This window comes from Acidimicrobiales bacterium (assembly GCA_036378675.1).
In the GTDB taxonomy this organism is placed as follows: Bacteria; Actinomycetota; Acidimicrobiia; order Acidimicrobiales; family Palsa-688; genus DASUWA01.
Genome location: DASUWA010000007.1, coordinates 57,672 through 114,489, shown reverse-complemented (window position 1 = coordinate 114,489; position 56,818 = coordinate 57,672). Strand labels below are relative to the sequence as shown.

General features: G+C 66.6%; 52 protein-coding genes (2 of these 52 only partly in view). 25 read left to right on the top strand and 27 right to left on the bottom strand.

Features of this window, described 5'->3' with window-relative positions:
- Positions 1–1,631: the 5' portion of a DAK2 domain-containing protein gene (locus VFZ97_02705; protein ID HEX6392323.1), read on the bottom strand. The gene continues 34 nt to the left of window position 1, outside the view; 1,631 of the gene's 1,665 nt are visible here — the first part of the coding sequence; the start codon lies at positions 1,629–1,631; its stop codon lies off the left edge, out of view.
- A gap of 106 nt (positions 1,632–1,737) precedes the next feature.
- Here VFZ97_02705 and rpmB point away from each other — a divergent pair, with 106 nt between their 5' ends.
- Positions 1,738–1,932: a 50S ribosomal protein L28 gene (gene rpmB / locus VFZ97_02700; protein ID HEX6392322.1), complete on the top strand. Its 195-nt coding sequence runs from the start codon at positions 1,738–1,740 to the stop codon at positions 1,930–1,932.
- Between the two features lie 25 nt (positions 1,933–1,957).
- On the opposite strand, the gene VFZ97_02695 is transcribed toward rpmB, so the two are convergent.
- The 3 genes from VFZ97_02695 to thiL all read right to left on the bottom strand — a co-directional run bounded on the left by VFZ97_02695 (position 1,958) and on the right by thiL (position 4,611).
- The gene (locus tag VFZ97_02695; GenBank protein HEX6392321.1) at positions 1,958–2,803 is read right to left on the bottom strand and encodes a helix-turn-helix domain-containing protein; all 846 of its coding nucleotides are present in this window, start codon (positions 2,801–2,803) and stop codon (positions 1,958–1,960) included.
- A gap of 87 nt (positions 2,804–2,890) precedes the next feature.
- Positions 2,891–3,712 carry a bifunctional hydroxymethylpyrimidine kinase/phosphomethylpyrimidine kinase gene (gene thiD, locus VFZ97_02690; protein HEX6392320.1) on the bottom strand — a complete coding sequence of 274 codons (822 nt, stop codon included), beginning with the start codon at positions 3,710–3,712 and terminating at the stop codon, positions 2,891–2,893.
- Positions 3,709–4,611: a thiamine-phosphate kinase gene (gene thiL / locus VFZ97_02685; GenBank protein ID HEX6392319.1), complete on the bottom strand. Its 903-nt coding sequence runs from the start codon at positions 4,609–4,611 to the stop codon at positions 3,709–3,711. The genes thiD and thiL overlap by 4 nt, the downstream gene beginning before the upstream one ends.
- A gap of 81 nt (positions 4,612–4,692) precedes the next feature.
- Here thiL and VFZ97_02680 point away from each other — a divergent pair, with 81 nt between their 5' ends.
- Entirely contained in the window at positions 4,693–6,495 is a 1,803-nt protein-coding gene (locus VFZ97_02680) for a phosphoenolpyruvate carboxykinase (GTP) (GenBank protein ID HEX6392318.1), read from the top strand.
- Between the two features lie 59 nt (positions 6,496–6,554).
- Positions 6,555–6,797 carry an Lrp/AsnC ligand binding domain-containing protein gene (locus tag VFZ97_02675; GenBank protein ID HEX6392317.1) on the top strand — a complete coding sequence of 81 codons (243 nt, stop codon included), beginning with the start codon at positions 6,555–6,557 and terminating at the stop codon, positions 6,795–6,797.
- Between the two features lie 4 nt (positions 6,798–6,801).
- Here the strand turns inward: VFZ97_02675 and VFZ97_02670 are convergent, their stop codons facing one another.
- From VFZ97_02670 to VFZ97_02660, 3 genes are read right to left on the bottom strand one after another with little or no spacing between them, the layout of a single operon-like run.
- Positions 6,802–7,959 (bottom strand): CaiB/BaiF CoA-transferase family protein, encoded by a 1,158-nt coding sequence (locus VFZ97_02670; protein ID HEX6392316.1) that lies wholly within the window; start codon positions 7,957–7,959, stop codon positions 6,802–6,804.
- 50 nt (positions 7,960–8,009) lie between these two features.
- On the bottom strand, positions 8,010–8,750 hold the full coding sequence (locus VFZ97_02665) for a helical backbone metal receptor (protein HEX6392315.1): 741 nt from the start codon (positions 8,748–8,750) through the stop codon (positions 8,010–8,012).
- Between the two features lie 51 nt (positions 8,751–8,801).
- Complete coding sequence (locus VFZ97_02660) at positions 8,802–9,407, bottom strand: PH domain-containing protein (protein ID HEX6392314.1); 606 nt, start codon at positions 9,405–9,407, stop codon at positions 8,802–8,804.
- Between the two features lie 200 nt (positions 9,408–9,607).
- Between VFZ97_02660 and VFZ97_02655 the strand changes: the two genes are divergently transcribed.
- Positions 9,608–11,497 carry an ATP-dependent DNA helicase UvrD2 gene (locus VFZ97_02655; protein ID HEX6392313.1) on the top strand — a complete coding sequence of 630 codons (1,890 nt, stop codon included), beginning with the start codon at positions 9,608–9,610 and terminating at the stop codon, positions 11,495–11,497.
- Between the two features lie 53 nt (positions 11,498–11,550).
- Positions 11,551–11,991 carry a hypothetical protein gene (locus VFZ97_02650; protein ID HEX6392312.1) on the top strand — a complete coding sequence of 147 codons (441 nt, stop codon included), beginning with the start codon at positions 11,551–11,553 and terminating at the stop codon, positions 11,989–11,991.
- Positions 11,992–12,069: 78 nt separating this feature from the next.
- On the opposite strand, the gene VFZ97_02645 is transcribed toward VFZ97_02650, so the two are convergent.
- The 3 genes from VFZ97_02645 to VFZ97_02635 form a co-directional block, all read right to left on the bottom strand.
- Positions 12,070–12,786: a PaaI family thioesterase gene (locus VFZ97_02645; GenBank protein ID HEX6392311.1), complete on the bottom strand. Its 717-nt coding sequence runs from the start codon at positions 12,784–12,786 to the stop codon at positions 12,070–12,072.
- Entirely contained in the window at positions 12,783–13,565 is a 783-nt protein-coding gene (locus VFZ97_02640) for an exodeoxyribonuclease III (GenBank protein HEX6392310.1), read from the bottom strand. Before VFZ97_02640 ends, VFZ97_02645 begins: the two co-directional genes overlap by 4 nt.
- A gap of 249 nt (positions 13,566–13,814) precedes the next feature.
- Positions 13,815–15,362, bottom strand: coding sequence for a S1 RNA-binding domain-containing protein (locus VFZ97_02635; protein ID HEX6392309.1), 1,548 nt, complete (start codon positions 15,360–15,362; stop codon positions 13,815–13,817).
- A gap of 95 nt (positions 15,363–15,457) precedes the next feature.
- Here VFZ97_02635 and VFZ97_02630 point away from each other — a divergent pair, with 95 nt between their 5' ends.
- On the top strand, positions 15,458–16,114 hold the full coding sequence (locus VFZ97_02630; GenBank protein ID HEX6392308.1) for an HAD-IA family hydrolase: 657 nt from the start codon (positions 15,458–15,460) through the stop codon (positions 16,112–16,114).
- Here the strand turns inward: VFZ97_02630 and VFZ97_02625 are convergent.
- Positions 16,111–19,926: a multifunctional oxoglutarate decarboxylase/oxoglutarate dehydrogenase thiamine pyrophosphate-binding subunit/dihydrolipoyllysine-residue succinyltransferase subunit gene (locus tag VFZ97_02625; GenBank protein HEX6392307.1), complete on the bottom strand. Its 3,816-nt coding sequence runs from the start codon at positions 19,924–19,926 to the stop codon at positions 16,111–16,113. The genes VFZ97_02630 and VFZ97_02625 overlap by 4 nt on opposite strands.
- An 83-nt stretch (positions 19,927–20,009) precedes the next feature.
- Here VFZ97_02625 and ettA point away from each other — a divergent pair, with 83 nt between their 5' ends.
- The 3 genes from ettA (at position 20,010) to VFZ97_02610 (ending at position 24,175) form a co-directional block, all read left to right on the top strand.
- Positions 20,010–21,689 carry an energy-dependent translational throttle protein EttA gene (ettA, locus tag VFZ97_02620; GenBank protein HEX6392306.1) on the top strand — a complete coding sequence of 560 codons (1,680 nt, stop codon included), beginning with the start codon at positions 20,010–20,012 and terminating at the stop codon, positions 21,687–21,689.
- A gap of 114 nt (positions 21,690–21,803) precedes the next feature.
- Positions 21,804–22,598, top strand: coding sequence for an alpha/beta hydrolase (locus tag VFZ97_02615; GenBank protein ID HEX6392305.1), 795 nt, complete (start codon positions 21,804–21,806; stop codon positions 22,596–22,598).
- Positions 22,599–22,858: 260 nt separating this feature from the next.
- Complete coding sequence (locus tag VFZ97_02610; protein ID HEX6392304.1) at positions 22,859–24,175, top strand: geranylgeranyl reductase family protein; 1,317 nt, start codon at positions 22,859–22,861, stop codon at positions 24,173–24,175.
- Between the two features lie 52 nt (positions 24,176–24,227).
- On the opposite strand, the gene VFZ97_02605 is transcribed toward VFZ97_02610, so the two are convergent.
- Entirely contained in the window at positions 24,228–25,670 is a 1,443-nt protein-coding gene (locus VFZ97_02605; protein HEX6392303.1) for a S8 family serine peptidase, read from the bottom strand.
- A 156-nt stretch (positions 25,671–25,826) separates the two neighbouring features.
- Between VFZ97_02605 and VFZ97_02600 the strand changes: the two genes are divergently transcribed.
- Positions 25,827–26,726 (top strand): SDR family oxidoreductase, encoded by a 900-nt coding sequence (locus VFZ97_02600; GenBank protein HEX6392302.1) that lies wholly within the window; start codon positions 25,827–25,829, stop codon positions 26,724–26,726.
- On the opposite strand, the gene VFZ97_02595 is transcribed toward VFZ97_02600, so the two are convergent.
- Genes VFZ97_02595 through malQ form a run of 3 tightly spaced genes read right to left on the bottom strand, consistent with a single transcriptional unit; the run spans position 26,723 to position 30,251 of the window.
- Complete coding sequence (locus VFZ97_02595) at positions 26,723–27,256, bottom strand: 2'-5' RNA ligase family protein (protein ID HEX6392301.1); 534 nt, start codon at positions 27,254–27,256, stop codon at positions 26,723–26,725. The two genes, VFZ97_02600 and VFZ97_02595, sit on opposite strands and share 4 nt — an antisense overlap.
- A 29-nt stretch (positions 27,257–27,285) precedes the next feature.
- Complete coding sequence (locus VFZ97_02590; GenBank protein HEX6392300.1) at positions 27,286–28,368, bottom strand: ATP-dependent DNA ligase; 1,083 nt, start codon at positions 28,366–28,368, stop codon at positions 27,286–27,288.
- Positions 28,369–28,379: 11 nt separating this feature from the next.
- Entirely contained in the window at positions 28,380–30,251 is a 1,872-nt protein-coding gene (gene malQ / locus VFZ97_02585) for a 4-alpha-glucanotransferase (protein ID HEX6392299.1), read from the bottom strand.
- 31 nt (positions 30,252–30,282) lie between these two features.
- Between malQ and VFZ97_02580 the strand changes: the two genes are divergently transcribed.
- Positions 30,283–31,248, top strand: coding sequence for a DUF72 domain-containing protein (locus VFZ97_02580; protein ID HEX6392298.1), 966 nt, complete (start codon positions 30,283–30,285; stop codon positions 31,246–31,248).
- Between the two features lie 57 nt (positions 31,249–31,305).
- Here VFZ97_02580 and VFZ97_02575 read toward each other — a convergent pair whose 3' ends face one another.
- Positions 31,306–31,695: a nuclear transport factor 2 family protein gene (locus tag VFZ97_02575; GenBank protein ID HEX6392297.1), complete on the bottom strand. Its 390-nt coding sequence runs from the start codon at positions 31,693–31,695 to the stop codon at positions 31,306–31,308.
- A gap of 23 nt (positions 31,696–31,718) precedes the next feature.
- On the opposite strand from VFZ97_02575, the gene VFZ97_02570 reads away from it, so the two are divergent.
- The 5 genes from VFZ97_02570 to VFZ97_02550 are packed head-to-tail and all read left to right on the top strand — an operon-like array spanning position 31,719 to position 35,029.
- The gene (locus VFZ97_02570; GenBank protein ID HEX6392296.1) at positions 31,719–32,642 is read left to right on the top strand and encodes an alpha/beta hydrolase; all 924 of its coding nucleotides are present in this window, start codon (positions 31,719–31,721) and stop codon (positions 32,640–32,642) included.
- Positions 32,643–32,652: 10 nt separating this feature from the next.
- Positions 32,653–33,522: a PD-(D/E)XK nuclease family protein gene (locus VFZ97_02565; GenBank protein HEX6392295.1), complete on the top strand. Its 870-nt coding sequence runs from the start codon at positions 32,653–32,655 to the stop codon at positions 33,520–33,522.
- Positions 33,523–33,541: 19 nt separating this feature from the next.
- Positions 33,542–34,117 (top strand): phosphatase PAP2 family protein, encoded by a 576-nt coding sequence (locus tag VFZ97_02560; protein HEX6392294.1) that lies wholly within the window; start codon positions 33,542–33,544, stop codon positions 34,115–34,117.
- 8 nt (positions 34,118–34,125) lie between these two features.
- A complete protein-coding gene (locus VFZ97_02555; protein ID HEX6392293.1) occupies positions 34,126–34,728 on the top strand; it encodes a DsbA family protein in 603 nt (200 codons plus the stop codon).
- Positions 34,729–34,759: 31 nt separating this feature from the next.
- On the top strand, positions 34,760–35,029 hold the full coding sequence (locus VFZ97_02550) for a hypothetical protein (protein ID HEX6392292.1): 270 nt from the start codon (positions 34,760–34,762) through the stop codon (positions 35,027–35,029).
- A 19-nt stretch (positions 35,030–35,048) separates the two neighbouring features.
- Here the strand turns inward: VFZ97_02550 and VFZ97_02545 are convergent, their stop codons facing one another.
- Entirely contained in the window at positions 35,049–35,999 is a 951-nt protein-coding gene (locus VFZ97_02545) for an LLM class F420-dependent oxidoreductase (GenBank protein HEX6392291.1), read from the bottom strand.
- A gap of 45 nt (positions 36,000–36,044) precedes the next feature.
- A complete protein-coding gene (locus tag VFZ97_02540) occupies positions 36,045–36,236 on the bottom strand; it encodes a hypothetical protein (protein ID HEX6392290.1) in 192 nt (63 codons plus the stop codon).
- Positions 36,237–36,302: 66 nt separating this feature from the next.
- Here VFZ97_02540 and VFZ97_02535 point away from each other — a divergent pair, with 66 nt between their 5' ends.
- Complete coding sequence (locus tag VFZ97_02535) at positions 36,303–37,478, top strand: steroid 3-ketoacyl-CoA thiolase (protein ID HEX6392289.1); 1,176 nt, start codon at positions 36,303–36,305, stop codon at positions 37,476–37,478.
- A complete protein-coding gene (locus tag VFZ97_02530; GenBank protein HEX6392288.1) occupies positions 37,479–38,312 on the top strand; it encodes a polysaccharide deacetylase family protein in 834 nt (277 codons plus the stop codon).
- Positions 38,313–38,329: 17 nt separating this feature from the next.
- Here VFZ97_02530 and murF read toward each other — a convergent pair whose 3' ends face one another.
- On the bottom strand, positions 38,330–39,706 hold the full coding sequence (murF, locus tag VFZ97_02525) for a UDP-N-acetylmuramoyl-tripeptide--D-alanyl-D-alanine ligase (protein ID HEX6392287.1): 1,377 nt from the start codon (positions 39,704–39,706) through the stop codon (positions 38,330–38,332).
- An 82-nt stretch (positions 39,707–39,788) separates the two neighbouring features.
- Between murF and VFZ97_02520 the strand changes: the two genes are divergently transcribed.
- The 3 genes from VFZ97_02520 (at position 39,789) to VFZ97_02510 (ending at position 43,039) form a co-directional block, all read left to right on the top strand.
- Entirely contained in the window at positions 39,789–40,892 is a 1,104-nt protein-coding gene (locus VFZ97_02520; GenBank protein HEX6392286.1) for a D-alanine--D-alanine ligase family protein, read from the top strand.
- A gap of 96 nt (positions 40,893–40,988) precedes the next feature.
- Positions 40,989–42,497 carry an AlkA N-terminal domain-containing protein gene (locus VFZ97_02515; protein HEX6392285.1) on the top strand — a complete coding sequence of 503 codons (1,509 nt, stop codon included), beginning with the start codon at positions 40,989–40,991 and terminating at the stop codon, positions 42,495–42,497.
- A complete protein-coding gene (locus VFZ97_02510; protein HEX6392284.1) occupies positions 42,494–43,039 on the top strand; it encodes a methylated-DNA--[protein]-cysteine S-methyltransferase in 546 nt (181 codons plus the stop codon). The genes VFZ97_02515 and VFZ97_02510 overlap by 4 nt, the downstream gene beginning before the upstream one ends.
- Before the next feature lie 13 nt (positions 43,040–43,052).
- On the opposite strand, the gene VFZ97_02505 is transcribed toward VFZ97_02510, so the two are convergent.
- From VFZ97_02505 to VFZ97_02495, 3 genes are all read right to left on the bottom strand, one after another.
- Positions 43,053–43,454 carry an SCP2 sterol-binding domain-containing protein gene (locus tag VFZ97_02505; GenBank protein HEX6392283.1) on the bottom strand — a complete coding sequence of 134 codons (402 nt, stop codon included), beginning with the start codon at positions 43,452–43,454 and terminating at the stop codon, positions 43,053–43,055.
- Between the two features lie 10 nt (positions 43,455–43,464).
- The gene (gene mca, locus VFZ97_02500) at positions 43,465–44,367 is read right to left on the bottom strand and encodes a mycothiol conjugate amidase Mca (GenBank protein ID HEX6392282.1); all 903 of its coding nucleotides are present in this window, start codon (positions 44,365–44,367) and stop codon (positions 43,465–43,467) included.
- Between the two features lie 74 nt (positions 44,368–44,441).
- The gene (locus VFZ97_02495; protein ID HEX6392281.1) at positions 44,442–44,720 is read right to left on the bottom strand and encodes a 4a-hydroxytetrahydrobiopterin dehydratase; all 279 of its coding nucleotides are present in this window, start codon (positions 44,718–44,720) and stop codon (positions 44,442–44,444) included.
- A gap of 115 nt (positions 44,721–44,835) precedes the next feature.
- On the opposite strand from VFZ97_02495, the gene VFZ97_02490 reads away from it, so the two are divergent.
- Together VFZ97_02490 and VFZ97_02485 are read left to right on the top strand one after the other, a co-directional pair.
- Entirely contained in the window at positions 44,836–46,230 is a 1,395-nt protein-coding gene (locus VFZ97_02490; protein HEX6392280.1) for a type IV secretory system conjugative DNA transfer family protein, read from the top strand.
- 237 nt (positions 46,231–46,467) lie between these two features.
- Complete coding sequence (locus VFZ97_02485) at positions 46,468–47,091, top strand: EamA family transporter (GenBank protein HEX6392279.1); 624 nt, start codon at positions 46,468–46,470, stop codon at positions 47,089–47,091.
- 2 nt (positions 47,092–47,093) lie between these two features.
- On the opposite strand, the gene VFZ97_02480 is transcribed toward VFZ97_02485, so the two are convergent.
- The 3 genes from VFZ97_02480 to VFZ97_02470 all read right to left on the bottom strand — a co-directional run bounded on the left by VFZ97_02480 (position 47,094) and on the right by VFZ97_02470 (position 53,622).
- Positions 47,094–47,930 (bottom strand): energy-coupling factor transporter transmembrane protein EcfT, encoded by an 837-nt coding sequence (locus VFZ97_02480; protein ID HEX6392278.1) that lies wholly within the window; start codon positions 47,928–47,930, stop codon positions 47,094–47,096.
- Positions 47,924–50,020 carry a DUF2232 domain-containing protein gene (locus VFZ97_02475; protein HEX6392277.1) on the bottom strand — a complete coding sequence of 699 codons (2,097 nt, stop codon included), beginning with the start codon at positions 50,018–50,020 and terminating at the stop codon, positions 47,924–47,926. The genes VFZ97_02480 and VFZ97_02475 overlap by 7 nt, the downstream gene beginning before the upstream one ends.
- A 179-nt stretch (positions 50,021–50,199) precedes the next feature.
- Positions 50,200–53,622, bottom strand: coding sequence for an error-prone DNA polymerase (locus tag VFZ97_02470; protein ID HEX6392276.1), 3,423 nt, complete (start codon positions 53,620–53,622; stop codon positions 50,200–50,202).
- 56 nt (positions 53,623–53,678) lie between these two features.
- Here VFZ97_02470 and VFZ97_02465 point away from each other — a divergent pair, with 56 nt between their 5' ends.
- A complete protein-coding gene (locus VFZ97_02465; protein ID HEX6392275.1) occupies positions 53,679–54,821 on the top strand; it encodes an amidase in 1,143 nt (380 codons plus the stop codon).
- Here VFZ97_02465 and VFZ97_02460 read toward each other — a convergent pair.
- Positions 54,811–55,668: a TauD/TfdA family dioxygenase gene (locus tag VFZ97_02460; protein HEX6392274.1), complete on the bottom strand. Its 858-nt coding sequence runs from the start codon at positions 55,666–55,668 to the stop codon at positions 54,811–54,813. The two genes, VFZ97_02465 and VFZ97_02460, sit on opposite strands and share 11 nt — an antisense overlap.
- A 49-nt stretch (positions 55,669–55,717) precedes the next feature.
- Between VFZ97_02460 and VFZ97_02455 the strand changes: the two genes are divergently transcribed.
- Complete coding sequence (locus VFZ97_02455) at positions 55,718–56,224, top strand: DUF664 domain-containing protein (GenBank protein ID HEX6392273.1); 507 nt, start codon at positions 55,718–55,720, stop codon at positions 56,222–56,224.
- Between the two features lie 39 nt (positions 56,225–56,263).
- On the opposite strand, the gene VFZ97_02450 is transcribed toward VFZ97_02455, so the two are convergent.
- Positions 56,264–56,818: the 3' end of a DNA polymerase Y family protein gene (locus VFZ97_02450; GenBank protein HEX6392272.1), read on the bottom strand. Its footprint extends 1,221 nt past the window's final position; only the last 555 of its 1,776 coding nucleotides appear in the window; the start codon falls outside the window, past its right edge; it ends in the stop codon at positions 56,264–56,266.

The window sequence follows — 56,818 nt, the reverse complement described above, 5'->3', positions numbered from 1 at the left end:
TGACCGCCCTGATGCACTTCGGCATTCATTTCAGGGTGGTGCTCATCGAGCCACTCGGTGATTCGCCGGGTTGCGCCCACCGAGGATCCATCGCCGGCGATGATCGTGACGATCTCGTGGTGCTGCGGGTCGATCAGCTTGCTCAACAGCCCGGTTGTCGCATCGCCGAGGTCTGGCGCGACAACCTCGATTCCTGTTCGGGACAGGCCTAGGTAGTCGCCCTCCGATATTGGACCTGCCTCGCAGACACTGTCGCGCACCGCGCGTGTGACCTCTCCGGCGACCACGTGTGCGGCGCTTCCGGACATGAGCGCCGCGTTCGAGTCGGCATCGCCTTCGGGGTCGTACTCGAGCAACGCCGCGAAACCTTCCTGGATCCCTCGGGTCGGTACAACCCGAACCAGCTTCGAGGCTTCAGTTGCAGCCTGCTCGGCGACCGGGACGATGTTCTTGTTGTTCGGCAGGATCACGACCTGCTCGCCCGGGGCAGCGTCAACGGCTGCAAGCAACTCGGCCGTCGATGGGTTCATCGACTGGCCGCCGCTGACGAAGTGATGGACGCCGAGCGACCGGAAGATCCGACGGATGCCGTCGCCGGTGCAGACCGCCACGACCGCGCACGCGACCGACTCTTCCTGCGGTTCTTCGTCCAGGCCCGCCTGGGAGGCGTCGCGCACCCAGCGTTCCTCCTCGACCTCCTCCCAAAGGTCCGAGACCCTTATCTTCCTCGGCCTTCCGGCATCGAGGGCCGCTTCGACCGCCGAGCCGATGTCGTCGGTGTGGATGTGGCAGTTCCAGAGCCCGTCGCCTCCAACCACCACGATCGAGTCGCCGATGCCCGCCCATACCTCCCGGAAGGCCGGGACCAGCTCGTCCGGGGCCTCGAGGAAGAACATCACCTCGTAGCGCAGGCCGCTTTCGTTGTCCTCCCCGTACCCGGACGTATCGGCTTCGCCGGCGACAGACACGTCAGACCCGGCGGATTCCCCGGTGGCCGGGGCATCCGGGAGAGGCCTCCCGTCGGCGACGTGCAGCAGCGCATCCAGCATGAGCACAAGGCCCGACCCCCCGGAGTCGACCACACCCGCCGACTTGAGGACGGGAAGCATCTCGGGTGTCCGCCTGAGTGCCTCGTCGGCCGCGGACTTTGCGGCCACAAGAACAGGCAAGAGCCCCTGCGAAGCCCCTGCAGCTGCCGCCGCTTCGGAGGCAGCCCTGGCGACCGTGAGGATGGTGCCCTCGACAGGATGCTGGACGGCTCGGTAGGCGCCCTCCGCGGCTCGCCCGAGGCCGTCGATCAGGACAGCCGCGTCGACTCCGTCACAGTCGCGAGCTGCTTCGGCGAGACCTCTCAAGATCTGGGACAGGATCACCCCGGAGTTGCCTCGGGCCCCCATGAGGGAGCCATAGCTGATCGCCTGGGCGACGGCTGCCATGTCGGTGGCGTCTCGGTCAGCGATCTCCTTGACCACCGATTCGAGGGTGAGCGCCATGTTGGTCCCGGTGTCGCCGTCTGGGACCGGGTAGACGTTGAGCCGGTTGATCCGCTCCTGATGGGCGCGCAGCGCGTCGCGGTACGCGGCGATGGCCGTGACCAGGTCACCGGCGGTCAGCCGCTCCAGCGTCTGCATTAAATGGATGCTAACCTGGCCGGCCGGCCCGGTCGGGCCTGTGGAGTGCCGGCCAGTCGAGTCCGACAGGTTCTGCCGGCTCTAGTCAGCGAGGTGTGCGTTCCCGATGGCAGCGGTTTGTGAGGTGTGCGGCAAGCGGCCGTCCTTCGGTATGAGCATCAGCCACTCGCACCGCCGGACAAAGCGTCGTTGGAACCCCAACATCCAGCGGATCCGGGCGATCGTCGACGGGACACCGCGACGGGTGCACGTCTGCACCTCGTGCATACGCGCCGGCAAGATCACCAAAGCGGTTCGCTAACCCCGTTCGGGGCCGCGAAGAATCTTTAGACCGCGGGCGGTTCCAGGGGCTGCCCGGGGTCCGACGCCCCTGCCAGCAGGCGCATCACGTCCTCACGCCGGAAGCGGAGATGTCCGCCCATGGTGCGGAGGCTCGGAAGCTTCCCTGCCGCAGCCCAGTTGATCACCGTGCGCTCGGTGACGTCGAACATCACGGCGACCTCGTGGCTGCGGAGAAGGTGATGCTGATCGGTTCCGCGCTTGTCCGACCCGTTACGGGCGGGGACGGCCGGGGTGATCCTCGCCGCCGCCGGCCGGAGGTCGGCTCGTGCGAAGGGCGCGGGCCGCCGGATGCTCACAAGGTGCCCGGCGATCTGGCGGGCCATCGAGGTCAACGCGCGGTGCTCCCGCTTGGTGAGCTGCCGGACCCAGCGGTCCAGGACTGCAACAACCCCGAGGAGAGCTCCAGAGTCGCTGCGGAGCGCGATCCCGTAGGCCCACCGCATCGAGTGAGGCGGGTGGACCAGGGGGCTCGAGGGGAGCGAAGTGACCATGTCGACGATTTCGAAAGGCTCGGTTCGGCCGGAGAGCATGACGAAGAGCTGCCCGTCGTTGAGTCCCTCCTTCGAGTCCAGACCGTACGAAAGGGTGCTCCATGTCCCGTCCGGTTGGGGAACCGAGAGAACCGCGGCAGGCGTCTGGCAAGCGAGAGCCCCGAGCATCAGCAGGTCCAGGAAAGCCTGGCCAGGAGCGGCCGGCGCGGCAGTCATGACTCGGTGGGCGACTTCGGCGTCGGCGAGCAGTGCTCTAGGAGCGTCGAGGCCCGGCCCGACCGGAACAGCCAGGCTCGGGCTCGGGCTCGAAGCGCCTGCACGGGGGAGGGAATCCGGCATGCATAGGATCTCGGCGCGCACGCCGCGTCACTTGAGCGCTAGTGCCCCTCGATCGATGTGATGTCATCCAGGCCTTGGTCCGCCGCTCTACTCCATTGGCTTGCGGGACCAACCCGGGTTGACCGGTCCTACGCCGGAGCCGACGTCCGGCCCGCCGACGATCGCTGCCGTGACGAAGTCCTTCGCGGACTTACACGCGGCGAGGATGTCCTTGCCGCGCGCTAGCTCGGCGCAGATCGCAGCCGACAGGGTGCAGCCTGTGCCGTGGGTGTTCCGGCCCGGGATCCTGGGACCCTCGAGAAAATGGACCTCCCCCTCCCACCACAGCACGTCCGTCGAATCGGGGCCTTCCATGTGGCCTCCTTTGACGAAGACGGCCCGCGCCCCGCGCTCCGCGATCTGACCGGCCGCGGCGACCATTCCTTCGAGACCGTCGACCGGGCGTCCGAGGATCGCTTCCGCCTCGGGAAGGTTGGGGGTCGCCACCGCGCAGATCGGAAGAAGCAGGTCGCACAGGACGCCGATCGCTGTCTTCTCGAGAAGCATCTCGCCGTGGCTGGTAACGAGTACCGGGTCGATCACCAGCGGCGAGATCTCGCACCTCGACACGGCCGACGCGACCGCCTGGATGACCCCGCTGTTGCCGAGCATCCCGGTCTTGGCGGCGCAGACACCTAGGTCCATCGCCACGGACTCGATCTGAGCCTGGACGAGCTGCGGCGGAAGCACCATCGCGTCCTGAACGCCGAGAGTGTTCTGCGCGGTCACGCCCGTGATCGCGGACGTGCCCCACACCCCGAAAGCCTCGAAAGTCTTCAAGTCGGCCTGTATGCCGGCACCGCCCCCCGAGTCCGAGCCGGCGATCGTCAGCGCCACCGGGATGGTCGACAAGCGGCCGCCGGGCGTCACCAACGGTGCTCCCAACCGGCGGGCGACAGCTCCGCTCCGTTCATCCGCAGAACCCCGGCCCCTTGAACGCACACGCCGATGCGGATCGGCTGCCGCAAACCCCCGAAGGCGGGAAGGACCTCGGCCTCCGGAGGAGCACAGAACACAAGCTCGAAGTCTTCCCCGCCGTGAAGCCCTTCGTCTAGAGATGCCCCAACCGCGACGGGGACCTCGGCGAGGTCGACGTCGACTCCTGATGATCCCGCGAGGTGACCGAGGTCGGCGGCCAGCCCGTCGGACACATCGATCATGGCGGTCGCGCCGGCGAGCCGGGCCGCGCTCCCTTCGGCCAAGCGAGGCACCGGGCGGGCGTGCGCGGCCACGAGTGGATCGCGGTCTCGGATCCCGTCACGGAGGAGCCGGAGGCCGGCGGCCGAGGAGCCCACCGGTCCGGTGACCCAGACCAGATGTCCGGGACGCGCACCACTGCGCAGCACCGGCCGGCCAGGGCAAGTGCCTGACACGGTCACGCTCACTACCAGCTCGCGCGCGTTGGTCAGGTCGCCCCCGACCACAGGGCAGCCGAACGTCTCCGACGCATCTCGTATCCCCCGGTAGAGCTCGTCGAGGTCGGTCCCAGTTGGGCCGGAAACGCTGACAAGGACATAGCCGGGGTCACCCCCCATCGCCGCGATGTCGCTGACCGACGCCGCGACTGCCTTCCACCCGAAATCGGCCAGGCTGGTCAAGGCCAGGTCGGCGTGGACAGCGGCGACCACGGTGTCGACTGCCAGCAACAGGACGCCGTCTCCCGTGGCGGGGAGGACGGCGGCGTCATCGCCGATCCACACCTCGTCGTCGGTCGGCGGGTGGCGCAGGCGGCCGCGAATCGACTCGATCGCGGCAAACTCGCCCGTCACGGCGCTGATCCGTTACCCTCATCCACAAGGGGGAAGCGTAGGCAGTGAAGTAGTCGGATGCTGTAAGGAGAAATTCAAGCCGTGACCTCCACTGAGCCCCTGACGGACCACCCACGCCTCCTCGCGTGGGTCCAGGAGTGGGCAGCCCTCACCGAGCCCGACCAGGTGATTTGGTGTGACGGGTCGGCGGAGGAGTACGACGAGCTGTGCGCTGAGCTCGTAGAAGCGGGGACCTTCACACGGTTGTCCGAAGCTAAGCGGCCGAACAGCTACTGGGCGACATCGGATCCGGGGGACGTTGCCCGCGTCGAGGACCGCACCTTCATCTGCTCAGAGCACGAGGAGGATGCGGGCGCCACCAACAACTGGCGGGATCCGAAGGAGATGAAGAAGGTCCTCCGCGATCTGTACCGGGGGTGCATGCGGGGTCGCACCATGTATGTGGTGCCCTTCTCGATGGGTCCCCTCGGTTCGCCGATAGCCCACATCGGCGTGGAGTTGACCGACTCGGCCTACGTAGCTGCGAGCATGCGAATCATGACCCGTATGGGCCGCGGGGCCCTCGAAGTCCTCGGTAGGGACGGCGAGTTCGTGCCTTGCGTCCACTCGGTCGGCGCGCCTCTCGAAGCAGGCCAGCAGGATGTTCCCTGGCCCTGCAACAGCGAAAACAAATACATAGTCCACTTCCCCGAAACCCGCGAGATCTGGTCGTTCGGCTCCGGGTACGGCGGGAACGCCCTGCTCGGCAAGAAGTGCTTCGCGCTGCGGATCGCTTCTGTCATGGCGCGCGACGACGGTTGGCTCGCCGAGCACATGCTGATCCTCAAGCTGACGTCACCCAAGGGAGAGGTCCGCTACGTAACCGGGGCGTTCCCCTCGGCGTGCGGCAAGACCAACCTGGCGATGCTCATCCCCACCCTCCCCGGCTGGAAGGTCGAGACCATCGGGGACGACATCTGCTGGATGAAGTTCGGCGAGGACGGGCGCCTGTGGGCGATCAACCCCGAGTACGGGTTCTTCGGCGTGGCGCCGGGTACGAACAACAAGACCAACCTCAACGCGATGCTCACTCTCTCCCAGAACTGCATCTTCACCAACACCGCGTTCACCGACGACGGTGACGTTTGGTGGGAGGGAATGACCCAGGACAAGCCGGCGCATCTGACCGACTGGAAACGCCACGACTGGACGCCCGAGTCGGAGACGCCCGCAGCGCACCCCAACGCGAGGTTCACCGCCCCGGCCTCGCAGGATCCGGCGATCGCGCCCGAATGGGAATCACCTCAGGGCGTTCCCATCTCGGCCATTCTCTTCGGCGGGCGACGCTCCAGCGTCATCCCGCTCGTGACCGAAGCGTTCGACTGGCAGCACGGCGTCTTCCTCGGTTCGATCATGGCGTCCGAGACGACGGCAGCAGCCGCGGGAGCGGTGGGCAAGCTCCGCCGCGACCCGTTCGCCATGCTTCCGTTCTGTGGCTACAACATGGCCGACTACTTCAGCCACTGGCTCGACATCGGTGAGAAGAGCGATAGCGACAGGCTGCCCCGTCTTTTTTACGTGAACTGGTTTCGAAAAGGACCGGACGGGAAGTTCCTGTGGCCCGGTTATGGCGAGAACAGCCGGGTCCTCGAATGGGTCTTCGAGCGCTGCGCCGGGCGGGGCGACGCCGTCGAAACACCAATCGGCCTGCTCCCGACCTCCGACGCGATCCCAACCGACGGCGTGGACGTGACACCTACCGACATGGACGAGCTGCTGCGAGTCGACGTCGACGGCTGGAGGCAGGAGGTACCTCTTATCTCCGAGCACTACGAGAAGCTCGGTGACCGGGTCCCCGATGCTCTCTACGACGAGCTGGCCAAGCTCGAAAAACGCCTGGGCTGAAGTCCGGCCGCGCTGGGCACCTAGGATCGGGAAACGGTCCCGGCACAAGGAGTTGATCGATGGGCGTCAGCGCATATGTCCTCATCCAGACCGAGGTCGGGAAGGCCGCTTCGGTCGCCGATCACGTCAGGGACATCTCCGGTGTGATCGCAGCCGACGATGTGACCGGACCGTATGACGTGATCGTGAAGGCCGAAGCCGAGTCGGTAGACGAGCTCGGTCGGATGATCGTCAGCAGGCTGCAGATGATCGAGGGAATCACTCGCACTCTCACCTGCCCCGTCGTTCACCTCGACGGTTGACGAGCTAGTGGATCGCGCCGACCTCGCGGAGCTTCGAGATCTCGTCGCCCGCGAAGCCCCAAGCCGCGAGCGCCTCGTCGGTGTGCATGCCGGCGGCCGGGGGCGGTCCCGAGATCTCCGGCACGGTACGGCTGAACCGGGGCGCCGGCGCCGGTTGGACGACACCGTCGCGCACGACGAACGTCCCTCTGGCCTGATTGTGCGGATGGTCCGGCGCTTCGCCCGGTTCCAGGACCGGGGCGAAGCAAGCGTCGGTCCCCTCGAGGATGGCGCACCATTCGTCGCGCGTCCTGGTCTTGATCAAGGCTGCGAGGCGCTCTTTCATTCGTGGCCATGAGGCGCGGTCCTGCTGGCCCGGCAACGGCCCCAACCCGTCAGCGTCCTCCGCGAGGCCGGTCAAGCGGGTCATGACGTCGTAGAACTGCGGCTCGATCGATCCGAGTGAGATGTACCGGCCGTCGGCGGTCTCGTATACCTCGTAATAGAAGGCTCCTGTGTCGAGCATGTTGGTGCCCCGTCCGTCGCCCCACAGACCCGATGCACGCATGCCGTGGATCATTGCGGCGAGCAGCGCTGCGCCGTCGACCATCGCGGCGTCGATCAACTGACCCTCACCGGAGCGCGACGTTTCGAGCAGCGCGCACACGATGCCGTAGGCGAGCAGCATCCCCCCGCCGCCGAAGTCTCCGATCAGGTTCAGCGGCGGGACCGGCGGTTCACCGGATCTGCCGATCATTCCGAGCGTTCCGCTGAGCGCGATGTAGTTGATGTCGTGGCCGGCCGTCGGCGCGTACGGGCCGTCCTGCCCCCATCCGGTCATCCGGCCGTACACGAGGCGCGGGTTCCGGGCGAGGCAGTCTTCGGGTCCGAGCCCGAGCCGTTCGGTCACGCCGGGACGGAAACCCTCGATCAGAGCGTCCGCGTGTTCAACGAGGCGCAGAACCGCCTCCCTGCCGTCGGGGTGCTTCAGATCGACGCCGACCGATCGCCGGCCACGACCGAGCACGTCGAAGTGGATCGGCCCGGCTCCCTCGCGAACCGATTGCGAACGGTCCACCCGGAGAACTTCGGCACCCATGTCGGCCAGCATCATCCCGGCGAAGGGCCCGGGGCCGATCCCGGCCAGCTCGACGATCCTGAATCCCTTCAGCGGACCGGTCACTCTCCCACTCCCTTCACTCCGCGCTTACTCGCGGTGTCGCGCGCCGATACTTACCGCTTCGCCAGGCCAGCCGCCAACGCACGCAGGCGAACCGCCGCTTCGGGTGTCCTGCTTCCCCACCAGAACAGATCCCGGCCATCGACGAACACGACTGGCGCGACGAGCTCGAGCTCTGCGCGGTGACGCTCCGAGAAGGGGTACGGCTCCGAAGGGGCGAGGACCACGTCGGCTTGGAGGGCCTTCGCCTGGTCGGGCCCGGCTTGCGGGTAGGTGTCCGGTTGGGGGGCGAAGATGTTGTCGATGCCGGCGAGGGCCAGCAACGACGAACCGTACGTCGACCCGTTCAGGGTCATCCAGGGCCGCCGCCATATCGGTATCCAGGCTCGGAAAAAATGCTCCGCGGGCGGTGCGTCGACCTCGGCTTCGGGGCTCTCCGTTTCCGCGCCGAGCACGTGCGAGATCTCTTGAAGCGCCGGGCCGACATCGCCGACCGACAGGACGTGGGTGGCGTGAACTCTGAGTCCTGCCGCGGCGAGGGCGTCGGCGTCCTCCGAGCGGTTCTCCTCCCGGTCCATGAGCACCACATCGGGGTGAAGGGCGATGATCGCTTCGACGTCGGGATTCTTTGTCCCGCCCACCTTCGGGAGGTCGGGCGCCTCGCAGAACCGGGTGACGGCGACGGGGGGCACGCCCCATGCGAGAAGCGTCTCAGTGATCGACGGGACCAGGCTGACGACCCGCGGTCTCGTGTCGGCCGGCGTCACGGCCGGGCGTGGGGCTGGGGCCCCCACGCATCCGGAGGAGGATGGGGTTGGGGCCCCATCCGGGCCGATGTCACGGAGTCACAACTTGTCGAGCAGGCGGGACTTCTTCTCCTCGAACTCGGCGTCCGAGATCACGCCTCGCCGGCGGAGCTGGTCGAGCTGGTCGATCTGCTCGGGTATCGAGGCGGGAGCCGATCCCGACGTCTGGTAAGCGCGACGAGCGGCGTCGAGCTGGGTGTAGATCTCGTCGTGGATGTGGGCGGGATGCGGAAGATCCGGAAAGCTCTCCCGAGAATCCCTACCCGCCGATTCGATCACCACGGTGCCGGCCCCGATGAGCCGTTCGAAGAAAGTCTGATGGAAGCTGACGTCGCTCAGCGCCATCAACGGGATCTCCCGGCCTCGTCTCGAAAACAACCCGCGCCTCTCGATCAGCCGGCGGTTGGTCACCACCAGCCGGGTGGTCCGCCAGCGTGAGTAGCGAGCGAGCAGCCAGCCCACGCTCAGCGCTAACGCAGCAAGCGACAGCCATCCAGCCCACGAGGGAGCGTGCTCGATCGCGCCCGTCGCTGCTCCGGCGATGACGACGACCACGACGACGACCGGCCCCGCCAGGTACCACCAGTGCGGGTGGGTGTCGAGAACTACCTCCTCCCCCGGGCTCAATCGCCTTCGGAAACGCACGCGCACAAGCTAATCCCGGCGGGCTTTTCAGGGCAGTGCTTGACGAAACGCCTGGGGGCAAGGCATGCTTCGGGCCTCGACAGGTGCCCGGTTGCAGCGCCGGCTCGATGATTCGGGGGGATCATCGCCAGGCGCGCAACCGGCGCCGTCATTTTTGAGGGTCCACCAAATCGTCACACCCCCTCCGTATCTTCGGCCGGGTGCACGACCGGGCCGCGTCAGCGATAACCAGGGGATTCGACCCTGAACAGCTGCTGCTCGATCTGACCCCGGCCCAACGGACCGCGGTCACGACAGACGCAGCCCCGCTGATCGTCGTCGCATCCGCCGGCGCCGGTAAGACCCGGGTACTGACCCGGCGGATCGCGTACCGGGTGGCCAGCGGCAGCGGCGAGGCGAGCCATGTTCTGGCTCTGACGTTCACCCGCAAGGCTGCCGGCGAACTGCAGGAACGCCTTCACGCTCTCGGCATGCGGGGCCAGATCTGCGCGGGCACATTTCACGCGATCGCCTCCAGCCAGCTTCGCCGGTGGTGGGCCGACCGCCGGCGCACTCCTCCGGTGCTCCTCGATCGTAAGAGCCGCCTTCTCGGGCCGCTCGCTGCCGCCCGGCCTGGGCTCTCGTCTGTGCCGGTCTCTGAACTCGCGTCGCTGATCGAATGGGCCAAAGCGCGGATGATCCCACCGGACCACCTGGTCGAGTCGCTCAAGCTGCATGGAAGGGCGGTGCCTTCCGGGTCGCGGGCGGACGAGGTCTCCGCCCTCTACGCCCGCTACGAGCACGAGAAGACCCGGCGCGGGCTGATCGATTTCGACGACCTGCTCGCCGGGTGCGCCGATGCGATGGAGCGCGACCCCGACTTCGCCGCTGCCCAGCGCTGGCGGTGGCGGCACGTCTTCGTCGACGAGTTCCAGGACTTGAACCCTGTCCAGTTCAGACTGCTCCTCGCCTGGCTGGGACCCAGACCGGACCTGTGTGCCGTCGGCGATCCCAACCAGGCCATCTACGGCTGGAACGGCGCCGAGGTCGGGCTGCTTTCGCTCGTCGGCGAACGCTGGCCAACCACCGAAGTGGTCAGCCTCGACCACAACCACCGTTGCACTCCTCAGATCGTCCGGGCTGCGGCTGCCGTCCTCGGGGAGTCCGGCTCGCGGCTGGCTTCGTCGACGGAGAGCGGGCCGGAGCCGACCATCCGCTGTTATGGGTCGGACACAGCCGAAGCGCAGGGCACCGCCCTATCGATCAGGCGAGCGCACCTCGACGGCCGGAGTTGGTCGGACATGGCCGTGCTGGCGCGCACGAATGCCCAGTTGTCGGCCTTCAAGGATGCTCTCGATGGTGCCGGCGTTCCGTACTGGGCGCCGTCGCCTGAACCGGAAGGCCCAGAAGACGAGACGGCGTCGACGAAGCCGACCGGTCCGGTTGAAAAGAGCGATTCCGTCACGTTGTGCAGCTTCCACCGGGCGAAGGGACTCGAGTGGGATGCAGTGTGGGTGGTGGGTCTCGAGACCGGGCTGGTTCCGATAGCCCGGGCCGGAGGACGCAAAGCCCTGGACGAGGAACGCCGCTTGCTGTACGTGGCGCTCACCCGCGCGAGCCGTGAGCTCCACTGCTCTTGGGCCCGAATGCGAAGCTTCGGGGGACGCCCCGTCCCCCGCGAGTGCTCCCCCTGGTTGGAGCTCATCTGGCCATCGGGCCGCGAGAATGGCGAGAATTCCGACGGCGAGTCCCGCGATCCCGAGGCGGACGTCGACTTTTGGCGGGACCGCCTTCGCGCCCAGCGGCAAGCCCTCGCCGCCAATCGCCAGCGAGGCGGGCAGCGGAAACGCGCCCAGCGCAACGAGTCGAGATGGCCGGATCCGGATCCGGAGATCGTCTCCGCTCTCCGCTCGTGGCGCTCGCAGGCCGCCCGTGCCAGCGGGGTTCCGCCGTACGTGATCCTCCACGACGCCACCCTCTCGGCGGTAGCCAGCCTCCGCCCGAGAGACGACGACGAGCTGGTAGCGGTGCCCGGCCTGGGCCCGGTCAAGGCCGCTCGATACGGGCCCACCCTGCTCGCGATCGTTGCCAGGAGGCGTGAGTCGGCGTAGAGTGGGGGTGCGGAGGGTGCTGCGCGTCCGTGGCAGAGAGGTAGCCTGTTGGTATGAGCGCTTGGTACTCGATCGAGGTCTTCGATGGGGCCACGCCTGCGTCGATTTGGGCGGAGGCATACCAAGACGCGCTGATCGAGTCCGCGCTGGCGCACGGCGCCAAGGACTGGTCCTGGCACCGGCACACGTGGGGTGTCGTTTTCGAGCTTTGCTTCGAGGACGAGGACGCCTGGGAGTCCTACATGACCCTCGCCAACGTCACGGCGGCGTTGGATGCGGTGCCCGACCCGGTCACCGGCATAATCGTCTACAAGGGTAGGGGCGGAAGCTCAGGGTCACCGTTCCCGAGGAAGCCGAAGCCTCTCGCCGGGTCCGGCTCTGCTGCGCTGCCCATCCCGTGGGAGTTCAGCTTCGAAGATTCCTTCTCGGCGCCCCCGATCTCGCTCACCCGGCCGGTCATGGCCGGGGCGGGCGCCACCTCCTTCTTCGGCTGATCCGCCCCAAGGCTGCCGGCGACGTCGCTTGCGGGCGCGCGTAGCGCCAGGCGCCTCGGTTTCCCGTTGGCGCCGGCGTCAGTCGCGCCGTTGGCGTTGTGCAGCGAGGGCCGCGAAACGTTCGGGGGTCACGGTGATGAACAGGCCGTTTGCCTCGGCGGTGACCTCCTCGCCGGCGAACAGCATCCCCGAAGCCGTCACCTTGCGGCCGTTAACGCCTTCGAGACGGCCCTCGAACCGAAGGTCCTTGTGCAGCGGGGTTGGGCGGCGGTAGCGGACGCTCAGGTTCGCGGTCATGCCCACCTGTCCGGAGAGCGACTGGGCGAGCCCGAGGATCTCGTCGAAGGCCGCCGCCACGTAGCCGCCGTGGACACACCCGGGCGGACCCTCGTAGGCCGCACCGAATTCGGCGTGTCCGACGACCATTCCCTCTTCGAAGGCGATCCGAAGCGGGGGCGCGAGCGGGTTCGCGGTCCCGAGGAGGGGCGACCAGTCGAAGTGGGCCCGATCGTGACCGAGCCCTGAAGCCTCGGCGGTCCCCTCGTAGCGGCGGGTGCCTCCGAACGCCTCCAACCGGTCTGCAACGTCGAGCACCAGCGACTCGATTTCAGCCAGCTGTTCGACCGGAGCCGACGTTGCCGTGAAATGGTCGATCGCTCTTCGGAAAGCCTCGCCGACGCGGCGTGCCGCAGCTATGCGGTCCTCGGCGGGAGCGGACAACACGTTCTCCAGATGCTCGGCGAGCTGCTCCCCCATATCGACCCGCGCACGTTCCAAACGTTCCGATTCGCTCACGCCGCCTCCAGGTCCACGTCGACGAACACCGGAGCGTGATCCGAGGGCAGCTTCCCTTTCCTGGCGTTCCTGTCGACGAGGGCCCAACTGATCTTGCCGGCCAAAGGCTTCGAAAGGAGCAGCAGATCTATCCGCATACCGCGGTGCTCGTGGAAGTCTCCCGCCCGGTAGTCCCAGTAGCTGTACAAACGATCTTCCGGGTAACGGTGCCGGAACGCGTCGACGAGTCCCCACCCCTCGAGGTCACGAAGCGCTTCGCGTTCCGCCGGGGTTACGTGCGTCGAGCCGACGAACGCCTCCGGACTCCAGACGTCAGAATCGTCAGGTGCGATGTTGAAGTCTCCGCAGACCGCCACCGGCTCGTCGGGGTTGGCGACCAGGTCCAGATGATGGCGGAGCTTTTCGAGCCATGCGAGCTTGTACTTGTAGTGCTCCGAGTCGACGCTGCGGCCGTTCGGTACGTAGACGCTGCACACGATTACTCCTCCGCACGAGGCGGTGACCAGCCTGGTCTCGGAGTCGGCCTCGACCGGGTCGGTGAACCCGAATGACCCCCGTTCGATCCCGACCTTCGAAAGGATGGCGACCCCGTTCCACTGCCCGTCACCATGATGCACGCTCTCGTATCCGAGGGCGCTGAACGCCATGTGGGGAAAGGTCGCCTCGGCCAACTTGGTCTCCTGAAGGCACAAGACGTCCGGCCCGGCGTACGAGAGCCACTCCTCCACCCTCGGCATCCGGGCCTTCAGCGAGTTCACATTCCAGGTTGCTATCCGCATGACGACCTCATCGTAAGGGGGCGTACCCCACCTGGCCACATCGCCGGCGCCCGAGGTGTCGCACTGCCAACGCTGCTGGACGGCGGTGGTCGGCGCCCGGATTCCGGGCCCCTTTTCTGGGAGTGACTTCTGCGGTTCGGGCGTGGATTTCGACCTCGGGCGGTCTGTTTTCACACCCGAACGCGAAAGTTACGCCCAGAAAGGAGAAAGGCTGTTAGGCGGCGGCCGCCTGCGAGGGCTACGGGGTGGCTAGTCGCCTTCTACAGCCGCATCAGCTCTAAGCGCCGGCGATACGACATCGGCTGGGACGCCAGCTGCTGAGGCGGTAGCGCCGCCGGTTCGCTTGACGGCCGACTTCCTCGGGGCGCCGGCGGCGTTCCCGGTGGCCGCACCGGCCTTTTTGGCTCCCCCCTTTTTCGCCGGCTGAGCCTTCTTTGCCGGCGGACCCGCCTTCGAGGGTGCTGCCCTCTTCGACACAGCCGCCTCCTTCGCCGGTGTTGCCTTCTTCGCCGGCTGAGCCTTCTTCCCCGGTGCCGCCTCCTTCGCCGGCGCTGCGTCCTTCGCCGGCGCTGCCTTCTTCGAAGCTGCCGCCTTCTTGGCCGGCGCTGCCTTCTTCACCGGCACCTCCTTGGACGGAGCCTTCTTGGCAGCCGCCCTACTGGCAGCCGCTTTACTGGCAGCGGCCTTCTTGGCCGCCTTCTTGGCGGCCGCCTTCTTGGGAGAAGTCGATTTCGAAGCAGCGGGCGCAACCGAAACGGACCCGGCAGCAGCCGCAACGAGGTCGGAATCGGTCGCAGCGGGGGCCAGCACAGGCGCCGCTTTCTTTCGGGCCGGTTTCGCCGCCGGCACAGGATGGATCTCCGCCTCGACCGTTTCTGGTGTCGGGGAGCCGGCGATCTTCGCGAAGCCCGGCAAGGCGAGCTCGATGCCCCGCCGCTGAGGGTCGAGCGCCTGCACCACGAAGGTGCGCTCGTCTCCCTTGCCGAGCACCTCTCTCGCCCTCCGGGGCGGCGGGTCCCCCATCGCGCTGAGCGGGATGTAGCACCTGGCGCCGAACGACTCGACGAACGCGCCGTGGGACGAGAACTCCGTGACGACACCAACGACCTCGCTGCCCAAAGGATGGGCGGCGATGAAGGTGATGAAAGGCAGGGGCTCGTTGACCGGTTCGGCCGGAGGCGTGCCCGCTCGCCGGCGCTTTGAACGCTTGCCGTCGTTCGGCTGGATCACCTCTTGAGTCGCGCGGGCGATCGCCCGGTCCAGCTTCTTGTCGCGGCCTTTCGTTCGGGTGACCGCCAGGTCCAAGCCGCTTGGTTCTTCGACGGCTTCCGCCTTCTTCTTCCGCTTGGCCTCCTTCACCACCTCACGGCTCTTCTGGCCCCGAACCGGGCTCCGCTCCATGAAGATCCAGCCGACGCTAGGAACCGGTTTCCCACCAATGAGCCGGCCCTTGTCGAATAACCACGGATGCTCGCCGTGAAACTCTTGGAACGAGTCGTTGGAAAGCACCGTCGCGCCGATCTTCTCCGCGATCCGAAGAAGGAACGCGTCGCCACGTCCGATGGCGCCTGCCGGCGGCGACACGATTTCGCCCGCGGTTTCGGCCTCCTCGAAGACCGGCAACTCCGACGGATCGACCCGGTGCCCGAAGGAAGCGTCGACGACGACAGTGACGATGTCGTCGGGATTCTCCGCCATGAACTCTCGGACCGCCTCATCCAGCTGAGCCAGGCTCGGCAGCGACCGACCTTCTGTCGCAATATTCGATCCGTCGACGACCACGTGGCGAGCGCTCATGCCAGCCCTAGAGTCAAGCAGCCCGCGCCGCCGATCCGAGGGAACCCGCTCGCCGAAGGGGCCGGGTGGGTTCCGAGCCCCTAGATTCGTCGCTCGTGGCCAACCCGGACATAAAGGCGGTCCTGTGGGACTTCGGAGGGGTGCTGACGACAAGTCCCTTCGATTCGTTCCGCGCTTATGAAGCCGAGAACGGCCTACCTGAAGGCGCTATCCGTCAGCTCAACGCCACCAACCCCGATCACAACGCGTGGGCACGTTTCGAGCGCGGCGAGGTCACCGTCGAGGAGTTCGCAAAACTGTTCGAGCGCGAAGCCAGCGACGCGGGTCACACACTCGACGCCACGGCGCTGCTGTCCACCCTGTCGGGCGAGCTTCGGCCCGGAATGGTCGAAGCCCTCCGCCGGTGCCACGCACGGCTGAAGACCGGCCTGCTTACCAATAACTTCAGCGCGGGAGAGGACAACTTAAGTGTCCAAGAGGCTGGTCGAGTCACCGCCGGTTACGCACCGGTCATGGACCTGTTCGACGCTGTGGTCCAGTCCTCGATCGCCGGGTGCCGCAAACCGGATCCGCGTTTTTACCGAATTGCCCTCGACCTGCTGGGGATCGAACCCGAACACGCGGTGTTCCTCGACGACCTCGGCGTGAACCTCAAGCCCGCTCGCCAGATGGGGATGATCACCATCAAGGTTGTCGACCCCGACCTGGCGATCCAAGAACTGGAAGAAGTCGTCGGGTTCCCGTTGAGTTAGCCGAGCGCGCGGGCGACGATGTCGGCCTGTTCCAGCTCGTGCATCGCGTGGCTGCCGGTCGCGGGCGATCCCGACGCCACCCGGCTCACCTTGCTGAAGTTGAAATCACCGCCGAGCATCGACTCCAGCCGATCCCGGACAAAGGTCCACGGCCCCATGTTCTCGGGCTCCTCTTGCAGCCAGACCACTTCCTCGGCTCGCTCGTACTCCGCGATCGCCGAGGCGATCTGATCCGCCGGCCACGGGTGCAGCTGCTCGATCCGCACGACGGCGACATCCGACCTTCCGCTCTTGTCGCGCGCGACGAGTGCGTCCAGCGCGACCTTGCCGGAAGCGAGGACGATCCGGCGAACGGCTTCAGGGTCGTTTACACCCGGATCCGGGAGCACTTCCCGAAAATGACCGGACTCCAACTCCGCTACCGGGCTGTAGGCCTCACGCGCCCGCAGGTATCGCTTCGGGGTGAAGAGGATCAGAGGCTTCCGGCCGGCGCGAAGGACCTGGCGTCGAAGGAGGTGGAACAGTTGGGACGCGGTCGTGACGTTGGCGACCTGCATGTTGTCCTCGGCGCAAAGGTCTAGAAAACGTTCGATCCGCGCCGACGAGTGCTCCGCGCCCTGCCCTTCGTAGCCGTGTGGCAGGAGAAGAATCAGGCCCGAGGTCTGCCCCCATTTGATCTCGGCGGCGGCGAGGAACTGGTCGATGATGATCTGCCCACCGTTGACGAAGTCTCCGAACTGCGCCTCCCACGCGACCAGGCCGTCGCGCGCGATCAACGAGTAGCCGTACTCGAAACCGAGACCTGCGTACTCGGAAAGCAGAGAGTCGTATATCGAGAAACGCCCCGGGCCCAGCGCCCCGAGCGGCTCGTATTCCGCACCTGTCCGGTAATCGACCACCGCGGCGTTGCGATGCCCGAAGGTTCCTCTCCTCGTGTCCTGCCCTGCCAGGCGCACGTCGTGGCCCTCGAGAAGCAACGTTCCGTAGGCAAGGGCTTCGCCGAGGGCCCAGTCGACTTCCCCTCCCTCCCACAGCTTGGCTCGATTCTCGAACACGCGCACCAGCTTCGGATGGACGGTGAAGCCTTCGGGGAACGATCCGAGTGCGTCGACGACCTTCTGCAGGCCACCCATGTCGACACCCGTCTCGATCGGGGGGAGTACCGGCGCCGCTGCGGGAGGCGGAGGAACTTCAGTGGGGCGCGGCGGTGCCGAAGCGCGGGTCTCGTCGAGAGCCGACTGAAGCCGCTTGGAGAAATCGTCCAAGGCTTGTTCGGCCTCCGATAGGTCGATGTCGCCGCGGCGGACCAGTGACTCGGTGTAGAGCTTGCGGACGCTGCGGTGTTCCTTGATCAGCTGGTAGAGGAGCGGCTGGGTGAGACTCGGGTCGTCCTGCTCGTTGTGGCCGAACCTGCGGTAGCAGACCAAGTCGATCACGACGTCCTTGTTGAACCGCTGCCTGAACTCGAACGCGAGGCGGCCGACTCTGACGCATGCTTCGGGGTCATCGCCGTTGACGTGGAAGATCGGCGCCTGCACCATCTTCGCGACATCGGTGGCATACACCGACGAGCGCGCCGACTCGGGGTTGGTGGTGAAGCCGAGCTGGTTGTTGATCACCAAGTGGACGGTGCCCCCGGTCTCGTATCCCGGAAGTGCCGACATGTTCAGCGTTTCGGCAACAACACCCTGGCCGGCGAACGCGGCGTCGCCGTGGATGAGCAGAGGGAGCACCGGGTGCGGGTTGCCCGGGTCGTCGGCTATTACCTGGTCCTGGAGAGCTCGCGCCATGCCTTCGACGACGGGATCGACCGCTTCGAGGTGCGACGGGTTGGATGCCAACAGAACGTCGAGCGGCTTGCCCGACCTTCCGGTGAACTTGCCCTTGAAACCCTTGTGGTACTTGACGTCGCCAGATCCCTGCACGGTCCCGGGGTCGATGTTGCCCTCGAACTCTTCGAACAAGTCCCCGTAGCTTTTTCCGACAATGTTGATCAGCACGTTCAGCCGTCCGCGGTGCGCCATCCCGATTACCGCCTCTGACTGACCCTCGACCGCCGCCTCGTCGAGGATCGCATCGATGAGCGGTATCGCCGACTCTCCCCCTTCGAGCCCGAAACGCTTTTGCCCGATGTACTTGGTGTTCAGGAACTGCTCGAGCGCCTCGGCGGCGTTGAGCCGCTCGAGAATCCAGCGCTGCTCCTCCTGCGGAAGCTGAGTGGAGACTCCTTCGACATGTTCCTGAATCCAGCGTTTCTGTTCGGGCTCCTGGATGTGCATGTACTCGACGCCGACGGTGCGGCAGTACGCGTCGCGCAACACACCGAGAATGTCGCCGAGACGCATCTTCTCGGATCCGGCCAGGCCGTTGGTCAGAAACTCCCTGTCGAGGTCCCAGACACTCAACCCGTGGGTGGCCGGGTCGAGCTCGGGATGCATGTGCGGGTCTTTCCAGTCGAGCGGATCGAGATGGGCGATCAGGTGACCGCGGACCCGGTAGAGGTTGACGAGGCTGTCGACCTCCATCTGCTTCTCGGTATGGACTGCGGTCGAGTCGACCAGGTCGTTGCGGTCCCGGTGGTGGCGCACCGGTTCGTAAGGAACGCCCATCGCCTTGAAGACCCGCTCGTAGAAGGAGTCCTCCCCGGTGAGCAACCGGTGGACCTTCTGGAGAAACAGTCCAGACTCGGCCCCTTGGATGATCCTGTGGTCGTACGTAGAGGTGATGGTGACGACCTTCGAGACGCCGAGCTCGGCGAGGATGCGCGGGTCCGCGGACTGCCACTCGGCCGGATAGTCGATGCTTCCCACACCGACGATCACGCCTTGTCCCGGCATGAGCCTGGGAACCGACTGGAAGGTCCCGATCGTCCCCGGGTTGGTGAGACTCACCGTTGCCCCGGCGAGGTCGTCGGCGCCGACCTTCCCACCTCGGACCTTGCGAACGAGGTCCTCGTAGGCCGACCAGAAACCTCTGAAGTCGAGCGTGTCGGCGTCCTTGATGACCGGCACCATCAACGTGCGCGTACCGTCGGCCTTCTCCAGATCGACGGCGATCCCCATGCCGATGTGCGGGTGGTGGATCACCGATGCAATCGCCTTCGGGTCACCTGAAGCGGGCGCCTCGAAGGTGGAGTTCATCACCGGCACGCTCCGGAGGGCTTCCACAACCGCGTACCCGATGATGTGCGTGAAGCTCACCTTGCCGGCGCTGCCGATCCGGCTCAGTTGGTTGTTGAGGATCTTGCGGTTGACCTCGAGCATGCGCGCTGGAACGACCCGAAAACTCGTCGCAGTCGGAACGTCGAGACTCGCGGTCATGTTCGCCGCTATTCGCGCCGCAGCACCTCTGAGAGGCGTCGCTTCCTCGGCTTCGGTGGCCTTCGGCTCGGACGGTATCCGGATCTCGCGCACCCCCGATTGAGGCTCGGCCTCGCCGGCGCTGACGCTTGCGAGCGACGAGCCGCCCGACCCACTCTGCGCAGCTGCCGAGGGTGTCGCAGCAGGGGCCGCCGCCGTTTCCTTGGACGGGGCGGCGCCGGGTGGGACCGGCGCTTGCTTGACCGCAGCAGCGGGATGAGCTGCTGCGGGGGCGGCGATGTCCGGGACAGGACCCTCTCCGTCCCGGTCGGTCACGTCAGGTGTCGCCGGGCGGGCGAGGTTGGCGCCGCCGGGTCTATAGCCCTCGAAGAACTCCCTCCAGCTCTCGCTCACCGAATTGGGGTCCGCCCTGTACTGCTCGTACATGTCGTCCACCAGCCATGCGTTTGCCCCGAAAGTGGACGACGAGGTGCCCTCCGATTGATTACTCATAACACTCGCCAGGGTACGTCCACGAGGCATGGCAGCGGTGCCTGCTCGGCGGCGTGCCCCGCAGGGTCGGGCACACTGTAGGGATGCCCGCACAGTTCATATTCACCATGCGCGACTTGAGGCGCTTCTACCCACCCGACCGCGAGGTCCTGCGCGGCATCAATCTGTCTTTCTACCCCGGAGCGAAGATCGGAGTGATCGGCGGGAACGGGTCCGGGAAATCGTCGCTCCTGAAGATCATGGCCGGCGAGGACGACGGGTTCACCGGGGAAGCTCGACTGACTCCTGGATTCACCGTCGGCTATCTGCCCCAGGAGCCGCGCCTCGATCCCGCCAAGGACGTGGCCGGAAACGTCACCGACGGGGTCGCTGAAACGAAGCAACTGCTGGTTCGGTTCGATGAGGTCTGCGCCGCGATGGCCGATCCCGAAGCCGACTTCGACAAGTTGCTCGCTGAACAGGCGCAGCTTCAGGATCGGATCGACGCCGTCGGCGCATGGGAGCTCGACAGGAAAATCGAGATAGCCATGGATGCGCTTCGACTGCCACCGGCAGACGCGGACGTATCGACGCTGTCCGGAGGAGAGACGCGCCGGGTCGCGCTTTGTCGCTTGCTGTTGTCGAGTCCTGACCTGTTGCTGCTCGACGAACCGACCAACCATCTCGATGCCGAATCGGTCGCGTGGTTGGAGAGAACTTTGCAGGAATACCCGGGGACTGTTGTCGCGGTGACCCATGACCGTTACTTCCTAGACAACGTCGCAGGCTGGATCCTCGAATTGGACCGCGGTTTCGGGATCCCATGGGAGGGCAACTACTCGTCCTGGCTCGAACAGAAGCAGGCGCGCCTCGCCGGCGAGGAGAAAGCCGACCGCGCCCGTCAGCGGACACTCGAGCGCGAGCTCGAGTGGATCCATATGTCGCCGCGGGCCCGGCAGAGCAAGGGGAAGGCCCGCATAACCGCTTACAACCAGTTGGTTGCCGAGGCCGAGGCGGCTGAAAAGAGCCCCGAGAAGCTCGAAATCACCATCCCGCCGGGCCCGCGGCTCGGGGACATGGTGATCGACGCGGACGGCGTGTCGAAGGGATACGGCGACCGTCTGTTGTTCGAGAACCTTTCGTTTCTCCTGCCTCCCGGCGGCATCGTCGGGGTGATCGGCCCTAACGGCGCCGGCAAGACGACGCTGTTCCGGATGATCGTCGGATCCGAGAAGCCCGACGCCGGGGAGGTACACGTCGGGCCGAGCGTGACGCTCGCCTACGTCGACCAGTCGCGAGAGACCCTCGATCCTGCCAACACTGTGTTCGAGGAGGTGACCGGGGCTCAGGACCGGCTAGTCGTCGGCGGCAGGGAAATCCACGGGCGGGCGTACCTGTCCAGCTTCGGGTTCAAGGGCAGCGATCAACAGAAGAATGTCGGCGACCTGTCGGGCGGAGAACGGAACCGGGTGCATCTCGCGAAGGTCCTCAAGTCGGGCGGGAACGTCCTCCTTCTCGACGAGCCCACCAACGATCTCGACGTCGACACCCTCCGAGCGCTCGAAGAAGGTTTGCTCGAGTTCCCTGGATGCGCCGTCGTCATCAGCCACGACCGATGGTTCCTCGACCGGGTGGCCACGCACGTGCTGGCGTTCGAGGGAGATTCTCAGGTGACCTGGTGGGAAGGGAACTTCTCCGACTACGAGGCCGACCGGCGAAAGAGGCTCGGCATCGAGGCTGACCAGCCGCACCGCATCCGTTACAAGCCGCTCGTCCGGGACTGAGCCGCGTTGCCCGATCCAGCATCGGATTGTCCTGGCTCGGACGGTGTCGACGTATTGCGGTTGCTCGTTCGCGAACCGTCCGAGGCGCCGGACCGGAAAATCGTAGGTCCAACTGTGGCCGGTCCAACCGGCGCGGGTCCGACCGGCGCGGGTCCGACCGGCGCAGGTCCAACCGGCGTAGGTCCGACGGGCGCCGGCCGGGCCGAGGGCAGTCGTGTGATCCTCGTACACGGGTCGATGGACCGGGCGACAAGCTTCCGCCGGCTGATGTCCCGGCTCCCGGAATGGCACTGCGTCGCTTACGACCGCCGCGGTTACGCGGGCTCCTCCCACATGGGGCCGCCCGAAAGCTTCGAGGACCAGGTCGACGACCTGCTGTCGGTCCTGGACAGCCGGCAGTCGGTCGTCTTCGGGCACAGCTACGGCGGCAACGTGGTCCTCGCAGCGGCGTCACGCCACCCGGACCTGATCACCGCGGCAGTGGTGTGGGAACCACCCCGGCCGTGGCTGCCGTGGTGGCCGGGGATGACCGCCGCCGGCGGCGGCGCTGATCATCTCGACGCGGAGGACCGCGCCGAGTGGTTCATGCGCCGAATGGTCGGGGATCGGGTGTGGGAACGTTTGCCGGAAGCGACTCGCAGCCAGCGCCGGCGTGAGGGTCCGACCCTGACCGCGGAGCTCGAACTGCTTCGAAGCGGGCCGCCGTTCGACGAATCGAAGGTCAGGATTCCGGTCTTGGTGGGAAGGGGCGGACAGTCGCCTCCCCACCACCGCAGATCCGCCCGCGAGCTTGCCTCGTCGCTTCCAAAGGGCGAACTGTGCGATATCGCCGGCGCCTCCCACGGCGCGCACCTCACCCATCCGGCGGAGCTCGCCGAGCTGATCCGGTCGGCGGGGCGGTTGGGTTGAGGCCGGATGCCTGGAGTTTCTGCAGCCGGCTCGCCGCTCCCGGGCTCCGGCTCGAGCTGCCCGGCTCCGGCTCGCGCTCCGGGCTCCGGCTCGCGCTCCCGGACTGCGGCGCCGTCTCCGCTCCCCTGCGCGGGGCTGCACTTCCATGCTTTTGTTGCAATTTAGCACCTAAAACGGCCCCAAATTGAGAAAAAAGGCTCCCGCTTCGCCTCGATCGCCCCTCCTGGCGATCGACTTTGGCGGCTGCGAGGATTGACCCGATGCGGGCGACGCCAGCAAATGTAGAGCAGCCCGTTGGCGCGTCGGGTGGCCCGTCGCTCGGATCGTTCGACGTGATCGTGGCCGGCGCCGGCCCGGCGGGTTCGGCAGCCGCGATCACCCTGGCTCGGCTTGGAAGGTCCGTGGCCCTCGTAGACAAGGCGGTGTTTCCGAGAGACAAATGCTGCGGCGACGGCCTGACCACGGCCGCGCTGCGCCGGCTCGAGGCGCTCGGATTCGATCCGCGGAGCGTGCCATCGTGGGAACCGGTCGGCGACGTCTCCATCGTCGGGACCGGCGGGCGGCGCGTCGATCTCCGGCTTCCCGACGACGGCAACCAATACGCGGCCTCCGCCCGGCGAGACGAGCTCGATGCGGAGATCCTGAACGTGGCCGTCCGCGCCGGCGCAGAACCGTTCACCGGCACCGGCGTCAAGACGGTGACGACGGTCGGGACAGGCGTCTCGACCCGGCTTCGCGTCGAGCTAACCGGCGGGAGCCACCTGATCGCGCGCTACCTGATCGCAGCGGACGGAATGTGGTCTCCGGTCCGCAAGGCGCTGGGCTTGTCGACACCTGGATATCTCGGCGACTGGCAGGCGGGGCGCCAGTACTACGCAAATACGGGTCCTCTGGCCAAGAAGCTGTGGGTCTGGTTCGAGCCGGACATGATTCCGGGCTACGCGTGGTCGTTTCCGCTCGCCGGAGGAGTCGTCAACGTTGGCTACGGAGTGATCCGGGAACCGGCTCACGGGGGAGACTCTGCGGAAGAGCCGACAGGGCTTCGCGGGCAGGTCATCGATCTTCGCGACCGCCCGCATATCTCCGAGGTTCTTGGCCCCGCGGCCGAGCCGGTGGGCGCGTGGAGGGCATGGCCGATTCCCGCACGGATCGGAGGCACCGTTCTCAGTGGGCTCGACGGCCGGGTTCTGTTTGCGGGCGACGCAGCGAGGGCATGCGACCCGATGACGGGGGAGGGAATCGCCCAGGCGCTCGAAACCGGCGAGCTCGCGGCGAGGGCAATCGCCGGCGCCGGGCCCGACGATCCCGCCGCGGCAGCTCGGCGCTACCGTCGCCAGATCCGCTTCGGCATGGCGGTCGATGACCACCTCGCTGCGTCGTTGTCCCGAGTGCTCGCCCATCGCCGCGGTTCCAGCAAAGCCCTGTCGGTCGTCGAAGCATCCGCGTGGGGACGGCGGAACTTCGTCCGCTGGATGTTCGAGGACTACCCGCGCGCCGCGCTCGTTACGCCCCACCGTTGGGAAAGGCGAATGTTCAGTCGACCGGGCGCGTTCTCCCGCCCGAACGCCGAGCACTGACCCCGGGGGACGCCGGCGACGCGGCGAAGCTGTGCTCGCCGGGGCGTGTTACCTAGGCGCGCCGCCGGAGCGCGAACACACCCGTGCCCGCGCCCGCCAGCAGAAGCAGCAACGCAGCAACACCGCCTGCGGCAGCAACGGAATCGCTGGTGCCAGACGTCCCGCCGTGAACTGCGGCAGCGGCAGACCGACGTGACGGCGACCGGGGGCCCGGCAGACTCCCGAGCGTCTGTGGAACCGAGCTCGGGGAAGGGGGGCTGGTCGTCGTAGCGATGGTCGGCGACGACGGCAGCGCGGACCCATTGGACGCGGCGGGCACGCCTGCCGAAGGCGTATTAGGGCGAGACAGGCCTGCTGCGGACGCTCTCTGAGTCCCACTCGATGCAGGTGGCGGAGCTGCACGCGGCGGAACAGTTCCGGCCGGGGCGCCTGCCGGTTCCAGCGCAAGCGCCGCGCCGGCGTCTATGAGTCCGCTGCCGGCTCCCGACAGAGGATGGGCAGTCGCTTGGAGCGCGTGGATCACATCGGCCCGGCTTCGACCGGGGTTCTCCCCGAAGAGAAGTGCCGCGGTTCCCGAGACGTGGGGCGCTGCCATCGACGTCCCCTCCATGAGCGCGTACTGCCCGCCCGGAACGGTCGACAGGACGCAGTTGTTCGGAGCACAACCGGAACCCCCGATCAGGCAGGCTCCTATGCAAGTCGTGCCATCGTCGCCGCCCGGGGCGCCCAGGCTCACACCTCCGCCGGCGTTGCTGTAGCCCGCGAGCTGACCGCTTGGCCCGGTCGCAGCCACAAGGAGGGCGTCGGACCCGTAGCTGTCGCTGATCGGCGCACCGTTGTTTCCCGCCGCGAAGACGACCAGCGCTCCGAGGGCGGCAGCTTGGTGAACCGCGGCGGTGAGGTTCGAATCTTGGGTGAAACCCGGCAAGAGATCACCGACCGACAGGTTGATAACTCGGGCCCCATGCTGAGCTGCGAAAAGGACGCCAGCCGCCACATCGGTGGGGTCCCCCGAGCAGCTGCCACTCGAATCCGCCGTGAGCGTCTGCACCGCGAGGATGTTCGCCCGAGGCGCAACTCCGTAGTTCGACGAAGCGATGCTTCCTGCCACGTGAGTTCCGTGATCGCAGGCATCCTTCCCGTACTGGTGGTCGTGGCAGGAGCCGGGATCGGGAGATCCGCTCGCACCGGCGCCCACACAGTCGGCTTCGTCGACGACCCGGCCGCCCAAGGCCGGATGCGTCGGGTCCACCCAGGTGTCGACCACGGCCACAAGCACGCCCGCGCCTTCCCGACCCGCCGCCTGGCCGGCGTAAACATCGGCGCCGCCGCCGTTCGCGCCGAGCGGCGAGAAGTTCCAGGTACACGGCTGGCCCACGGGACCGCACGCACTCTGAGCGGACGCTACGGGAACCCGCAGCAGAAGGGGCGCGGTCACCAATCCCGCCAGACAGGCAACCACCCCAAGGACGAACGCGCCCAATCTGCCCTTCACGTATCAATTCGACCACGCCAAGGTGGCCCACCGCCAGCCACCCCCCTCCGGAGCGCGGCTTTTGCGGCCTTTTCCCGGGGACAAATTTTTCCACAGGAAAACCCACAAGCCTCCGGGTTGGAGCCAAATCGACGACCTGGGATACCGTCATCGGCCATGGCTGATCTCGGATACGACGGCAAAGTCGCAGTAATCACCGGCGCGGGCGGCGGGCTCGGAAGGCAGCACGCGCTGCTCCTCGCTTCCCGGGGCGCCAGGGTCGTCGTCAACGACCTGGGTGGATCTGTATCCGGCGAAGGATCGGACAAGGGCCCCGCCGAGACGGTCGCAAAGGAGATCCGTGATCTAGGTGGCGAAGCGTTGTCCGACGCGAGCAGCGTCTCGACGCCAGAAGGCGGCGAGCAGATCGTGCAGACCGCCGTCGACGCCTATGGCCGGGTCGACATCGTGATCAACAACGCCGGAATCCTCCGCGACAAGACGTTCCACAACATGACGCCCGATCTGCTGAACCCGGTGATCGACGTCCATCTGAAAGGCGCGTTCTACGTGACCAGGCCGGCATGGGTCAAGATGCGCGAGCAGGGTTACGGGCGGATCGTCAACACGTCGTCCGGCTCGGGTGTACTAGGCAACTTCGGCCAGAGCAACTACGGCGCGGCAAAGATGGGACTGGTCGGCCTCACGCGAGTTCTGGCCAATGAAGGAGCGAAGTACAACATCAAGGTGAACGCGATCGCGCCCATCGCGAGGACTCGGATGACCGAGGAGCTCATGGGTGCGGCTGCCGAGAAGCTCGATCCCGAACTTGTCTCCCCGATCGTCGCCTGGCTTGTTCACGAGGATTGCCCGGTCACCGGAGAGATCTACACCGTCGGTGGTGGACGGGTCGCCCGGTTCTTCATCGGCATGACCACCGGTTACTACAACCCGAAGCTCACCCTCGAGGACGTTCGCGATCACTTCGGTGAGATCCGTGACGAGAGCGGCTACACCGTGCCGGCAAATCCCGGCGAGGAGATGCAGCTCCTGTTCAAGATGATCAGCGGGGGTTAGCCGGCGAGATTGGTCCGGTGACGGCACGTCCACTTGACGCCGTCCCCCACCATCACCCATACCTCTTCGGCTCTGCAACGAAGCGGCAGACCTCGGGTCACATCCGCGGCGATCGGAACCAGTTCGACGCCGTCGCTCGCGTGGGCGACCGTCAGGTGCGGACGGATCTCGTCGAACTCGTCTTCGTACGGTGGGGTTCCGAACTGGTCTGCAAGCCGGTTGGTCAGGTCGCGAAAAGGTTGATCCGGTTCGGGCGCGACCCAAAGCACCCTTCTGCCGAACCAGTCGACGTGGGTCAGCTCGAACTCGAACCTCTTCACGTCCGCGAGCTCTCCGTCGAGCTCGGCCAGATCGTCTTCGGTTATCTCCGATGGGGGCAGCCACGGGACCACAAGGGTGATGTGCGCAGGAACGCCCGCTGCCGCGACCGGGTCGTACTCGTGGCGCCACCTGCCAACGACCGTGTCCGCCTCCGGCACCGGGATGAGCACGGCACTCTGCGTTCGGCCGCTGCTGGTTCCCGCGTTCATCGCTCGCTCAAAATACCTGCTCGTCGCGACTAGCCCCGTGCACCGAACACCTCGGAGAGAAGCGCAGGAACGGCAACGTCCAGTTGGTCGTAGGTGCAGCTCCGCGGATCACGATCGGGTCTCCAGCGCCGAAAACGGGCGGTATGGCGCAGACGGCGGCCCTGCAGATGCTCGAAGGCGGCTTCGACCACCAGTTCAGGTCTCAGCAGTTCGAAGCTCAAGTCCTTCTGCGCGTTCCACCGGCTTGCCCCACCAGGAAGCCTTCGCCCGTCGGCGCCTCCGTCGGTGACCGCCCACTCCGCCCAACCGCCCCACGGATGATCGACGCCGCGCAGATCTAGGTAGGGCTGTAGTTCGTCGACCAGCGCGCGGCGCTGCGCCGCCGGGAAGGCGCCGATCACGCCGACATGCTGAAGGTCGTCCCCTTCGTAGAGCCCCAGCATCAGCGACCCTACGACCTCTCTGTTCGCCTGGTACCAGCGAAACCCCCCAACTACAAAGTCGCCGGTTCGCTCGTGCTTCACCTTCAACATCACCCGCTGCCCAGGCTGGTACGTCAGGAGAGCCGGCTTTGCGACGACGCCGTCAAGTCCGGCTCCCTCAAAACGGTCGAACCATTGCCACGCGACCTTTGGGTCGGAAGTCATGGGAGTGAGATGAATGGGTGGCTTGCACCCGCCGAGAACATCTTCGAGGCGCTCGCGCCGTTTGGCGAATGGGGTTTCTCGAAGATCTTCGTCTCCGATCGCGAGGAGGTCGAAAGCGACTAGGGAGGCGGGCGTGGTCCGCGCGAGCATCGAAACCCTGGAGGCGGCTGGGTGTATGCGCTGCGACAGGGCGTCGAAGTCGAGACCGTCGGGTCCAGCGATGACGATCTCGCAGTCGACGACACACCTTTGGGGGAACTGGTCACGAATCGCCTCGACGACGTCGGGGAAGTACCGGGTCAATGGACGCTCGTTGCGACTGCCGAGAACAACGTCGTCCCCGTCCCGGAAGGCTATGCACCGGAACCCGTCCCACTTCGGCTCGTAGAGGTAGTCACCAACCGGAAGGTCGCGTGAGAGCTTTGCGAGCATCGGCGAAACCGGGGGGTTTACTGGAAGATCCACCGCCGCCGATCCTACGGCTCGCCGGAGCGACCGCCGCGGTTCAAGCTCCGTGCGACCGCCTTAGGCAGGGGGTGGACTTGGATTTCCTCGATTGAAAAAGGAAGAGCCACGCGCCAGTTCGGCCACTCGTCGACTGTCCCCGGCATGTTCGGCCGGTCTGCCACCGCCAGCGCGTCCTCCATGCTCGCAGCGAGCAGTAAGCAGGGAGCGTTGCTCAAGTCGGCGTACGCACGCTCGATGACGGTCGCCACGTCGGTCTCCTCGGCGCTTCCCGTCCGCTCCAGCAGGCGCTCGCGCAGCTTCTCCGAGGCATCCTCGTTCGGATTGAGACCGAGGCGTTTCTGCGCTTCCAGATCGGAACCGCCGTAGATGCCGGCGATGGTCGGGAGATCGTGGGTCGTGACCGCGCCGAGAGCCTTGCGCGGCCATGCGTCCGGCCGCTCGGGTTCGAACCACCACACCCGGTAGGAAAGAACGTCCCGCTCCTTTAGATCAGCGCGCACCGCGTCTTCCACCGTTCCGAGGTCCTCACCGACGACGGCCGCGCCGGCGCGCTCGGCCTCCAGCGCAAGGATGTTCAGTAGGTCGTGGTGGGGGTAGCGGACGTAAGCCCCAGCGGCAGGCTCACTACCTGCGGGGATCCAGAACAAGCGAAAGAGCCCCATCACGTGGTCGATCCTGATCCCGCCCGCGTGGCGCATGGATGCCCTGAGCGACTCGATCCACGGCCCGTAGCCGGAACTTCGCAACCGCCACGGATCGAATGGAAGCAGCGCCCAGTTCTGGCCCATGGTGTTGAACTCGTCGGGAGGCGCGCCGATCGTCATCCCCGAAGCGAACTCGTCCTGAAAGATCCAGCCGTCCGCGCCCGTTCCGTCTACGCCTACCGCGAGGTCAGCGACGAGCCCGACCGCATCGGAGGGAAACGCGCCGGCGGCTCCCTGCAGCTGGACGTCCAGAAGCCATTGAAGCCAGGCGTGGAACGTCGTGCGGGTCAGGCCCTCACGGCTCGAAGCGAACTCTTTGGTCGCCGTGCTCTCCGGATGGCGGTAGTCGGAGGGCCAATCCACCCAACGGGCGCCATGAGCCTCGGACAGCGCGGCGTAGGTGGAGAAGTTCTCCAGCGCCAGTCCCCTCGATCTCCTGTAGCGATCGAACTCATCAGGAAGGCCGCGCTCGCTCGACAAATCAAAGACAGCCTGCAAAGCGCGTGATTTGACCGCCCAAATACTGTCGCGGTCGATCAAACGGTGATCGTTCAACCGCCGGCCTTCCGCGGCGAGCTGTTCGACGTCCAACACTTGGGCCGCGCCGGGCACCTCCTCGACCGCCAGGTAGAGGGGATTCATGAAGCATCGACTGCCCGCGAAGTATGGGCTCGGCTCCTGCGGTACCACCGGTGCCGTTGCGTGGAGCGGGTTCACGACGGCGAGCCCGGCGCCGAGTTTGGATGACCAGGACGCCAGGTTCCGCAGGTCGGCCAGGTCGCCCATTCCCCAACTCGAGTTCGAGCGGGTTGCGTAAAGCTGCACCGCGAACCCCCAAGACTCGACGACCGGCAGCGGGCACCGCCCGGGGCTCACGATCAGCGAAAACGACTCACCCTCCTCGGCCTCGAATCGGTGATACCCCGCCGGCAGGTCGCGGGGCAACGGGCCGTCCACCGCGATCTCTCCCCCGCCCTCGATCGATACCAGTCCCCTGGGAAATGTCGGCAGCGGGTGATCGAGCCTGACGGTCACCGCGCCCGGTCGGGGCGGCTCGGCGACGTCGGCACCCATCGCCTCGAGAATCTTCCCCTTGGTGACGTCGGTGGTCGTATGCCACGTGCCGGCGACGTCCCAGTAGCCGTTGTCGACTCCCCATCCGGTGGCGTCGGTCATGTCGCCAGACCGCCGCCTACGCTCGCGCCGGATGGTTGAAGGCGCCGCCGGCATCACTCACGGCATCGATGATGGCCTATCGGGACCTCGACCCGCGTGCGTTGCGGTCGGCGATGCCCGGGTCCTGTTCGGCACGACTTCGTGGGCGGATAAGAGCCTGGTTCAATCGGGATCCTTCTACCCGAAGAAGACCATGAAGGCGCGCGAACGGCTGTGGTACTACGCGAGTCGTTTTCCAGTCGCCGAGATCGCGACAACGTACAGATTTCCGCCCACCCCGGAGCTGAGTCGCCAGTGGGTCGAGCGCACTCCCGAGGGGTTCACGTTCGACTTGCGCGCATGGTCATTGCTCACCGGGGCCCCGACTATGCCCGACTCGCTGTGGCCGGATCTGCAGGACCAGGTAAAGGACACGTCGCGCGACCAGCGCCGGTTGTACCCCGGCCACCTCTCGCCCGAGGCCTATGAGGAGTGTTGGGAGAGATTCGCCCACTCGATCCGCCCGCTGAGCGACGCGGGAAGGCTCGGAGCGGTCATCCTTCAGTACCCGTCCTGGTTCACTCCCCGCCCCGAAGCCTGGGCGGAGCTCGCCCTGGCGAAGCACCGCCTCCCGGGCGTCCAGCTCGCCGTCGAGTTCCGTAGCCCGAAATGGCTGGATGGCGACGCGTGCGAACCGACTCTCGAATGGCTCGAGGACCACGGCCTTGGATTCGTCTGCGTCGACGGGCCATCCGAAGGCCCCCGGGCGCTGCCCCCGGTCAGCGCGGTCACGAGCGAGGTGGGCGTGGTCAGGTTCGTCGGGCGACGCCATGTGGACGACGAGCCTTGGACCTGGCCCTACCGGTACCGGATCGAGGAGCTGAGCGACTGGGTCCCGCGCCTCTCCGATCTGGCGACGTCTTCGCGAGAGGTCCACGTGCTCATGGACAACGTCTGGGGCAGCGACGCCGTCGACAACGCGACGACGCTGGCCGCGTTGCTGGCGGAGGATCAGTGAGCCAGAGGATCAGCGGGCCCGACGATCAGTGAGCCAGAGGGCCGGCGAGGCCGAAGATTAGTGGTTCAGCCCCGGCTGAACCACCGAGCCGTGGTGACACACCATCCGCCAGCCGTCGGTGTCCGACCTGACGAAGATGTTCACAGTCGCCACCGTGACCCCGCCCTGGTCGCCTAGAAGGTTCTCGTCGAGCGACACCCACGCCGTTTCTCCCGCCACCACAGGAGTCTCCCGCGTCAACACGAACTGGATGTGCTGCCCACCCTGGAACAACGCGAAGAAGGATGCGGCAACAGGACCCCACCCCTCCAGGGTGGCCCACCCGGGATGAGTGCAAATCGCTCGGTCCGACCGTTCCCAAAGATCGGACATCGCGTCCATGTCCTTCGCTTCGAACGCGTCGTAGTAGCGGCGGTTGGCGGCGAGGAGCGAGGCGACGTCGTCCACCGCAAGACGATACCTTCGGCCCCATGCACTTCCCCCCGTCGCCGAAGGCCGGTCCGCGTGCCCGTGGAGCGGGCGGAGTCGAAGTCGCCACATGGCACTACGGTGGCGATGGTCCTCCGCTCCTCCTGGCCCACGCGACGGGCTTCCACGGGAGGTGCTGGATCCCGTTCGCGACAGCCCTGGCCGACCGCTTCGACGTCTGGGCGCTCGACCATCGCGGCCACGGTGCGTCTGGAAAGTCTCCCGACGGCCGCTACGACGATTGGTCCCTCATGGTCGACGACCTGCTCGCCGTGCTGGACGAAGTCGGCCTTGAAGGGTGGCGTGGCTTCGGGCACTCCCTTGGAGGGGCCGTTCTGGTGCTGGCGGAGACGAGACGGCCGGGTACCTTCGCGGGGATTTCGTGCTTCGAGCCTGTCGTGGTGCCTCCGGACCTTTTTTCCGAGGTCGCTCCCACCGCAGGCCCGCGTCTCGACGAAGTTGCACGCAAGAGACGCGCGTCCTTTCCGTCGAAGCGTGCCGCTTGGGACAATTACAGGGCGAAGCCGCCTTTCTCTCGGTTCGACCCAGAGGTTCTGGCTGCATATGTGGAATTCGGGTTCGTCGACGACGCGAGCGGTCATGCATCCCTCGCCTGCGCACCGGACGAGGAGGCGTCGGTCTACGAGGGTGCCGTTACGAGCGGCGCTTGGAACTCCCTTCCGTCCTTGCGGCCGCCCGTGACCGTGCTCGGCGGCGGGGACGGTAACGACCCGATGAGCTCGATCGTCGAGAGGATCGCCCGACAGATCCCGCGGGGCGCCGCCTTGCGCGTCCCCGGGCTGGACCATTTTGGACCGTTCGAAGAACCCGCCAAGGTGGCCGAGATAGCCGCAGAGGCGCTCGGTGCCGCGCCCGGCGGTTGGGCCGCCGGGGAGTCCACCATGATCGTCGCAGGGCCTAGTTAGCCTGGAGCCGATGTCCCTGCCGCTTCCGACATCGCTGTCGCCTTCGAAAGTGTCTTCGTTCAAGGACTGTGCGCTCGCGTTCAGGCTGTCCAACATCGACCGGCTTCCCGAACCCCCGTCAGCCCAAGCTGCGAAGGGGACCCTCGTGCACCGGGCGCTCCAGCTCCTGATGTGGGAAGAGGAGCCGGCGGGACGGACAGAGAGTGCTGCGACGGCCAAACTGTCCCGGGCCGTGCCGGAAGTCCTCGACGGTGGGGAGTACGGAGCGTTAGGGCTGTCCGAGGAGCAGCGGGCGGAATTCATCGAGGATGCCGCAGCGTTGATCCGCAACTACTTCACCCTCGAAGACCCCCGCGCGGTGCGCGTTCTGGGGACCGAGCTCAGAATGTCGGTCTCGGTCGGGACGCTGAAGTTGTCAGGGATCATCGATCGGCTCGAACTCGATCCCGCCGGCGATCTGGTCGTCACCGACTACAAGACCGGCAAAGCCCCCGGCCCGAGGCACGAGCAGTCCCGCCTCGGAGGGGTCCACTTCTATGCGTATCTCTGTGAACAGGTGCTCGGCCGGCGGCCTGCGCGCGTGCAGCTCCTTCACCTGAGAGAACCAATCGCCATCTCGACGACACCGTCGGAGCAGTCGATACGCGCCCTGCACCGGCAGTCGTTGGCGATCTGGACCGCCGTGGAGCAGGCCTGCGAACGGGAGGACTTCCGGCCGCGGCCTGGAAGGCTGTGCGACTTCTGCGCCTACCACGAGTTTTGTCCGGCGATGGGCGGGGACTTGTCCCGTCTTCCGACTCCGGTCGCCGACGTACGGGACGTTTCTTTTGCGTCGATCCCGATCATTACGGACGGCCCGGCGGTGTCAGCTCTGGCGTGACCCGAGCTCAAGAGGCCGAATGCCCCTGACTATCCCGATCCCCCCGGCATTCGCCCGCTTGGACGATGCCGTCGACAGCTGGTTCGATTCATACCTGCGCGGCAACCCACTCGCCGACGCTGTCATGTACTCCGCGAGCGCAGTCGGAGATCACGGCATCCTCTGGCTCGCCTTCGCCGGCCTTCAAGCAGCCAGGCGGCGTGGCGGGAACTGGCAGCGCCCTCTTCTCCGGGCCGTCTCCGGCCTGGCTGTCGAGTCGGCCGTTGTCAACGGCCCGGTCAAATGGATGTTCCGCAGGACCCGGCCCATGCACGACGAACCACGACCGTGGAACGTCCGACAACCGAGGACCAGCAGCTTTCCCTCCGGCCACGCCACTTCGGCCTTCCTCGGCGCCGCCCTGCTGAGCGACGACGACCCCTACTGGCCGATCTACTACGCGCTCGCGGCCGTGGTCGCCGCCAGCAGGGTCCATGTCAAGGTCCACCACGCATCGGACGTCCTCGGTGGGGTCATCATCGGAGCGGCCATGGGCCAGCTAGTCAGAAAATTGTTTCCCTTAACGAAGGAATCGCCGGCGGCCGAGCTACGTTGACCTTTGGCATGAGCACTTCGTTCGGCGTGACCTGGGATTACCGCTGCCCCTTTGCCCGTAACGCTCACGAGCACATCATGGCCGCCCTCGAGGCGGGTGCAGAGTGGGACGTCAAATTCCTCGCCTTCTCCCTTGACCAGGCCCACGTCGCTGAGGGAAATCCTCCCGTCTGGGACGAACCTGACAGGTATCCCGGGCTGATGGCCAACGAAGCCGGAATAGTCGTCCGGGACCGCCAGCCAGAGAAGTTTTTCGATGCCCACTGGGCGCTTTTTGGAGCCAGGCACGACAAGGCGCTGGACCTCCGTGATCGCGAGAACATCGCGCGGGTGCTCGACGACGCCGGCGTCGACGGAGCGGCTGTCCTGGGAGAACTGGACGAAGGTTGGCCCCTTGAGGTGTTCCGGAAGGAGCACGAGGACGCGGTCAGCAGCCTGGATGTGTTCGGCGTCCCGACGTTCACCTTGGATAATCACGCGGTCTTCGTGCGGCTGATGAATCGGCCCGAAGGCGACGGCAAGCTGGCCACGTCAACCATCGAACGGATCATCGACCTGATGCAGGACTGGCCCGAGTTGAACGAGTTCAAGTACACCCGCATCAGCCGCTAACCCTCGCCGGTGGGCAGCTAACTTCGCCCGGGTGACAAAGGGCCCGGACGGTTTGGCGATCTTGGGACTCGCCCCCGGGGAGCGAGTCCGCTGGAAAGGCCAGTCCGGGTCGCGGTGGAAAACCGGCGTGGTCACCCACAGAGAACGAGACGGAAGCATCGCTGTGACCGACGGGCGCGGGAACGCCAGGAGCCTTCCGGTTGACCGCCTCGAGGTGCCGTGCGCCGGCCCGAGAGGGGCGAAGCGGTGGGAGCCCTTACCCGACAGGGTGGCGAGAAGCGAGCAGCTGCGCCTGCTTTAACGCCAGACCAAGCGAACGGTCAGGCCGTCGGGGACAGGTCTCGGACCGCCTGGCGCAAATCGACTCCGATCGGGATCACTGCTAGCGCAGGAGTCGTCACACCGTTGTCCATGTAGCGCCGGACGGTCGCCCGGACCTCCGCCGGCGAGCCGTGGATGATCAGGGCGTCCACCACCTCGTCGGGGATCTCCTCTAGCGCAAGCTTTCGGTCGCCCGCCTTCCAGGCCTTCCACATGCCCTCCAGAAGCTGGCCTCTGCCGAGCCACTCGTGGAAGGCTGCGTACACCGGCACGTTGAGATAAGCGGCTACTAGGCGCCGGCCAATCGCTCGCACCGTCGCGGCATCTTCGCTCGGACAGACGAAGATTCGGGCGACTATCTCCTTTCCCTCGCCGACCTCGGCCACGACCCTCGGAACGTCGTCGGCGCCCAGCCAATTGATCACCGCGCCGTCGGCCTCCCGACCGGCCAAGCGAAGCATTCCGGGACGAAGGCCCGCCACGAGGATCGGCGGAACTACCGCCGGCGGCCGGCCAAGTTTGAAACCCTTCACCTTGAAGGTGTCGAACTCCTCGTCGACCTTCTCGCCGGTCAGCGCCCGCCGGAGAAAACGGACCATATCCCTGGTCCGCTTGTACGGCTCCTCGAACGGGATGCCGTTCCATCGCTCGACGATCACGTCCGACGAGGTGCCGATTCCGAGCACGAAACGCCCTGGAGCTGCTTCCGCCATCGCCGCGGCGCACTGGGCCATCAGCGCAGGGCCCCGCGTAAAAGCGGGGACGATCGCGGTGCCCAGCCGCAGCGACGAAGTCCAGGCTGCGGCGACGGCCAACGGGGTGAACGCGTCACTCCCGTCTGCCTCCGCCGACCACGCGTCGGTGTACCCGAGGTCCACCAGCTCCTCGATCCAGGGTCGGTGGTCGGCTAGAGGTACGCCATCGAAAGGGATCGTGATTCCGTAGCCCATCAGGCGGATGCTAGCCCGGCGCCCTCGGCGCCGAACCGGGGCCGGTCAGGCTGCGCTGCGCTCTCCGGCGTGCCTGGCGTCCGCGAGGAGGATGCTCCTAGCTTCGGCGATCCCGCGAAGCCCGATCTCGCGGGTCTCCGCGTCGAGGTGCCAATCCTCGCCGGCGCGAACCCCGGCGGCGCCGGCGGGCCGCGGCAGATCGCTCTCCGGATCGATCAGAACCAGCTGCTGGGGCATGCCGAAATGATCCCAGGAGGGTGTGACGCTTACGCCTGGGCCGTTGCCCGCAGGTAGAGTCCGGTCATGTCTGAAGTTGTCATCGTCGATGCGGTCCGGACCCCTGTAGGGAAGCGAAACGGAGGCCTGGCCGGGGTTCACCCGGCGGATCTTCTGGGCACCGCTCTGACCGCGCTCTTCCAGCGGACCGGCGTCGACCCGGCCGAGGTCGGACAGGTGGTCGGCGGCTGCGTGTCCCAGGTCGGAGAGCAGGCGTTCAACATCGCCCGCACCGCGTGGCTGGCAGCCGGCTTTCCCATGACGACCGCGGCCACGACCGTGGACACGCAGTGCGGTTCGAGCCAACAAGCGGCGAACCTCGCGGCCAGTTTGGTTTCCTCCGGGGTAGTCGACGTCGCCGTCGCTTGCGGGGTGGAGTCGATGACGAGGATCCCGATCGGCTCTAACTCCTCGAAGAAGCTTGGCCTCGGGGTGCCGATCCCGAAGACCTACTTTTCCCGGTACGAGCTCACGTCCCAGTTCGAGGGAGCCGAGCGGATCGCGGACAAGTGGGGCATCACCCGCGACGACACAGACGCGTTCGGGCTGCGCTCACAGCAGCTCGCCGCGCAGGCGTGGAATGAACGGCGGTTCGACACCCAGATCACGGCCGTCGATGCACCAGTCCTTGACGCCGAAGGCAACCCTACCGATGAGCTGAAACAGGTCGCCAGGGACGAGGGACTTCGCGAAACGACGCTCGAGGCGTTGTCATCCCTAAAGCCGGTCGCCCGGCCGGACGGAGTCCACACCGCCGGCAGCTCGTCGCAGATATCCGACGGCGCGGCAGCGATTCTCCTGACGACACCCGAACGAGCCGCGCAGCTCGGCCTCACTCCCAAGGCCCGCGTCGTCGCGCAATGTCTCGTTGGCGTCGACCCTGTCCTGATGCTCACCGGACCGATAGACGCGACGAACCTCCTCCTCGAGAGAACCGGACTGGCGATAGATGACATCGACCTGTTCGAGATCAACGAGGCGTTCGCGTCCGTTGTTCTCGCTTGGGAGAGGGAAGTGAAGTCGGACCCCGACCGGGTTAACGTCAACGGTGGAGCGATCGCACTCGGACACCCGCTCGGCGGAACCGGCGTGGTGCTGCTGACCAAGGCGCTGCACGAGTTGGAGAGAACCGGGGGAAGGCGAGCCCTCATCAGCATGTGCTGTGGCGGTGGACTCGGCACCGGAACCGTTCTCGAGCGCTGATTGACCTCACTCGCCGAAGCGCTCGGCTACCCGCCTGACGCCTGCCTGCTGATCGTCACGTGCGACGACCTCGGCCTTACGTTCGCGAGCAACGCCGGCGTTTACAGCGCACTGCGGGAGGGAATGGGCAGGGTCGGAGGGCTCGTGGTCCCTGGCCCTTGGGCGCGTGAGGCCGCTGCGCGCTACCGCGGTGAGGACGTCGGAGTACACCTGACGCTCAACGCCGAATACGACCTCTACAGGTGGGGCCCGATAACCCAGAGTCCTTCGCTGCTCGACGGCGACGGCGGTTTCCCACGGACGGTCGATGATCTCTGGGACCACGCCGACACGGAGGAAGTGCACCGCGAGTGCCGCGCTCAGATCGAGAGGGCGATCTACTGGGGCTTCGATGTGAGCCACGTGAGCGCCCACCTCGGAGCGCTCGACTTCCGTCCGGAGTTCTTCGATGTCGCGCTCGAGCTGGCCGCCGAATTCCGGCTGCCGCTGCGGCTGCCGGGAGTAGGAGCCGAACGGCAGTGGGGTTTTCCGTTCAGGGAACGGGCGGTGGAGGAAGGCGTCATCTCGCCCGATCACCTCGTGCGAGTCTCACGTAACCAAAGCGCGCGCGGGGCGCTCGACCAGCTCCTGTCCGACATCCGTCCGGGAGTGACCGAAGTCGTTCTCCGGCCGGCTCTCGACACTGCTGAGCTGCGGTCGATCGCCCCGGACTGGGCGGCGAGGGTCGCCGATCACGACCTGGCCATGACCGCAGATTCCCTCCAAGTTCTTGCGAGGCGTGATCGCGTCCATCTGATCGGCTACCGGCAACTGCGCGACCTGCAACGTCGCTGAGGGGGGTTAGCCGCGTATTACGCGGGGTCTTTGTCCGAAGAGTCGCTGGCAAGCCGGGCGGCAAGCTGCTCTAGCCCGGCAACGCGGCTCGCCTTCACAAGGACTGCATCCCCCGCAGAAAGGTCGGAGAGCAAAAGTTCGGCGTCGTCGATCCCGGCAGCCGGCTGCAGACCGTAAGCGGCGGTGCCGACAGCGATGACCTCGATGCCCAACTGCGCGGCGTAAACGGCGACCGCGAGGTGTTCCTCGTTGCTTCGGTTGCCAAGCTCCGCCATCTCACCGAGCACCGCCACGCGCCGGCGCGCCGGAGCCGCAGCGAGCGCGTCGAGAGCGGCCCTCATGGAAGTCGGATTGGCGTTGTAACTGTCGTTGATAAGGAACGAACCTGCCCGGGAGCGCCCCACCTCCATTCGCCACGGGGAGAGGCGCGCGTCGGCTAACGCGGCCGCGGCCGGGTAGAGCTCCACGCCGCACACGCATGCGATGGCCAACGCGGCGAGCGCGTTCGGCACTTGATGCGCACCTCTCGCGCCGAGCGTCACAGCGACGGTCCCCCACGGTGTGCGCGCGTCGAACTTGGCGCGGAGTTGATCGTCGAGTTGTATGCCGTCGGCGAACAGGTCCGCTGTTGGTTGCGTGGTCGAGTACAGGAGCGAACGGGCCTTGGTCCTGTTAGCCATCGCCGCCACGCGCGGGTCGTCGCCGTTCAGTACAGCCGTCCCTCCCGCCGGCAGCGATTCGACGAGCTCGCCTTTGGCGGCGGCGATGTTGTCGATGGAGCCGAACAACTCGGTGTGCGCGGCTGCGACGCATGTGACGACTCCGACGGTCGGTCGAGCAATCCGGGAAAGAAGCGCCACGTGACCGGGTCCTCGCGCGCCCATCTCGATGACCGCCACTTCGGTCGATGCCGGCGCGTTGGCGAGGGTCAGCGGAACGCCAAGCTCGTTGTTGAAAGACCGCTCGCTCGCGGTGACACGTCTCGCCGCTCCGAGCGCCGCGGCGGCCAGGTCCTTGGTAGAGGTCTTTCCCACCGACCCGGTTATCCCGACGACATCACCCGCGAGCCGGTCGCGCGCCGCCGAACCGAGTGCCAGCAAGCCGGCGCCCGTATCCTGGACGACAACGGCGGGCACACGCAGACCCTCGGCCACCTTTCCGTGGTTCACCATCACGGCCGCTGCGCCGGCGTCGACTGCGGCGGAGACGAAATCGTGGCCGTCACGCTCCGCTTTGATCGCCACGAACAGCTCGCCCCTTTGCGTCAGCCTGGAGTCGATCGAGACCCCAAACAAGGTGATCGCCGGCAAGTCGGATGGATCGCCGGCGCGCCGCACTGGCCACACGAGCCTGCCGCCCGTCACTTCGGCCACTGACGTTGGCGTCCACTCCACCCACCGATAATCGCAGGTCAACGGCGGGACCCGCGGGAGGGTGACGGGCTTTTCGGCGAAGGGCAAGTAGCGTAACTCGGCGATGGCCGGGGAAACGCCGCGACGGAAAGTCCGGCTGCTCGTTCTGTACGGCGGCCGCTCCGCCGAGCACGAGGTTTCGTGCATCTCGGCGTTGCATGTCGTCCGTGCCGCCGACTCCGAGAAGTACGACCTCAAGGTGGTCGGCATCACGAGCGACGGGCGTTGGACCGATGCCACGCCCGCGGTTCTGGACGCAGGCACGGGGGGTCAGGTGGCGCTGCCGTCGCCGGACACCATCAAGGGTCACAAAGCGCTCGAGCCGGTTAAGACGGTCACCGCTGATAGCGACGCCGGTCCGTTGGTGGTGCTCCCCCTGCTACACGGGCCGATGGGTGAGGACGGAACGGTGCAGGGCCTCCTCGAGATCGCCGGCGTCCCATACTGCGGCAGTGGGGTGACCGGATCTTCGGCCGCCATGGACAAGGGCGTCGCCAAGTCTCTTTTCACATCGGCAGGCCTTCCCCAGGCACGCTACCTGCTCCTTCGCGAAGGCGAGTTCGACGACCTGAGAGAATTGATCCGGCGGGTCGAGAACGAACTCGGATGGCCGGTGTTCGTCAAGCCCGCGAACATGGGGTCGTCGATAGGGATCACCTGTGCGCACGAGTCTTCGGAGCTGGCGCCAGCGCTGGACAAGGTGCGGCTCTACGACGAGTTCGCGATCATCGAAGAAGCCGTCTCGGGAGCGCGCGAGCTCGAGATGGGCGTTCTTGGATGGCCGGAGCTTCGGACTTCGCTGCCCGGTGAAATCAAGCCGAGCCACGAGTTCTACGACTTCGAGGACAAATATCTCGACGGCGCCGCTGCTCTCGACGTGCCTGCCTCCGTCCCCGACCAAGTGGCGAACGAGATGAGCCATCTCGCGGTGGCCGCCTGCAAAGCCCTTCGGGTCGACTCGATGGCACGAGTTGATTTCTTCTGGCAAGAGGGCGGCCGCGGCCTGTTGGTGAACGAGGTGAACACGATCCCTGGATTCACGCCCATCTCGATGTACCCGCGACTGTGGGCAGCGTCAGGCGTCCCCTACGAGCAACTCGTGGACGAGCTGGTCGGCCAAGCGTTGCGAAGGGCGGAAAGACGGGGGCAGTTCCAAACCCACCGCTGACCCGGAACCGAATGTCAGTCGGACAACGGGGCGCTGGACGTGCATGTCCGAAAACCGCCAGTTAATCTCGCGCGGAGGCGCCATGCTGGAACGGTGATGGACGACGAGCACTGCTACAGAGCGGCCTCGAGCAGGGACGGCCGGTTCGACGGCGCCTTCTTCACCGCTGTCCTTACGACCGGCATCTATTGCCGGCCGAGTTGCCCGGCGGTCACACCTAAACGAAAGAACGTCAGGTTCTACGCGACCGCGGCTGCCGCGCAGGAAGCTGGTTTTCGGGCGTGCAAGCGCTGCCGGCCCGATGCTGCGCCGGGTTCGCCGGAGTGGGTCGGGAGAGCCGACGTGGTTGCACGGACCATGCGCCTTATCGGTGATGGCGTCGTCGAGAGAGAAGGCGTTTCGGGTCTTGCCCGCCGGATCGGTTACAGCACCCGCCAGCTGCACCGCCTCGTCTTCGCCGAGTTGGGCACCGGGCCGCTGAGCCTCGCCAGGGCGCGGCGCGTGCAGCACGCGCGAATGTTGTTGGAGACAACCGACATTCCCATCACCGACGTCGCTTGGGCTTCGGGTTTCGGAAGCGTCCGGCAGTTCAACGATTGCGTCCGCCAGGTCTACGCCCTTTCACCGTCGGACATTCGAGGTGCTGGGGCGGTGAAGCGACGCTCGCGTCCCGCCGCCGGGCAAGCCATCGAAGTCCAGCTTGCTTATCGTCGTCCTATCGAGCTGAGTGACCTGCTCGGCTTTATCGGCACCCGCGCCGTGCCGGGAGTAGAGACGTGGGACGGGCTTACGTATTCGAGAGTTCTGGCTCTTCCGCACGGCGAAGGATTTGTCAGCGTCGGCGCGAACGGGTCAACGAGCCGCGAACAGCGAGCAGACCGACCAATCGGCTCGGGCTACGTGACATGCCGGCTCGAACTGCAGGACACACGCGACTTCACCACTGCCGTAGCGCGCCTGCGCGCACTGCTCGACTTGGACTCCGATCCGGTGGCGGTGTCGACGATCCTCGGGGCCGATCCCCTGATGGCACCACTGGTTTCGGCGAGACCAGGCCTGCGTATTCCAGGATCGGTCGACGGTTCGGAAATAGCGCTGCGAGCGGTCCTCGGTCAACAGGTGTCGGTCACCGGTGCCCGCACCCTCGCCGCCCGGTTGGTCCAGATGTTCGGGAAGTCGGTCGAGCAGCCGCGCGACGGTCTGACCCACGCGTTCCCCTCCGTTGACGCCATCGCATCTGCGGACCCTTCGTTGTTGCCGTTGCCCGCCGCCCGCGCAGAAGCCATCGTCACCCTGGCCAGATCGCTCGCTGACGGCATCATCCAGATCGATCCCGGTGCTGATCGCGACGAGACCGAAGCGGCCATGCGAGCGCTTCCGGGGATCGGGCGCTGGACCTCGTCCTACGTCCGGATGCGAGGTCTCGGCGACCCTGACGTGTTCATGGAGACCGATCTCGGCGTCAAAAGAACGATCGCCAATCAGCGCGGTATCGGGGCCATCGCCGGCGAACAGTTTCGCCCATGGCGCTCCTACGTCACCGTCCACCTCTGGACGGCCCCGCAGGCCGCCCAACCTTCCGAAAAGGAGTGTGTAGAAGCATGATCAAGCAGACCGCAGCCCCTCGTTTTCTGCCCCAGACCAAAGGGATGAGTCGCTTCTGGTGGGACGAAATCACCGTGCCGCTTGGGACCTCCAAGCTTGAAGTTCTCTTGATCAGCGACGGCGACGCGCTCACCGGCCTGTGGTTCGGCGACAGTCATCCGGGTACACCGAACGGTTCGCAAGGATTGGTGCGCGACCGAACACCCGTCGCGGACGCAGCCGAGCAACTTGCCGCCTACGCAGAAGGGGATCTGACCGAGTTCGACCTTGCGCTTCGCCCTGCCGGAAGCGATTTCCAGCGCGCGGTGTGGGAGCGTTTGCTCGAGATCCCCTACGGGATCACCACCACGTACGGTCGGGTAGCAGCCGATATCGCACGACCGAAGGGAAGCCGAGCGGTCGGCGCGGCGGTCGGCAGCAACCCGATCTCGATAATGATTCCCTGCCATCGCGTGATCGGAGCGAACGGTTCTCTGACCGGCTACGGAGGCGGCTTGCACAACAAGGTCGCCCTACTGAAACTCGAGGGCATCTCGCTGTAACTCAGGATGCTCGTCAGCTCACGCCGGCAAGGGCCGCCACCTTCTCACGCCACGCACCGAACTTCGAATCGGTGGTCGACCTGAGGAACCGGATCAACAGGGCTCCGTCGCCAGAAGCCTTCAACCTGCCCCGCATGAATGCGACGCTCGGTTCGACCCTCCCGGAGAGAACGTCGGCAGCGTCGTCGCCGGCGAGGAGCAGGACGAGATCGGCGTCAGCGTCGACTCCCGCCACGCCGTCGACCGCGTTGCCATCGTCGTAGCGCCAGTGAAAACCGGCCTCGCGGCGCTTCTTGCCGCTACCTTCGCTGAGCGCGAGTGAGACGGTCCCCGAAGATCCGGGCGCTTGCGGCAACAAGCCGACCGCGCCGGCTGCGGCGGAAGCCCAATCGTCGCTGAGCCAGTCCAACGCCATGTCGGACCTCCTAGCGCCGGCCAGCCGGCAAAGACCCGACCCCTGCAAACAGGTCGTTACCGTCACCGATTCCGGCGGTCAGATCGCGGGCCACGTCGTACTCCTCGTACGGATGAAGTTCGTCGGCGACCTCCGCCGGTAACCCGAACCAATGTCGCGAGTTCGGGTCGACCTGGGTTTCGTGCGCAAGCAAGGCTTCCCGCGCGTTGGACACGAACCCGCGCACATCGATCACGATCTGCGGCAGAGCCGGCTGCTCGCCCTCTTCCTTCGCTGCTTCTGACTCGATCCAACGCTTCAGCCGCTCGTCGGTGTAAGGGGACTCCAACCCGAGCTCGAGAAACTTGTTGTGCATGGCGAGCATTCGTTTCGCAGACCAGCGGACGTAGCACAGGCGCGATGGTTGCCAAACAGGGCCGGCGTCCTGATACCGGTCGGGATCCCCGGCCGCATCGAAGGCAAGCTCGGAGATCTCGTTCACCCGAAGGTGATCCGGGTGCGGGTAGCCGCTCTGATCTCGCGGATAGGTGATCACGACCTGCGGTCGCTCCCTGCGGATCACCGCGACAAGCCGGCCCACGGCCTCGTCGAGCGGAGCCGCCGCGAAGCTGCGCGGATCGCTGTTCGCCTCGCTGCCGGGCATTCCCGAGTCGCGGTACCCGAGGTATACGACTTCGTCGTAGCCGATTATTTCCGCAGCTCGTGCGAGCTCCCGCTCGCGAACCAAGGAAAGGTTCTCCCTGACGTCCGGGCGGTCCATCGCCGGGTTGAGGATGTCGCCTTCCTCGCCGCCGGTGCAGGTGAGCAGGACCGTTCGCACCCCTTCGGCGTGGTAGCGCGAAACCGTCGCAGCACCCTTCGAGGACTCATCGTCCGGATGGGCGTGAACCGCCAACAGGCACAACTGGGTCATCTGGTCAAGGTTACGGCGAAATCAGCGGTTGCCGGACGCAATACCCCGGCGGTCCTCCGCCGGCGGTGTCGTCGCTACAGCTTGTCGATCTCGGTGGCGAGCTCGACGTCGGCGGACGTCAGACCTCCGGCGGAGTGAGTGCTCAGCCGGAGTGTCACCGTGTTCCAGGAGATATTGATGTCGGGGTGATGGTTGCGTTGCTCGGCGAGCCGGCCCACGTCGTTCACAAAGCCGAGCGCGGCAGCGAAATCGGCGAGCACCACAGTCTTGACCAACTCGTCTCCGTCGCGCGACCAGTCGAGGTTCTTCAGGGCCTCGCCGATTGCCTCTTCCCCGAGAAGCTGCTGGGCCATCGCTCCACCTCCTTCGAAGGTTCGATGTTGAGACTATTCTCTCGTCGGTGCCGCGGATATACCCGGCTCGAAGCCTTCCCCTGCAATAGACGTCTCACCGAAGCGGGGGAACGCCGTGCCCGAACAAGCCGCGCTGGAGCAGCTGCGGGAATTCATCCTTCATGACGGCGGCCGTCTGTACGCCGGCGCGGTCCCGGGCGGTTTGGCTCTAGCGGATTCACAGCAAGCGCTTCTGGTGCTGGGGCCTCCTCGCTCCGGGAAGACCTCGGCGGTGGCAGTCCCGAACGTGCTGTGCGCGCCCGGAGCAGTGATCGCGACGTCTACCAAGGCCGACGTGCTGATGTCGACCATCGAGTCTCGTTCGCAGATGGGGCGTTGCTGGCTGATGGATCCCAGCGGATCGATCGGCCTTGACCCGCCCGGCGTCACAAGACTTCGTTGGTCACCCGTCGCGGCGGCATCGACATGGGACGATTCGCTTGTAATGGCCAGAGCCATGACCCAAGCGGCCAGGCCGGCCGGTCGGCAGGGGGAGTCGGCTCACTGGACCGAGAGGGCGGAAGCGCTGTTGGGGCCGCTGCTGCACGCGGCATTCCTATCAGGTGACGGTATCGATGATGTCCTCGGATGGACGTTGCGCCAGGACCTCGGTCCCGCACAGGCGACTCTGCATGCGAACGGCCTCCCCGTCGCAGCCGACGCGCTCGGCGGGATCGCGTCGACCGACCGGCGGGAGCTGTCGGGGATTTGGTCGAGCCTCGCAGGGGTGCTCGCCGCCTACCGCTCCGACGCGGTTCTCGACAACTCCACCGCCGTCAACTTCGATCCCGCGGCCTTTGCCCAGAGCAGCGACACCGTGTACATCTGTGCGCCGGCGCGCCACCAGGATCTGACGTCTCCGATAGTGGTGGCGTTCCTCGAGCAGATCCGCTCTGCCGCCTACTCGGCAAGAGCCACAGCCGGGCAGAGCATGGCGGCGGCTCCCCCGGTGACCATGGTGCTCGACGAGCTCGCAAACATCGCGCCACTCCCCGACTTGCCTGGCCTGGTCAGCGAAGGCGGCGGCCAAGGGGTGTTGACGGTGGGATGCCTTCAGGACCTTTCCCAGGCGAGGGTCAGGTGGGGCCCGGCGGCCGACGGATTCCTGTCTTTGTTCGGGACCAAGCTGGTGTTGCCGGGTATCGGCGACCTGTCCACCCTGGAGCTGGTCTCGAAGCTCGGCGGCGAGGTGGACGTTCCCGTCCGGAGCGTCAGCCGGAGCTCGGCGTGGGGCCCCGGTTACGGCTCTCCGACGGTGACCTGGTCGACCCAGCGGCAGCGGAGGATCCCGCCCGAGGCGGTCAACCAGCTGCCGAAAGGCAGCGCTCTCCTCCTGGCCGGACCACGGCCGCCCGAATACGTCTCATTACCTCCGTGGTGGTTGCAGGAGCCCTTCTCGAACGTAAGACGATCCAGACTGGAGAGGCCGCTGGAGCCGGCGCAGGCGGAGATTCGTACACTCGGCCGATGAACCGCCCGGCTCTGCCGCCTGTGAGCCTCGTCGGTGCGGGCGCGGTCTCGGTCCAGTTCGGCGCCGCCTTCGCGACCCACTTGTTCAACCGGGTCGGCCCGGTCGGTGCAGTCACGGTCCGCCTGGTGATCGCGGCCATCATCCTCGCGGCACTTCCTCGTACTGCGAAGGGGAACACGCCTGCGACCGAAATCCGACTGGGCGGTCGCAGCCGCGTTCGGGCTTGTGCTCGCGGCGATGAACCTGAGCTTCTACGAGTCCATTGCGAGGATCCCGCTCGGTGCCGCGGTGACCGTCGAGTTCTCTGGCCCGCTGCTCGTCGCACTCGTGGGATCTCGCCGCTGGTCGGACGGGCTTTGGGCGGCGATGGCCGGTCTCGGAGTGGCGCTGCTCGCTTCGGCAACCGGTCGCGGTCTCGATCCGGGCGGTGTTGCGTTGGCGGGCCTCGCGGGCGCGTTCTGGATCGCTTACATCGTGTTGAACAAGCAGACGGGCCAACGTTTCGAGGCTCGACGCGGACTGACGATCGCGATGATCACCGGCGCGGCGGCAATACTGCCCGCGGGACTGGTTTCGGGAGGCGGGAACCTTTTTTCCTGGTACGTGCTCGGACTCGGCTCGTCGGTTGCGCTCCTGTCCTCGGTGATCCCCTACTGGCTCGAGCTGGTCGCGCTCAGACGGGTGACGCGTAGGGCCTTCGGCGTAATGCTGAGCCTGGACCCGGCGCTCGCGGCGCTGGCCGGGTTGGTGGTGCTCGGTCAGCATCCCGGGGCGCGGGAGCTGACCGCGATGGCGCTCGTCGTCGTGGCGAACGTTGGCAACTCGGTTGCGGGCCGCCCGACCGCCGCCGTAGCTCCCTAGCTTCAGGGCAGCAAAGCCGCGCCGGCGCACACCGCCGCGACTAAAAGGATGGCGGCCACGTCGCGCCGGCCGGGCTTCACCGTCCGAGCCGCGATCATCCCGGTTCCTCCGCGTGCGGTGATCGCTTCGGACAGTTCGCCGGCGCGGCGCACCGAAACCGCGAGGGCGGCTACGAGGATGTCGATCAGCTCGTCGAGCCACCGCTCGAGACCAGAACGGCCCTGGCTGGGCGGGCGCGCGGGCCGCAGCTTGCGTGCGGCCAGCAGGACGCGCAGCTCGCCGACGAGCAACGGCAGGCTTCGAACGCAAAGAGCAACCGCTACTGCGAACTCGTCAACCGGGAAACGAACCAGCCTCAGTGGAGCCATCAGCCGCGCGACCGCTGGGGCGATCTCGCCGAGCGACGTGGTCCAGCCGACCATGGCCGCGGCGAGCAGCAACACGATCCCGATCGAGACGAAACGGAGGTAGGCGTCGATCCCGCCGAGTCCCAGAACCGCTCCGCCTATGGTCAGGTGAGGTTTGCCACCAGAGATCGAAGCCAGACCACCGGTGACGATGATCACGACCCAGAACCAGAAAGGTGGCTTGGGCAGGGCGCCCCTCGGGATGTGCGCAACCAGGCCGGCGATTAGCAACAGGCAGGTGATGAGACCGAGCGCACCCCACGACGGGTAGTAGGAGAGCACGACGCTGAGACCTGCGACAGCAACGAGCTTGGTTCCCGCCCAGAGCCGGTGGACAGGCGTGTCCCCCGGGATCTCGCGAAGAAGGATGATCCGCGGTGGGCGTCGTTCGGAGTCGCGGTTGTAGGGGGTGCGGGAGTCTGTTTTCAGCATGGTGTCGCCTCGCGGGACCCGTCGAAAACAACCCGGCCGCTCTCCAATCGAACTACCCGGTCGCATACCCGCTCCATGCCTTCGAGGTCATGGGAGATGACCACGACCGTCAGCCCCTGGTCGAATCGAAGCCTGGCGAGGAGGTCGACGAGGGACTCGCGCGCCGGCGCGTCGAGGCCGGCGAGTGGCTCGTCGAGAACGATCACGGAAGGCCGGCGGGCGAGGATTCCGGCCAGCGCAACCCGGCGCTGCTCTCCACCGCTCAGCTCGTCGATGCCACGCCCGGCGAAGCGGTTTGGATCGAGCCCGCCCTCGGCCAGAGCGACCGCCGCGGCGTGGTCGTCGGCTGCGCCGGCGGCGCTTATGTCTTCCTTGACGGTCGTCCGCTGAAGCTGGAGCCGGGCGTGCTGGAACGCCAAGCCAACCGAACCGACCTGTTCGTGCACTGGTCGTCCCCCGAGTAGGCAGACGCCTTTGGTCGGCTGCAGAACGCCGGCGAGGATCCAGGCGAGCGTCGACTTTCCGGAGCCGTTGCTGCCTACCACGAGCAGCCCGTCCCCCGGTCGTATGGTCAGGTCGACATCTGCTAGCGCGGGATGCGCCCACGGGCTTCCCGCGCCATAGGTGTGGGAGACCCCAGACAGCTCAAGAACGTGGCCGGCGGTCCGCGAACCGTTGGGATGGACCGAAACGCCGGCCGGCGAACGCGTCCCGACCGGGGCGGCGCCGTTGGTTGTGGTCGAACCCGGAGAAACGACAGTGTCGGTCTCGACCAGATGACCGGCGCGCAGACGGAAGGTCTTGTCGGCGCGTGCGGTCTCCTCCAGGCGGTGGGTCACGTGGACCACCGTCATGCCTCGCGATTCGGGAAGGCGCGCGAGGAGGGACGTCAGCTTGTCCCTTCCGTCGGCGTCCACCATCGCCGTCGACTCGTCAGAGATGAGCAGCTCCGGGCGGCGCGCCAGCGCTGCTGCGACCGCCAGTCTCTGCAGCTCCCCGCCCGACAACGTCGATGTCTCACGCTGCCCCATGCCTTCGAGACCGACCGCTCCTAATAACCCGGCAACGTCGACGTCGCTCGCGTCATGAAGCCCCCAGACCACGTCGTCGTCGACGCGGACGCCGAGGATCTGCGTCTCGGGGTGCTGCATGATCATCGCAGTGCCGCCCTTCCGGCCAAGTCCTGCCGGACCGGGCCGGCGCACGGTTCCCGACGTCGGCTGCCGTCCGGCGAGGAGCCGGGCGAGAGTCGACTTGCCAGATCCGTTGTTTCCGACAAGCGCGACGAACTCGCCGGAGTCGATCTCGATGGACACGTCCGCGAGGGCGTCCGAGGCGGACCCGGGATAGCGAAAACCGATCTTGTCCATCGTCACCGGCACCGGCGCCGGCGCGGGTGGAGCGGCTCCGTTGGATGCCTCCCCGAAGGTGTTCGGCAACGTGTCGAGCCGGTCGACGGCTCGCAAAGACTCGAGCCGCTCCAAGACCGGACCGAGAAGCACCCACGCGAGAACCGTGAACCAGAGCGTCGCCAGGATCACGAGCACGCCGACGGTGATCTGCCAGTCCCGGATCATGGCAGCGACGAAGCTGTTGAGATCGTGAGTGACGCTGTGGGGCACCGACAGCCGCTGGAGTATCTTCTCGACGCCTTTCCAGGTGTTGTGGATCTGCTCGAGGGTGAGCTTCCGGATCGAAGAGAACACTTCGAGAAATCCGATAGCTACGGCCGCGAGCACGGGGGCGATGAGCGAGACCACCGCGAACACGGCGCCGAACGACCAGTTCCGACGCAGCCCAGTTCCGACCAAGCCGCCCACGATCGCGCACTCGACCACGTTGGAGACCGTTCCGGTCCCGGCGACCATGAAGCTCAGAACCGAAGCAGCGAACGCGGAGGCAGCGAGCGCCCGGAAACGGTGGCGGTGCGACACCACCCCGAGTGGCACCACCGAGAGAGCGGCGACCGGCCCGAGGTGGGGCAGGAACCAGCCGATCACCGTGAGCGCGACCGTAACGCCCGCCATGACCGACGCCGTCGCTATTTCGATCGGCCGCAGGGGCCCGGTGGCGCGGGTCTCTTCCGGCACGGGTTCCAGAGTGCCATCTGAGGGAGACCTTGGGGTGTCGAAGGGTCTGACGCTCAGGAAATGTTTAAGTTGGTCAAGTGTGTAGAGAAAGGGAACCGGGGTTCCTTTTCTCTACCCAGCGCTACAGTCAGGGCGGAGTCGATGAGGCTTGGACAGTCACCAGCCCCGATTGACCGCCGTCAGCGGAAGTCCCGAGAGGGCAGGAGCGACTTGGTCCGCAACGGCAGGGGCCGGATCCGCTCCACGACCACGTTGATGACCGTCTCCACCCGCTCCAACCGCCCGTCGACGATCACGGCCGGACTGGTGCGGGCCACCCTCCGAAAACGCACCCACGCTCCCGCCGAGCACACCACGTTCACCAGCCCCGTCTCGTCCTCCAGGTTCATGAAAGTCACCCCCTGCGCCGTCGCCGGTCGCTGGCGGTGGGTCACCACCCCAGCCACCAACACCTTCTGCCCCGGCGTCAGCTCCACCAACTTCGCCGCGGTCACTACGCCGGCGGCGGCAAGCTCCTCTCGCACGAACTCGGTCGGGTAGCTGTCCGGGGAGAGGCCGGTGGCCCACAGGTCGGCGTGGTTGGCCTCGGAGGGATGCATGTCCGCCAGAGGCGGGGCGTCGGCACCGGTGACGAGGCCTTCGAGCCGAGCGGCGACACGGCCGGAACGACCGGTTACGGCACCACTGGTCGCATCCACATCACCGCCGGCGGCTGCCACCGCCCCGGCCCCCCATAGAGCCGCGCGCCTGGCCAGGCCGAAGCACTCGAACGCTCCCGCCGTAGCCAGCGCCTCCGACTGCGGCGCCGACAAACCGACCCGGCGAACCACGTCCTCCATGTCCCGGTAGGGCTGCCCGGCTTCCATCCGTTCTGCAACTTCGTCTCCAACGCCGCGCACGTACGACAACCCCAACCGCACCGCCGCACCACCCGCCGACTCTTCGCACGCCTCCAACCTCGATTTCGCGCCGCTCGAGTTCACGCAAGGCCGGCGCACCACGACACCGTGCCGGCGAGCGTCAGCCACAAGGGTCTGCGGCGACCAGAAACCCATCGGCTGGCCGTCGAGCAGGCCGGCGCAGAACGCCGAGGGGTAGTAGCACTTGAGCCACGCCGACGAATAGACCAGATAGGCGAACGAGACGGAGTGGCTCTCGGGGAAACCGAAGTTGGCGAACGCGACGAGCTTGTCCCAGATCGAGTCGGCCACCTCCCCGACGATCCCCCGCTCCTCCATCCCCCCGTAGAACCGGGCCTTCAGCTGCTCCATCTTCTCCACGCTGCGTTTCGAGCCCATCGCCTGGCGCAGCCGGTCGGACTCCGCCGGCGTGAACCCGGCGACGTCGATTGCCATTTGCATCAGCTGCTCCTGGAACAGAGGAATCCCGAGCGTCTTCTCGAGGCTGCGCTCCAGCAAGGGATGCAAGAAGGTGGGCTTCTCAGTTCCATTGCGCCGGCGGATGTAAGGGTGCACCGAACCGCCCTGGATGGGACCCGGCCTGATCAACGCCACCTCTACCACCAGGTCGTAGAACTTCCGTGGCTTGAGTCGCGGCAGCGTCGCCATCTGCGCGCGGCTCTCCACCTGGAAAACACCCACCGAATCGGCCCTCGACAGCATCTCGTACACCTCAGGCTCCTGCTCCAACCGAGCAAGGTCCACCTCGACCCCGTGGAAGGAACGCACGTGATCGACGGTCGCGTGCAGCACCGTGAGCATCCCCAGGCCGAGCATGTCGAACTTGACGAGACCGGCGGAGGCGCAGTCATCTTTGTCCCACTGGAGCACGCTGCGGTCCGCCATGCGCGCCCACTCGACGGGGCAGACCTCGGCGACCGGCCGGTCGCATATGACCATGCCCCCTGAGTGGATACCGAGATGCCTTGGAAAATTCTGGACTTCGGCGGCTAGACCCATCACCGCCGGCGGGACCTCACAGTCCTCCGGACGGGCATCTGAAGCCGGCAGCGGCCCCCAGTGATCAATTTGCTTGGACCACGCGTCGACCTGGCCTTGAGAAGCACCCAACGCCTTGCCCATGTCGCGCACCGCCGATCGTGGGCGGTAGGTGATCACGTTGGCGACCTGCGCGGCGCACCCGCGACCGTAACGCCGGTACACGTACTGGATCGCCTCCTCCCGACGGCCGCTCTCTATGTCAACGTCGATGTCGGGCGGGCCGTCGCGCTCAGGCGAGAGAAAACGTTCGAACAGCAACCCGAGATCGACCGCGTCTGCGTTGGTTATCCCGAGCGCGTAACAAACCGCGGAGTTGGCCGCCGACCCGCGGCCCTGGCAGAAGATGTCGTGGGTCCGGCAGAACTCGACGATGTCCCACACGATCAGGAAGTAGCCGGCGAATCCGAGCTTCTCGATCATGTTCAGCTCGTAGTCGATCTGGGGCCAGGCCTTCGGGTTCTTCGGCGCGTGCCGCGGTCCGTAGCGGCGGAGAGCACCTTCTTCGGTTATTTGACGCAGCCAGCTCATCTCGCTTTGCCCCTCGGGGACCGGCCACGGCGGAAGGTTCGGCGCGACGAGGGAAAGATCGAACGCGCACTCGAGACCCAGCTCCGCGGCCCGCTCGACGACGCCGGGATAGCGGGCAAAACGTCGTGACTGCTCCGCTCCGCTCCTCAGGTGCGCGGCGGCCGCCGGTGGCAGCCAGCCGTCGATCTCGTCGAGGCTCCTTCTCGCCCTGACCGCGGCGAGGGCGGTAGTGAGGGGACGGCGGGAGGGGCTGTGATAATGGACGTTGTTGGTGGCGACGATGTCCGCGCCGGCGCGGTCGGCGAGCATGACGAGGGCGTCGTTGCGGGCCGAGTCGAGCGGATCGCCGTGGTCCCACAGCTCTACGACTACAGATTCACGCCCGAACAGCCGTTGCAACTTCTGCAACTCCGCCATCCCCTTCGAAGGACCGCCGGCGACAAGCGCGGCGGGCACGGTCCCTTTGCGGCAACCGGTCAGCACGACCCAGTGGCCGGCGGAAGGATCAGTGGGTTGACCAACCGTTACCGGATCGACCCCGAGGTCCGGCACCGCGCCCCGCCCGATCGCGGAGAGGGTGTCGAGGGACACCTGCGGCCGGCCTTTTTCCTTGCCTGACATGTGAGCCACCGACAAGGCCCGGCACAGCCGGGTGTAGCCCAGCGGGTCTCGGGCGAGAACGAGCACGTGGGTTCCCTCCGGGTCGGCGACGCCGTTCTGCGGCCGGGTGAGCCCGAGGGAGATCTCGGCGCCGAAGATGGTCGGCACCCCCACCGCCCGGGCCGCCTCGGCGAACCGTACGACGCCGTACATACCGTCGTGGTCGGTTACCGCCAAGGCTTCGAGCCCGAGCCGGGCGGCCTCCTCGGCGAGCTCCTCCGGGTGTGACCCGCCGTCCAGAAAACTGAAGTTCGAGTGGCAGTGCAGCTCCGCGTACGGCACCAGCCCGCTGCGGCGGCTGAGACCCGACGGCGCCTCGTAGGCGGGCCGCTTGTAGGACCAGGCGGGGCTGTCGCCCCCGTCGCCGGGGTAGTCGGCGTGACGGTGCCGGGTCCGTCCTGACAGGCGGGCCTCAAGCTCTTTCCAAGGAACAGGTGGGTTCTGGTACCCCACAGATCTCGACCATATCGAACAGACGTTCGGTTCGCCAGTGGTGGCAAGCTGACCCGATGGCCACCTTCATCACCAGGTTCGCAGCGCCCGGCCTCGGCCGGCTGAGGGTGGCGGTGAAGGACCTGATCGACATGGCCGGCGTTCCGACGACGAACGGCTCCAAGGTGATCGCGGCGCAATCGGAGGAGAACCCTCCGAGCTGCGATGCCGCCTGTCTCGCCGGCACGAGAGCCGCCGAGGCGGAGGGGAGGGTTGTAATAGTCGGCAAGACCAACATGCACGAGCTGGCGTTCGGGGTCACCGGGATCAACCCGTGGTACGGAACGCCGGTGAACCCGCTCGACCCGGCGCTGGTACCGGGCGGCTCGTCGAGCGGCTCAGCCGTCGCGGTGGGGGCCGGCGACGCCGACGTTGCCTTCGGCAGCGACACCGGAGGGTCGATCCGAATCCCCGCGGCGTGCTGCGGGGTGGTCGGGCTGAAGACCACACGGGGCCAAGTGCCTCTGGACGGCGTTCTTCCCCTTGCGCCTTCGCTGGACACGATCGGCCCGATGGCCGCGACGGTCGGTGGTGTCGTAGACGGCATGCGGTTGCTCGAACCGGGTTTCGAGCTCGACGACGTTGCCGTTCGCGACCTGGTCGTCGGACGGGTACGGCTTCCTGCTGAGACGTGGATCGACGAGGCGATCGATGCGGCGCTGGCCGCGGCGGAACTTCAGGTGACCGACGTTCAACTCGAGCGATGGGATGAAGCCACCCGGGCCGCCATGACCGTCTTGAGCGCGGAAGCGTGGAAGACCGACGGGGACCTGTGGCGATCCCATGCCGGCGAGCTTTCCCCCGATGTTGCGGCGCGCCTGGAGTCGAGCGCGACGATCACCGATGCGGAAGTCGCCGACGCGTGGGATGAGGAGGGGCGTTGGGGCGAGGAGCTGCAAGCTGTCTTCGGGCGCGTGGACCTGCTTGCGCTGCCCACCCTCGCGTCGGCGCCGCCGGCGATCGAGGAGGCTTCACGGCTGAACCGCATCCGCTATGTGGCTCCGTTCAACCTTGCGGGAGTGCCGGCGCTCGCCATGCCGGTGCGTGCGCGCGGGCGTGCGATGCCCGCAAGTCTTCAGCTCGTCAGTACTGCGGACGCGGAGGAGCTGCTTTGCACGGTCGCCGGAGCTGTCGAGGAGGCAGCGGGTTTCAGGTTGTAACGAGTGCGGGTGCGCTGCCCTTGACGCTGGTGCGGAACATCTCGCGTCGTTGTCCGGGGTAGTCGTTGAGGGCGTTGTGAAGAGTGCAACGGTTGTCCCAGATCGCGAGAGTGTGGCGGGCCCAGCGGAGGCGGCAGGTGAGGTTCTCGTTGACGCTGTGCCGGTTGAGGAACGTGAGTAAAGACTGTGACTCGTTGGGCATCCAGCCTTCGAACCTCGTCGTGTAAACCGGGTTGACGTAGAGCGCCTTGCGACCTGTGACCGGATGGGTGATGACGGCCGGGTGGGTCCACTCGTTATACGCCTCTGCTGACGGAGCGATGGCCATCGACGTCAGGTCTTTCACCTTGTCGAGGAGGCCGCCGGTTCCGTACGCCATGCCGGCTGAGTGAACCGCCTTGAGGTTCAGCAGTGTCTGCTGCAGCCCGAACGAGAGTGTCTCGAACGCCATGTACTGGTTGGCCCAGATGGTGTCGCCGCCGTAGTCCGGAACCTCCCACGCGTGGAGCAGTGTGTATGCCGGGGGTTCTGGCAGGTAGCTGAGATCGGTGTGCCACGCGTTGGCGAAGTTGAGCTGGTCCTGCTTTTCCTTGATGACACGGATGACATGGGGGCGGTCGGGCAATGGATCGACGTAAGGAGTGACGTCGCGTCCACCGAGCAGGTCGGTCAGCCGTTCGAGTCCATCGAGGTCGAGGTGCTGGTCCGGAAGGAACACCACAAGGTGCTCGGCGAGCGCGTCCTTGAGGGGCTTCATCTCCTCAGCGCTCTGCGCCTTTGTCAGGTCCATGCCGGTTACGTAGGCCCCCAGCGCGCCGGCGGCACGCCGGACTTCGATATCGGACATCACCCCGAGGTTATGACACTGTGGCCGTGCGTCGTAGGCTCTACATCCGATGGAGTCCAAAGGGGTTTTGCTGGAGATCTACGGCCGAATTCCTCCCCTGGTCGGGGAGGTGCTGCGCGGCCTGCCACAGGAGGCTGTTGTCGCCCGCCCGGCGCCGAAGGTGAACACGATCGCGTGGCTGGTGTGGCACCTCACGCGGGTGCAAGACCATCACGTCTCGGACATCCTCAAAACCGAGCAGCTCTGGGTTGGTGGCGACTGGGCCGAACGGGTCGGCTTGGCGCCGGACCCGAACAACACCGGTTACGGCCACTCCCCTGACGATGTCGCGACAGTCACGCCCCGCGACTCATCGATCCTGGAGGCTTATCTCGAGGCGGTTCAAGCGCGCACGGTCGCGATGCTCGAGAGACTCGAGCCGGCGGACCTCGAACGTGTCGTCGACCGACGCTGGGATCCGCCCGTCACCATGGGCGTGAGGCTGGTGAGCATCGCCGACGACGGCCTCCAGCACGTGGGGCAGGCGGCGTACATCCGGGGCCTGCTCGGTTACTGACGTTGATGTTGCGCCGGCGCCGGCACCACCGCCGGCGCGTTAGCTGTAGCTGGCCTCGACCCACCAGCGCCCGCCCTCGCGGCTGAGCAGGTGCGCATCCCCGCCGTCGAGCAGCACCTGAATCCGTGCCCGCCGGCGACCACCTCCGCGGTCCCACCATCGTTCTTCGATGGGCCACGGCCCAGCCCATGCTGTAACCGGCTTCGGGGAACCGCCGGCTATCGACACCGAAAGAGGGGGTGAGCTGAGAAGGCCGCGTCCGTTGATCTCAACCGGCCGCCCAGCCGCGTCCAGCATCTCCGCGCTCATCGCATCCGCCCTCACCGCATTCGCCCTCACCGCATCCGCCCCCGTCGCATCTGCCCCCGTCGCATCTGCCCTTTTCGGGTCTACATACACAACCGCCGGCGCCGGCGTGCCCAGCCTCCCTGGCCATGGCGGAGATTCCGCAGGACCGCCCCGCGCCCTTCGCCGGCGCCGACCGCCTTCGACCGACGGTCCCGTCTCCTCGCGTGACTCGCGTGACTCGCGTGAGTCCCCCCACGGGACCAGGCGGATCTGCTCGGCCCAGCCCCTTCCGCCGGCGCGCACCGC

What these genes read in the sequence shown, in the direction of transcription:
- VFZ97_02460 (HEX6392274.1), bottom strand. Translation starts at nt 55,668, where the DNA reads ATGTCCGATATCGAAGTCCGGCGTGCCGCCGGCGCGCTGGGGGCCTAC.
- VFZ97_02515 (HEX6392285.1), top strand. Translation starts at nt 40,989, where the DNA reads ATGGACGACGAGCACTGCTACAGAGCGGCCTCGAGCAGGGACGGCCGG.
- rpmB (HEX6392322.1), top strand. Translation starts at nt 1,738, where the DNA reads ATGGCAGCGGTTTGTGAGGTGTGCGGCAAGCGGCCGTCCTTCGGTATG.
- VFZ97_02560 (HEX6392294.1), top strand. Translation starts at nt 33,542, where the DNA reads ATGCCCCTGACTATCCCGATCCCCCCGGCATTCGCCCGCTTGGACGAT.
- VFZ97_02695 (HEX6392321.1), bottom strand. Translation starts at nt 2,803, where the DNA reads ATGCCGGATTCCCTCCCCCGTGCAGGCGCTTCGAGCCCGAGCCCGAGC.
- VFZ97_02465 (HEX6392275.1), top strand. Translation starts at nt 53,679, where the DNA reads ATGGCCACCTTCATCACCAGGTTCGCAGCGCCCGGCCTCGGCCGGCTG.
- VFZ97_02600 (HEX6392302.1), top strand. Translation starts at nt 25,827, where the DNA reads ATGGCTGATCTCGGATACGACGGCAAAGTCGCAGTAATCACCGGCGCG.
- VFZ97_02510 (HEX6392284.1), top strand. Translation starts at nt 42,494, where the DNA reads ATGATCAAGCAGACCGCAGCCCCTCGTTTTCTGCCCCAGACCAAAGGG.
- VFZ97_02540 (HEX6392290.1), bottom strand. Translation starts at nt 36,236, where the DNA reads ATGCCCCAGCAGCTGGTTCTGATCGATCCGGAGAGCGATCTGCCGCGG.
- VFZ97_02495 (HEX6392281.1), bottom strand. Translation starts at nt 44,720, where the DNA reads ATGGCCCAGCAGCTTCTCGGGGAAGAGGCAATCGGCGAGGCCCTGAAG.
- ettA (HEX6392306.1), top strand. Translation starts at nt 20,010, where the DNA reads ATGCCCGCACAGTTCATATTCACCATGCGCGACTTGAGGCGCTTCTAC.
- malQ (HEX6392299.1), bottom strand. Translation starts at nt 30,251, where the DNA reads ATGACCGACGCCACCGGATGGGGAGTCGACAACGGCTACTGGGACGTC.
- VFZ97_02535 (HEX6392289.1), top strand. Translation starts at nt 36,303, where the DNA reads ATGTCTGAAGTTGTCATCGTCGATGCGGTCCGGACCCCTGTAGGGAAG.
- VFZ97_02505 (HEX6392283.1), bottom strand. Translation starts at nt 43,454, where the DNA reads ATGGCGTTGGACTGGCTCAGCGACGATTGGGCTTCCGCCGCAGCCGGC.
- VFZ97_02625 (HEX6392307.1), bottom strand. Translation starts at nt 19,926, where the DNA reads ATGAGTAATCAATCGGAGGGCACCTCGTCGTCCACTTTCGGGGCAAAC.
- VFZ97_02455 (HEX6392273.1), top strand. Translation starts at nt 55,718, where the DNA reads ATGGAGTCCAAAGGGGTTTTGCTGGAGATCTACGGCCGAATTCCTCCC.
- VFZ97_02650 (HEX6392312.1), top strand. Translation starts at nt 11,551, where the DNA reads ATGAGCGCTTGGTACTCGATCGAGGTCTTCGATGGGGCCACGCCTGCG.
- VFZ97_02520 (HEX6392286.1), top strand. Translation starts at nt 39,789, where the DNA reads ATGGCCGGGGAAACGCCGCGACGGAAAGTCCGGCTGCTCGTTCTGTAC.
- VFZ97_02595 (HEX6392301.1), bottom strand. Translation starts at nt 27,256, where the DNA reads ATGAACGCGGGAACCAGCAGCGGCCGAACGCAGAGTGCCGTGCTCATC.
- VFZ97_02545 (HEX6392291.1), bottom strand. Translation starts at nt 35,999, where the DNA reads ATGGGCTACGGAATCACGATCCCTTTCGATGGCGTACCTCTAGCCGAC.
- VFZ97_02570 (HEX6392296.1), top strand. Translation starts at nt 31,719, where the DNA reads ATGCACTTCCCCCCGTCGCCGAAGGCCGGTCCGCGTGCCCGTGGAGCG.
- VFZ97_02675 (HEX6392317.1), top strand. Translation starts at nt 6,555, where the DNA reads ATGGGCGTCAGCGCATATGTCCTCATCCAGACCGAGGTCGGGAAGGCC.
- VFZ97_02480 (HEX6392278.1), bottom strand. Translation starts at nt 47,930, where the DNA reads ATGCTGAAAACAGACTCCCGCACCCCCTACAACCGCGACTCCGAACGA.
- mca (HEX6392282.1), bottom strand. Translation starts at nt 44,367, where the DNA reads ATGACCCAGTTGTGCCTGTTGGCGGTTCACGCCCATCCGGACGATGAG.
- VFZ97_02555 (HEX6392293.1), top strand. Translation starts at nt 34,126, where the DNA reads ATGAGCACTTCGTTCGGCGTGACCTGGGATTACCGCTGCCCCTTTGCC.
- VFZ97_02485 (HEX6392279.1), top strand. Translation starts at nt 46,468, where the DNA reads ATGAACCTGAGCTTCTACGAGTCCATTGCGAGGATCCCGCTCGGTGCC.
- VFZ97_02635 (HEX6392309.1), bottom strand. Translation starts at nt 15,362, where the DNA reads ATGAGCGCTCGCCACGTGGTCGTCGACGGATCGAATATTGCGACAGAA.
- VFZ97_02580 (HEX6392298.1), top strand. Translation starts at nt 30,283, where the DNA reads ATGGTTGAAGGCGCCGCCGGCATCACTCACGGCATCGATGATGGCCTA.
- VFZ97_02610 (HEX6392304.1), top strand. Translation starts at nt 22,859, where the DNA reads ATGCGGGCGACGCCAGCAAATGTAGAGCAGCCCGTTGGCGCGTCGGGT.
- VFZ97_02640 (HEX6392310.1), bottom strand. Translation starts at nt 13,565, where the DNA reads ATGCGGATAGCAACCTGGAATGTGAACTCGCTGAAGGCCCGGATGCCG.
- VFZ97_02565 (HEX6392295.1), top strand. Translation starts at nt 32,653, where the DNA reads ATGTCCCTGCCGCTTCCGACATCGCTGTCGCCTTCGAAAGTGTCTTCG.